Below are 57,391 nucleotides of genomic sequence, written 5' to 3' on the forward strand. Positions count from 1 at the left end.
TGGGGAGGGATGGGGGGGGGGGGAGGAGATGGGGGTGGTGGGACGTCTCCGTTCTACTCCGACGCTTCCCCCCCCCCCCCCCCCCCCCAACCCCCCCCCCCCCACCCCCCCCCCCCCCCCCCCCCCCCCCCCCCCCCCCCCCCGTTCCCGCGTCCGCGCGACGGCCCGTTCGCCCGGGCCCCGCTCAGGACTCCCTGGAGGCCTGCTCGGACTCCGGCTTGCGCTTGCGCCGGGAGACCACCCGCCGCACCGGGCCGGTGACCGCGGCGGACACCCGGCCGACGCTGGTGCCGACCGCCTCCCGGGCCGCCCGCAGGGCGTCCGAGATCCGCCACCACAGCTGGGCCGAGGACGGCGGCAGCAGCACCGCCCTGGTCCGCCCGGCCCGGCCGGCGGTGGCCCGCATGCCCTGCCGGGCGGTCCGGACGTCCGCCGACAGCGGGGCGGTGGTGACCTGGCCGGCCGGGGCGTAGAGCACCCGTTCGGTGGCCAGCGCCAGCCGCCCGGCGGCCGCCGCCGAGTCCGCGTCCAGCTCGGCCTTCTCGGTGATCCGCCGGGCGGCCGAGCGCGGGGTGCGTGACTCGTCCGGGGGAATTCCGAGGTCCCAGGCGGAGTCGATCAGTTCGTCCCAGGCGGCCAGCACCTGGGCGTCGGTGAGCTCGGCCGGGCCGCCGCCGGGGCCGCGCCGGCCGCCGGGGCCGAGCCGGCGCCGGCGCAGCGCCGACCGCCAGAGCATCGGCACCAGCAGCAGCGCGATCACCAGCACCACCACGGCGGCGCTGCCCAGGACCTGCCCGGACAGCAGCCAGGAGTCCTCGGCGGCGCTGCTGACGGCCTTGCTCCTGCCGCCGCACTCACCCAGCTGGCGCTGCTTCGCGTCGCAGTCCTTGCTGTCGGTCGGCGCCGCGACCGGCGCCGAGCTCTGCGCGGAGGCGGTCGGCTGCTGGGTCGGCGCGGTGGTCGGGGTGGTGGACTGCTCGGTGTAGCGGGGCTGGACGCCGCGGCTCGGGGTGGGCTCGAAGCGCAGCCAGCCGTAGCCCGAGAAGTACAGCTCGGGCCAGGCGTGGTACATCCGGCCGGTCACCGAGTAGACGTTGCCGCCCTTGGCGTCGCCGGGGGTGAAGCCGACGGCCACCCGGGACGGGATCTTCAGGGTGCGGGCCATCGCCGCCATGGTGGAGGCGAAGTGGACGCAGAAGCCCTTGCGGTCGCGCAGGAAGACCGCGATCGCGTTGCTGCCGGTGCCGCCGTTGACCGCGGTGTCGTACTGGAACTGCGGGCCGGTGAACCAGCTCACCAGCGCCATCGCCCGGTCGTAGTCGTTCGTCGCCTTGGCGGTGACCTCGTGGGCCTGCTGCGCGACGACCGGCGGGAGGTCCTGGGGGAGGCCGGTGTAGTGGTCCCGGATGTCCTGCGGCGCGGTCGACGCGGTGCGCAGCTCGTTCGCGGTGGGCCGCACGTCCAGCGCGCTGACGTGGTAGCGCAGGCTGCGGATCGCCCGGTCGTTGGTCGGCAGGACGGTGCGGGTGAGCGGGTCGAGCTTCCAGTCGGACCGGTTGGGGACCTGGACGGAGGCGGCCGGGTAGGGCATCGGCAGCCAGCTCTTCTCCAGCCGGTCGCTGATCTGGAAGTCGCCCTCGATCCGGGGGAGGTTGGCGTCCCGCAGGCCCTCGGGGGCGGGGAAGGAGGACGGGAGGTCGTTGACCGTGGTGCTGCCGAGCCGCCAGTTGGTGCCGTCGAACTGGTCCAGCGCCCCGGTGCGCAGGTAGATCTGGTCGGCGATCTCGCTGTCCAGGGTGTAGCTGAGCAGTTCGTTGTTGGTGGGCTTGGTGACCGCCGACTCCAGGCTGACCAGCGGGTCGAGGCTGGTGGCCGACCCGATGGAGCTCTTGCCCGAGGACCCGCCGGAGTCGGGGCTCAGCAGGCCGGAGTCCCAGTGCGGCAGGACGACCGGCAGCAGCAGCGCCGCGACCAGCGCGAGGACGCCGACCTGCTGGCCACCCGGGCTGACCCGGCCGGAGCTCGTCCCGTCGCGCGAGCCGCCGTGGAAGACCCGGCCCCAGCGGGAGACCCGGTCCTGCCCCTCGGCGAACAGCAGCACCAGGTAGCCGGCCGACGCCAGGGCGAACCAGAGCCAGCTGCCGTGGTCCCCGGAGAGCCCGTTGCCGACCGAGTACAGCGCCAGCAGCGGCAGCCCGGCCAGCGCCGAGCGCCGGTACGTCACCGCGACGGTGTCCACCACGACGGCGACCAGGCCGACCGAGGCGACCAGGATCAGCCGCAGGCCGGGGTTGGGCGGCGCCGGGATGGCGTACACCTGGATGTCGTCCAGGCCGGAGTTGATGACGTGGTCGAGGGCGCGCAGCGAGGACGGCCCGGGCACCACGCCGCCCAGCAGCGAGCCGGAGCCGGCGAAGCCGATCAGGATCAGCAGGAACAGCACCAGCAGCTGGCCGACGGGCACCGTCCAGCGGTACAGCGGGGCCCGCCGCAGGCCCGCGCCGACCGCCGCGATCACCGCGATCACCAGGAAGGCGTGGGTGATCCAGCTCCTGGTGGTGAGCAGCGGGGTCAGGCAGAGCGACGCGAGGGCGGTGGCCAGCGCCGAGTAGACGGTCAGTTTGGCCCGGGTGGTCACGCGCCGGCCTCTTCTCGGTAGGGGGAGGTCGTCTTGGCGCCGTCGGCGGCCTGCCAGAGGTCCGGGACGGAGTCCCCGGAGCTGACCGGCAGGACGGTCCAGCCGGCCTCGCGCAGCTGCCGGACCCGGTTGCGGAACTCGTCGCCGCCGGTGTCGGGGGCGAGCATCCGCAGGCCCGCCCAGGTGCCGGTGTCGAGGAGGAACGCGACGGCCCCGCCGGTGCGGCTGCGCAGCCGGGCCAGCCGGGCGGTCTGCGCCTCGTCGAGTTCGCCGAGCACGGCGACCAGCAGTCCCTCGCCGCCGGCGCGCAGCGGCTCCTCTGCGCGGGAGAGGCCGGCGCCGTCGGACAGGTCGGCCACCGCGAGCGCGTCCAGGATCAGCCCGGAGGCGTCGGCCGCGGTGTTGCCGCCGCCGGCGCCGGGGCCGGGCACCCACTGGCCGGTATCGGTGAGCAGCTGGGTCTGGTAGCCGCGCTCCAGCAGGTGCACGGCGACCGAGGCGGCGCAGCTCACGGCCCACTCGAAGGAGGAGGCGGGGCCGATGCCGCGGTGGCCGATCTCCCGGGTGTCCAGCAGGACGGTCGCGCGGGCCCGCTGCGGCTGCTCCTCGCGGCGCACCATCAGTTCGCCGTACCGGGCGGTGGACTTCCAGTGCACCCGGCGCAGGTCGTCGCCGGGCCGGTACTCGCGCAGGATCACGTCGTCGTCGCCGGCCAGCGCCAGGGTGCGGGCACGGCTCTCGCCCTGGCCGCCCCACTCGCCGCTCAGCCGCACGTGCGGCAGGGCCTGGACCTGGGGGACGACGGTGAGGACGTCGGAGGCGGAGAAGGAACGGTTCACCTCGCACATCCCGAACGGGTCGGACAGCCGCAGCTGGAGCGGCCCGAGCGGGTAGCGGCCGCGCAGGTCGGAGCGGACCCGGTAGGAGACCTCGCGGTGGCCGCGCGGCTCGACCCGGTCCAGCACGAAGCGCGGGCGCGGCCCGAGCACGTACGGGACCTTGTCCTCCAGGAGCAGCAGCCCGGTGGGCACCCGGGAGACGTTGTCGACCCGCAGGTGGACCCGGGCCTCCTGGCCGGCCACCGCGCGACGCGGGCTCAGCCGGCGGCCGCTGGCCACCCGGTAGCGGGTGTTGGCGACCACCAGCGCGGCGGCCAGCGGCAGCGCGGCGAGCAGCACGCCGACGCGCAGCAGCGCGTCCTGGTCGAGCAGGTAGGCGCAGCCGACCGCGGTGACGCCGGCGGCGAGGAAGGAGCGCCCCCGGGTGGTGAGGCCGCGCAGCCCGGTCCGCAGTCCTGACGTCGGGTCGGACGGGGCCACCTCAGCCCCTCCGGACGGCCGGGCCGCCCTGCGGGCGCGGCAGCGGCAGCCGGGCGACCAGGTCGGTCACGATCTGCTCGGCGGTGCGGCGGCTGAGCTGGGTCTCGGCGGTCGGCATCAGGCGGTGCGCGAGGACGGGCACGGCCAGGCGCTGGATGTCGTCCGGGGTGACGTAGTCGCGCCCGTCGAGCGCGGCGGCGGCGCGGGCGGCCCGGACCAGGTGCAGGGTGGCGCGCGGCGAGGCGCCCAGACGCAGCTCGTGGCTGGTTCGGGTGGCGCCGACCAGGTCGACGGCGTAGCGGCGGACCGGGTCGGCGATGTGCACGCTGCGCACCAGGTCGACCAGCTTGAGGATGTCGGCGGCGTGCGCCACCGGCTGGAGGTCCTCCAGGGGGCTGGCGCCGGAGTGCACGTCGAGCATCGCGAACTCGGCCTCGGGGCTGGGGTAGCCGATCGAGATCCGGGCCATGAAGCGGTCCCGCTGGGCCTCCGGCAGGGGGTAGGTGCCCTCCATCTCGACCGGGTTCTGGGTGGCCACGACCATGAACGGCGAGGGCAGCTCGTAGCTGGTGCCGTCGATGGTGACCTGGCGTTCCTCCATCGACTCCAGCAGCGCGGACTGGGTCTTGGGCGAGGCGCGGTTGATCTCGTCGCCGACCACGATCTGCGCGAAGATCGCGCCCGGGCGGAACTCGAAGTCGCGCTGGTGCTGGTCGTAGATGTTGGTGCCGGTGACGTCCGAGGGCAGCAGGTCGGGCGTGAACTGGATGCGGCGGACGGTGCAGTCGACCGAGCGGGCGAGCGCCTTGGCCAGCATGGTCTTGCCGACGCCGGGCACGTCCTCCAGCAGCAGGTGGCCCTCGGCGAGCAGGACGGTCAGTGCGACCCGGACGGCCTCCGGCTTGCCCTCGATCACGCTCTCGATGTTGGCGCGGATCCGGTCCACGACCGCGGCGAGCTCGGGAAGTCCGGCCCGGTGGTACCCGTCCGTCCCCTGGCCGCCCCCCGCAGGACTGCCGAGACCGGCCTGATCGCTGTAGCTCGTCACCCGTATACGCTCCCTGGCACCCTGTGCCCGCCTCACCCCGAGGCCGGACCCCACCCCATGCTTGACGCGGCCTTCCCAGGGGCGGTTCCGTCGGGAATCCGGTGCCGGGGTAGCGGCCTGCGGCCTGGCCGCCCCAGGTGGTTCGGGGTCTGACCGGCAGGCGCATTCTCCCCTGACCGGTGACCAGAAGTCACCCTCGGGACGGCCCAGGATGCCCGGACGCCGTTGGCCGGGCGGTGCGCGGTGCGGGGCGGTGGTGCGGGTACGGGGTTCAGTGGATTTCGCGCAGGAGCCCGGTGTGGACGTCGAAGACGAAGCCGCGGACGTCGTCGGTGTGCAGCAGGAAGGGCGAGGTGCGGACCCGCTGCATGGACTGGCGGACGTCGCCGTCGAGGTCGACGAAGGCCTCCACCGCCCACTGCGGGCGCTGGCCGACCTCCAGCTCCAGCTCGCGGCGGAAGTCCTCGGTCAGCCCGAGCAGGCCGCAGCCGGTGTGGTGGATCAGCGCGACCGAGCGGGTGCCGAGGGCGCGCTGACTGATGGTGAGGGAGCGGATGGTGTCGTCGGTGACGACGCCGCCCGCGTTGCGGATGACGTGGGCGTCGCCCAGTTCGAGGCCGAGCGCCGCGAACAGGTCGAGGCGGGCGTCCATGCACGCCACCACGGCGATCTTCTGGACCGGGCGGGCGTCCATGCCGCCGTCCCGGAAGGTCACGGCGTACTCGCGGTTGTCCGTGACGAAGCGGTCGATGATGGCGGGTCGCGGGGAGTCGGCAGCGTCGGTCGGCGTCGGCCGGTCGGGGGTCACTGTCATGGTGGCGACGTTAGTGCGATTCGGGCGTCCGCGGTGGGGAGGAGAGCTACAGATCGGGCCGCTGTGATCGAGCGCATAGCCACAACAGGCGGACCGTTCCACGCGTTCGGGAGGGTTTGTCCGGGCTGGTCCCGGAGCGCCCGCGGGGCGGGTGCGCGGGTGGGGCGCGCGGCCGCTCCCGCGGGCCCCCGGCCGGCACCTCCGCGGGGCCACTCCCATGGCTGCGACCTGCGGTGATCCGTACCGCCGCCCGGGTGGTGCGCCGGAGCGGACCATTGACTGGCGGGGCCCGCGCGATAGAGTTTGCGGCGCAGTGGAGCACACCCGCCGGATCCCGTCAACCGGGCTTTTCCGGCCTGGGTGGCCCGGTTGATGCGGCCCGTGGCCTCCACCCGCTCCGTGCCCACCTGGCGCACCTTCCCCGGCGCCGGGCGGTCACGATCTTCCCCCTGGAGCGGGCGGGGACCACGGGCCGCGTCGTCGCGTCGTGCAGTGGTGGGCGAGAATGGTCGGAGCTCCCGGTCGTCGGGCTGCTCCGCACCTGAGGAAGGGCGCCACCGCGCATGACCACCAACGATCCGGGCCCCAAGCACGTTCCGGTCATGCTGCAGCGGTGCATGGACGCCCTGGCTCCGGCGATCTCGCGCCCCGGGGCGGTGGTGGTGGACGCCACCCTCGGCCTCGGCGGGCACAGCGAGGCGCTGCTCACCCAGTTCCCCGAGGTGCGGCTGGTCGCGGTGGACCGCGACCCGCAGGCGCTGAAGCTCTCCGGCGAGCGGCTGGCGCCCTTCGGAGACCGGGCCACCCTGGTGCACGCCGTCTACGACGAGATCCCCGAGGTGCTGGAGCGCCTGGACATCGACCGGGTGGACGGCGTCCTGTTCGACCTCGGCGTCTCCTCGATGCAGCTGGACGAGGCCGATCGCGGTTTCGCGTACGCGCAGGACGCGCCGCTGGACATGCGGATGGACCAGACCCGGGGGATCAGCGCGGCGGAGGTGTTGAACACCTACAGCCACGGTGCCCTGGCCCGGATCCTCAAGGTCTACGGCGAGGAGCGGTTCGCCGGGAAGATCGCCTCGGTGATCCTCCGGGAGCGGGAGAAGGAACCGTTCACCAACAGCGCGCGTCTGGTCGAGTTGGTGCGGAACGCCATTCCGGCGGCGACCCGCCGGACCGGCGGGAACCCGGCCAAGCGGACGTTCCAGGCGCTGCGGATCGAGGTCAACGGCGAGTTGGAGGTCCTGGACCGGGCGATTCCCGGTGCGCTGGAGGCCCTGGCGATCGGCGGTCGGATGGTCGTGATGTCCTACCAGTCGCTGGAAGACCGGCTGGTGAAGCAGTACTTCGCCGCCGGGTCGACCAACACCGCGCCGCCGGGGCTGCCGTTCATCCCGGAGGAGCACCAGCCCTGGCTCAAGCTGATCACCCGTGGTGCCGAGCTGGCCACGGAGGAGGAGATCGAGGAGAACCGGCGCGCCGCGCCCGTACGGCTGCGGGTGGCGGAGAGGATCAGGGACCGTAGCAAGCGGGGCTGAAACGTTGGCCCCGGCGGGGTCCGAAGGGCGGAGGAGAGCAGTGGGGCCGGTGGCCGGTGGGGTCCGGGCGGGGCGGGGATCGTTCCCCGGACAGGGCAGGGCGCGGATCACGGTCCGGCCGGGGCGGCGTCCGGTGCGGGGCCGCACGCCGTTCGCGGTGCTCGTGGTGGTGCTGCTCGCGGCGGGGCTGCTCGGGCTGCTGGCGCTGAACACGGCGCTCAACGAGGGCTCCTTCGAACTGTCCCGGCTGCAGAAGCAGACCACCGTGGCGACCGACGAGAAGCAGGGCCTCCAGCACCAGATCGACCAGAGCTCGGCGCCGGACGCGTTGGCGCGGCGGGCCGCCGAGCTGGGCATGGTCCCGGCCGGCGGGATGGCCTTCCTGGACGTCCCGAACGGCGGCAAGGTGATCGGCACGCCCGGACCGGCGCAGGACAGCCCGCCGGTCAAGCGCTCGACGGTCGACCCGTGGCCGATGAAGCAGCCGGCGCCGAGCGCCCCGGCGGGTGCGCCCCCGGCGAGCGCCCCCCCGGGCGCGCCGAGCCCGGCGGCGACGGCCGGTGACTCCGTGGTCCAGATCAACCCGGCCCCCCCGGCCGCGCCGTCGACCGGAGGTGCGGGCCGATGAGCACGCCACGTCAGCCGTCCGGAGGCTCCGGCAACGGCCGCCGCCAGCCGCCCAAGGGCGCCGCGCCCCGCGCGGCCGCGCCGCGCGGCCAGTCCGCCGGCAAGGCCCAGCCCGCGAAGGGGCAGCCCGCGAAGGGACAACCCGTCAAGGGACAGTCCGCGAAGGGGCAGCCGGCCAAGGGCCAGCCCGCCAAGGCCGCCGCCGCCCGTACACCCCGGGCACCGCAGCAGCGCCGCCCCGAGGGCCGCCCGCCGGCCCGGAGCCAGGCCGCCGTCCGGCCGCGCCGCCCGCTGCGCCCCAAGGCGCTCCGGCTGGCCGAGCCCAAGCGCCGCCTGCGGGTGATCACCGTGGTGATGTCGCTGGTGTTCTCGGTGTTCGCCGGCCGCCTGGTGCAGCTCCAGCTGCTGGACTCCGACGCGCTGGCCGCCGACGCCAACACCAACCGCTACCTGAACATCCCGATCACCGCCGAGCGCGGCTCGATAACGTCCTCCGACGGGGTGGCGCTGGCCGCCACCGTCGACGCGTACGACATCACCGCCGACCCGGCGATGTTCACCCCGGCGGCGACCGGCATCCCGGACGCCCCGGAGCAGGCGGCCGCCCTGCTGGCGCCGATCCTCGGCGTGCCCAAGGACAAGATCGCCGCCGACCTGCACACCCCCAAGACCCGCTACAAGCGGCTCGCCGCCCAGCAGACCCCGGCCACCAAGAGCCAGATCAGCGACCTCAAGGCGGGCCTGGAGAAGCAGGCCGGCTCGCGGACCTGCCAGGCCCAGAAGCGGCTGCTGACCAAGGCCGCCGACCAGGGCGGACGCACCCGGGTCGACAACGAGTGCGCCAACCCGCTGGCCGGGGTGTTCAACCGGGAGACCCAGAAGCGGATCTACCCCGCCGACGGCCTGGCCGCCAACCTGGTCGGCTTCGTCAACGGTGAGGGCGAGGGCGCCGGCGGCCTGGAGCTCCAGTACCAGAAGCAGCTGGCCGGCAAGGACGGGCACAGCAGCTACGCCCAGGCGGGCGGCCGGCTGGTGCCCACCGCCGGGGGCTCGATGGACCCGGCCGTGCCCGGCACCGACGTGAAGCTGACCATCAACCGGGACATCCAGTGGGCCGCCCAGCGGGCGCTCACCGACCAGGTCGCCAACTCCGGGGCGGAGAAGGGCTACGTCGTCGTCCAGGACGTGAAGACCGGTCAGGTCCTGGCGATGGCCACCGCGCCCGGCTTCAACCCGAACGACCTGAGCACCGCCAAGCAGTCCCAGATGGGCAACGCCGCGCTGGTCGACGCGTACGAGCCGGGCAGCACCGCCAAGCTGATGAGCCTGGCCGCCGTCCTGGACACCGGCAAGGCCAACTGGGACACCAAGGTCACCGTGCCCAACCGGCTGGTCCGGGCCGGCCAGCAGTTCAAGGACGACGTCGAGCACGGCGACTGGTACCTGACCCTGGCCGGGGTGCTGGCCAAGTCCTCCAACATCGGCACCATCGAGGCGGTCGAGACCCTCGGCGCCGACCAGTCGGAGGTCAACAAGACGCTGGACGGCTACATGCGCAAGTTCGGCGTGGGCCAGCCGACCGGTCTGAACTTCCCCGGCGAGACCCCTGGGATGCTCAAGAAGCCGGGGGACCTGGTCGCCTCGGAGAAGTACAACATCGCCTTCGGCCAGGGCCCGCTGCAGATGAACGCGCTGCAGGCCACCTCGGTGTACTCGACCATCGCCAACGGCGGCGTCCGGGTCGCGCCCAGCATCGTCCAGGGCACCACCAGCCCGGACGGCAAGTACACCGCGACCCCGCCGGGCGAGCAGACCCAGGTGGTCAGCGAACAGACCGCCAAGACCCTCACCTCGATGCTGGAGTCGGTCGTCGACGACGAGCAGGGCACCGGCGGCAAGGCCGCCATCCCCGGCTACCGGGTCGCCGGCAAGACCGGCACCGCCAACCGGGGGGCCGCCAACGGCAAGGGCTACGACGGCTACACCGCCTCCTTCATCGGCTTCGCCCCCGCCGACGCCCCCCGGTACACCGTCTCCTGCACCCTCCAGGGGCCGGTCAACGGCCACTTCGGCGGCCAGCTGTGCGGACCGGTGTTCAAGCAGGTGATGGAGTTCACCCTGAAGACCATGCAGGTCCCGCCCAGCGGCAGCCAGGCGCCCAACCTGCCCGTCGAGTGGAAGCCGTGAGCGAGTATGAGCAACGAGCGGGTCGGGCCGGACGGCGGCGCGGCGAAGGGCCGGTTTGGCCCTGGACACCCTTCGGCGGATAGCCTTCCCGCCGTGCCGAAACCCGATCAAATCACCGTGAGTCCGCCCCGCCCGGCCGGGACCGCCGCCCTGCCGCTCGCCGAACTGGCCCGCCAGCTGGGCCTCGATCCCGTCGAGGGGGGCCTCGTCAGCGGCGTCACCCACGACTCCCGGGCGGTGCGCCCCGGCGACGTGTACGTGGCCTTCCCCGGCGCCAACCACCACGGCGCGGCCTTCGCGGCCCAGGCCGCGGCGGCGGGCGCGGCGGCGCTGCTCACCGACCCGGCCGGCGCCGAGCTGGCGGCCGGCACCGGCCTGCCGCTGCTGGTCGTCGACCGGCCGCGGGCCCGGATGGGCGAGCTCGCGGCAGCCGTCTACGGTCGCCCCTCCGAGCGGCTGCTGATGATCGGGCTGACCGGCACCAACGGCAAGACCACCACGTCCTACCTGGTCGAGGGCGGCCTGCTCGGCGCCGGGCGCGCCCCCGGGGTGATCGGCACCGTCGAGATGCGGGTCGGCGACGAGCGGATCAAGAGCGAGCGCACCACCCCCGAGGCCACCGACCTGCACGCGATCCTCGGCGTGATGGCCGAGCGCGGCGCGGACGCGGTGACCATGGAGGTCTCCAGCCACGCGCTGGTCTACGGCCGCACCGACGGGGTGACGTACGACGTCTCCCTGTTCAACAACCTCACCCCCGAGCACCTCGACTTCCACCCGGACATGGAGGACTACTTCCAGGCGAAGGCCCGGCTCTTCCAGCCCGGCAAGTCCCGCCACGGCGTGGTCAACGTGGACGACGAGTACGGCCGCCGGCTGGCCGCCGAGGCCAAGATCCCGGTGACCACCTTCTCCGCCACCGGCGCCGTCGAGGCCGACTGGCGGGCCGTGGACGTCCAGCTCGGCCCGGTCGGCTCCACCTTCCGGGTGCTCGGCCCGGACGGCGCCGAGGCCGACGCGGCCGTGCCGCTGCCCGGCCCGTTCAACGTGGCCAACGCGCTCGCCGCGATCACCCTGCTGGTCGCCGCCGGCCTGCCGCTGGAGCGGGCCGTGGCCGGCGTCGCCGCGGTGCCCGGCGTGCCGGGCCGGCTGGAGCGGGTGGACGCCGGACAGGCGTTCGTCGCCGTGGTCGACTACGCGCACAAGCCGGACGCCCTCCAGGCCGTCCTCGGCTCGCTGCGCGAGGTCACCAAGGGCCGGCTGCACGTCGTCGTCGGCTGCGGCGGAGACCGGGACCCGCACAAGCGCGGCCCGATGGGCGCCATCGCCGCCCGGCTCGCCGACACCGCCCTGTTGACCAGCGACAACCCGCGCAGCGAAGACCCGCTGGCGATCCTCGCCAGCATGCTGACCGGCGCCGCCGCGGTGCCCGAGGCCGAGCGCGGGACCGTCCTGGTCGTCCCCGACCGGGCCGAGGCGATCCGGATCGCCGTCGCCCGCGCCCACGCCGGGGACACCGTGCTGGTGGCCGGCAAGGGCCACGAACTTGGCCAGTACGTACGAGACGAGATCCGCCCCTTCGACGACCGGGAGGTGCTGCGCGAATCCATCACGCAGACCACGGCCGCCCGGGGCGACCGAGGAGTAGAGCAGCAGTGATCGCACTGACCCTCGCCGAGGTGGCCGCCGCAGTCGGGGGCACCCTGGACGGCGCCGACCCCGGCGCCCTGGTGACCGGCCCGGTCGAGGTCGACTCGCGGAAGGTGCGCCCCGGCGGCCTGTTCGCGGCCTTCGTCGGCGAGCGCGTGGACGGCCACGACTACGCGGACGTCGCGGTCGGGGCCGGCGCCGTCGCGGTGCTGGCCGACCGCCCGGTCGGCGTGCCCGCCGTCCTGGTCGACAGTGTGGTGGACGCGCTCGGCAAGCTGGCCCGGGCCGTGGTCGCCCGCGCCGAGGGCACCGCCGTCGTCGCGCTGACCGGCTCGGCCGGCAAGACCAGCACCAAGGACCTGATCGCCCAGCTGCTGCAGCGCCTCGGCGACACGGTCTACCCGCCCGGCTCGCTCAACAACGAGATCGGCCACCCGATGACCGCGCTGCGGGTCGAGCCCGGCACCCGGCACCTGGTCATGGAGATGGGCGCCCGGCACAAGGGCGACATCGAGTACCTCACCTCGATCACGCCGCCCCGGATCGGCGTGGTGCTGAACGTCGGCACCGCGCACGTCGGCGAGTTCGGCTCGCAGGAGGCGATCGCCGAGGCCAAGGGCGAACTCGTCGAGGCGCTGCCCGCCGACGGCGCCGCGATCCTCAACGCGGACGACCGGCTGGTGCGCGCGATGGCCGGCCGTACCAGGGCGAAGGTGGTCCTGTTCGGGGAATCCCCGGATGCCCACGTCCGGGCGACGAACGTTCGGCTGGACGCCGCCGGACGGCCATCCTTCACGCTCACCACCCCGGCCGGTTCCGCGCCCGTGCAGCTGCGCCTGTACGGTGAGCACCACATCTCGAACGCCCTCGCCGCCGCTGCGGTGGCGGTGGAGCTCGGGATGTCCGTCGACGACACCGCGACCGCCCTGGGCGAAGCGGGTGCGCTGTCCCGCTGGCGCATGGAGGTCGTCGACCGGGCCGATGGTGTCACCGTCGTCAACGACGCCTACAACGCGAACCCCGACTCGATGCGGGCCGCGCTGCGGGCGCTGGTCTCGATGGGGGGACGCGGCCCGGAGCGCCGCCGCACCTGGGCGGTGCTCGGCGAGATGCGGGAGCTCGGCGAGGAGAGCCTGGCCGAGCACGACGCCATCGGGCGGCTCGCCGTCCGACTGGACGTCACCAAGCTGGTGGCGGTCGGTGGACGCGAGGCGGCCTGCATGGAACTCGGCGCGAGGAACGAAGGTTCGTGGGGTGAGGAGTCGGTGCTGGTGTCCGACGCGGACGCGGCGGTCGAGCTGCTGCGCAGTCAACTTCGGCCGGGGGATGTGGTCCTGGTGAAGGCGTCCCGTTCGGTGGGGCTGGAGAAGGTGGCCGAGGCCCTCCTCTCGGACGGTGTGGCCGCGTAATGAAGCAGATCCTCTTCTCCGGCATGATCGGCCTGATCCTGTCGCTGGTCGGTACCCCCGCCCTGATCAAGCTGCTCGCCCGGCAGGGCTACGGCCAGTACATCCGCGACGACGGGCCGAAGGCGCACCACAGCAAGAAGGGCACGCCCACCATGGGCGGCATCGCCTTCATCCTGGCGACCCTGATCGCCTACTTCGGGACCAAGGCGATAACGGGCGAGAGCCCGACGGCCTCCGGCCTGCTGGTGCTCTTCCTGACGACCGGTCTGGGCCTGGTCGGCTTCCTGGACGACTACATCAAGGTGGTCAAGCGCCGCTCGCTCGGTCTGCGGGCCAAGGCGAAGCTGGCCGGCCAGTCCATCGTCGGCCTGGCCTTCGCCGTGCTGGCGCTGCAGTTCCAGGACGACCGCGGGCTCACCCCGGCGTCCCAGCACCTGTCCTTCGTCCGGGACTACGGCTGGTCGATCGGCCCCGTGCTGTTCGTCATCTTCGCCTACTTCATGATCGCCGCGACCTCCAACGGCGTGAACCTGACGGACGGTCTGGACGGCCTCGCCACCGGTGCCTCGGTGATGGCCTTCGGCGCCTACACCTTCATCGGCGTCTGGGAGTACGGGCAGAGCTGCGCCTACTCCGTCACCGCGACCGTCAGCTGCTACGACGTCCGCGACCCGCTGGACCTCGCGGTGGTCGCCGCCGCCCTGATGGGCTCCTGCTTCGGCTTCCTCTGGTGGAACACCTCGCCCGCCAAGATCTTCATGGGCGACACCGGCTCGCTCGCCCTCGGCGGCGCCCTGGCCGGTCTGGCGATCTGCTCGCGCACCGAGCTGCTGCTGATCCTGCTCGGCGGCCTCTTCATGATCATCACCCTGTCGGTGATCATCCAGGTCGGCTCGTTCCGGATGACCGGCAAGCGCGTCTTCAAGATGGCGCCACTGCAGCACCACTTCGAACTCAAGGGCTGGAGCGAAGTCCTGGTCGTGGTCCGGTTCTGGATCATCCAGGGACTCTGCGTGGCCGTCGGCCTCGGCCTCTTCTACGCGGGATACCGGACCGGATGACGAACCCTGACTTTGCGAACCTGCCCGTCGTCGTCGCCGGGCTCGGCGTCTCCGGCATCAGCGCCGCGCGCGTCCTGCACGGCCTCGGCGCCCACGTCACCGTGGTGGACGGCGGCAGCGGCGCGGGCCTGACCGCCCGGGCCGCCGAGCTGGAGGCGCTCGGCGTCACCGTCCGCCTCGGCGACGGCGACAGCCTGCCCGAGGGCACCCGGCTGGTCGTCACCTCGCCCGGCTGGGCGCCCGACCGCCCGCTGTTCGCCGCCGCCGCGGCGGCCGGCATCGAGGTCTGGGGCGACGTCGAACTCGCCTGGCGCCTGCGCCGGCCGCTGCCCGCCACCGGCGAGCCCGCCCCCTGGCTGGCCGTCACCGGCACCAACGGCAAGACCACCACCGTCCAGATGCTCGCCTCGATCCTCACCGCCGCCGGGAAGCGCACCGCCGCCGTCGGCAACGTCGGGGTGTCGGTCCTGGACGCGGTCCTCGCCGAGGAGCCGTACGACGTGCTCGCCGTCGAGCTCTCCAGCTACCAGCTGCACTGGGCGCCCTCGCTGCGCCCGCACTCGGCGGTCGTGCTCAACCTGGCCCCCGACCACCTCGACTGGCACGGCTCGATGGAGGCGTACGCCGCCGACAAGGGCCGGATCTACCAGGGCAACACCGTCGCCTGCGTGTACAACCTGGCCGACCCGGCCACCGAGGCGCTGGTCCGCGAGGCCGACGTTGAGGAGGGCTGCCGGGCGATCGGCTTCGGCCTCGGCGCGCCCGCCCTGTCGAACCTCGGGGTGGTGGACGGGCTGCTGGTGGACCGCGCGTTCGTGGCCGACCGGGCCAAGAACGCGGCCGAGCTGGGCACCGTCGAGGACGTCAGCCCACCCGTCGCCCACCACCACCCTTCCGAGGAGGGCGCTGCGCGCCGTCCTGCCGCCCCGCACAACATCGCCAACGCGCTCGCCGCGGCGGCGCTGGCCCGGGCGTACGGCGTCGAGCCGAAGGCCGTCCGCGAGGGCCTGCGGGCCTTCCGCCCGGACGCCCACCGGATCGCCGAGGTCGGCGTGGTCGGCGAGGTCACCTACGTCGACGACTCCAAGGCCACCAACACCCACGCCGCCGCCGCCTCGCTGGCCGCCTTCCGGCCGGTCGTCTGGATCGCCGGCGGCCTGGCCAAGGGCGCGACCTTCGACGACCTGGTCCAGGGCGCGGCCGGGCGGCTGCGCGCCGCCGTGCTGATCGGCGAGGACCGCGCGCTGATCCGGGAGGCGCTGGAGCGACACGCTCCGGATGTCCCGGTGATCGAGGCGGCCGAGGGCCAGACTGGCGCGGTGGCGATGGCGGAGGTCGTCCGGACGGCCGCCTCGCTCGCCCGGCCGGGTGACACGGTGCTGCTGGCACCGGCCTGCGCCTCGATGGACATGTTCACCAACTACGGCGAGCGCGGCGACCTCTTCGCCGCCGCGGTCCGGCAGCTGGCGGACCGCGGGGAGTGAGCCGAAGGGCCGTACCGGGCCGGAGCGGCCCGGCGGCGGGTGAGCCGTGAAGAGAGAGTGAGCGGGGAGTGGCTGGGCAGGGCAGGGCGGGTTCCGGAGCACCGGAGCGGGAGGCCGCCGAGCCGTGGCGCGTGATCTCGGCCACCACGACCAAGTACAAGTCGGCCGGACCGCTGGCCCGGGTACGGGCCTTCCGGTACCGGGTGCGGTACTGGCTGGACCGGCCGCTCACGCCCTACCTGCTCGTCATCGGCACGACGCTGCTGCTGGTGGTGCTCGGCCTGATGATGGTCTTCTCGGCCTCGCAGATCCTCGCGCTGGGCCAGCACCACTCGGCGCAGTACTACTTCCTCAAGCAACTGATCGCGGCCATCCTCGGCCTGGTCCTGCTGATCGGCTTCGCCTCCGTGCCGCTGGCGGTGCTGCGGGTGATCGTCTACCCGGTGATGTTCGGGGTGATCGGCGCGCTCGCGCTGGTCGCCGTACCCGGCATCGGGGTGCGGATCAACGGCAACCAGAACTGGCTGGACTTCGGCTTCTTCCAGTTCCAGCCCTCGGAGTTCGCCAAGCTCGCGCTGGTGCTCTGGGGCGCCGACCTGCTCGCCCGCAAGCAGAAGGCCGGCACCCTCACCACCTGGAAGCACCTGCTCGTCCCGCTGGTGCCGGGCGCCCTGCTGCTGCTCGCGCTGATCATGCTCGGCGGCGACATGGGCACCTCGATGATCCTGGTGGCGATGCTGTTCGCGCTGCTCTGGATGGTCGGCGCGCCGCTGCGGCTGTTCGTGGCCACCGTCGGGGTGGCCGTGGTCGTCTGCACCGCGCTGGTGATCACCGTCCCGCACCGGGCGGAGCGCCTGGGCTGCATCGGCGTCACCAAGCCCGACCCGGACGGGGCCTGCTTCCAGGCGCTGCACGGCGTGTACTCGTTCGCGCTCGGCGGAGGCTTCGGCACCGGTCTCGGTGCCGGCGTGGAGAAATGGGGCCAGCTGCCCGAGGCGCACACCGACTTCATCTTCGCCGCGACCGGCGAGGAACTGGGCCTGGTGGGGACGCTGTCGGTGATCGGTCTCTTCGCGGCACTAGGCTACGCGGGTATCCGTGTGGCCATCGGTACGAAGGACCCCTTCGTCAGGTACGCCGCGGGAGCCGCCACCACCTGGATCATGGCGCAGGCCATGATCAACCTGGGGTCGGCGCTGGGACTGCTGCCCATCGCGGGCGTCCCGCTCCCGCTGTTCTCCTACGGCGGTTCCGCCATGCTGTCGGCCATGTCCGCGATCGGTGTGCTGCTGTGCCTGGCGCGCAGCACCTCGGGCGCGAAGGCGGCGCTGGCCGCCCGGAGCAAGAACTCCCGGATCAGGAGACGACTGGCCCGGGTGCTGCCACGACGACGAACCACAGCGCGCCCGGCCCCGGGGCCGGCACGCAGGGAGCGGTGAATTTCGGTGCATGTCGTACTCGCCGGCGGGGGGACCGCCGGTCACATCGAGCCGGCGCTGGCCCTCGCGGACGCCCTCCGCAGGCACGACCCGTCCATCGGGATCACCGCCCTGGGAACCGAGCGCGGACTGGAGACCCGGCTGGTGCCGGAACGCGGCTACCAGCTGGAGCTGATTCCGGCCGTCCCGCTGCCCCGCAAGCCCACCCCCGAGCTGATCACCGTCCCCGGCCGGCTGCGCGGCACCGTCCGGGCCGCCCAGGAGATCATCGAGCGGGTCAACGCGGACGCCGTGGTCGGCTTCGGCGGCTACGTCGCGATGCCCGCCTACCTGGCCGCCAAGCGGGCCGGCGTGCCGATCGTGGTGCACGAGGCGAACGCCCGTCCGGGCCTGGCCAACAAGATCGGCGCCCGCTACACGGACTTCGTCGCGGTCTCCACGCCGGACAGCAAGCTGCGTGACTCCCGGTACATCGGCATCCCGCTGCGCCGGACCATCGCCACCCTGGACCGGGGCGCCGCCAGGCCGGAGGCCCGGCACTACTTCGGCCTCGACCAGCGGCTGCCCACCCTGCTGGTCTCCGGCGGCTCCCAGGGCGCGCGCCGGCTCAACGAGGTGGTCACCGCGATCGCCCCGCGGCTCCAGCAGTACGGCGTGCAGATCCTGCACGCCGTCGGCCCGAAGAACGAGCTGCCGCAGGTCGAGGACATCCCCGGGATGCCGCCGTACCGCGCGGTGCCGTACGTCGACCGGATGGACCTCGCCTACGCGGCGGCGGACCTGATGCTCTGCCGGGCCGGCGCCATGACCGTCGCCGAGCTGGCCGCCGTCGGGCTGCCCGCCGCGTTCGTCCCGCTGCCGATCGGCAACGGCGAGCAGCGGCTGAACGCCCAGCCGATGGTCAAGGCCGGCGGCGGCCTGCTGGTGGACGACGCCGAGCTGACCCCGGAGTGGGTGCTGCAGAACGTGCTGCCGGTGCTCACCGACCCGCAGCGGCTGTGGGACATGAGCCGGGCCGCCGCCGAGTTCGGCCGCCGGGACGCCGACGACCTGCTGGTCGGCATGGTCTACGAGGCGATCCAGGCCTCCCGCGGCGGTCGCCGCCGTGGCTGACGGCCGGCTCGCCGACCCGCTGGAGGAAGAGCTGGAGGCCGAGGAGTCCGCTCCTCGGCTCCGGCTCTCCCGGCGGGGCATCGTGGTGCTGAGCGTGCTCGGCGCCGCGGTGCTGGGCGTGCTGGCCTGGGTGGTGTTCTTCTCCTCGGTGCTGGACGTGCGCGAGGTCGCGGTCCAGGGGCCGAAGGACGAGAAGCTGACGGCGGACCAGGTCCGCGAGGCGATCGGCGGGATCGGTGACGGCCCGCTGGCCAGAGTGGACCTGGACGCCGTCCAGCGCCGGGTGGAGGCGATCCCCCGGGTGGCGAAGGCCGAGGTGTGGCGGGGCTGGCCGCACACCCTGCGGGTGAAGGTCGTCCAGCGCACGGCGGTGGCCGCCGTCAAGGGGGAGGACGGTCAGTTCACCCAGGTGGACGCCGCCGGCGTGAGCTTCGCCACCGAGGCGGCCCCGCCGGAGGGGGTGCCGGTGGTGGAACTGCGGCTCAGTCAGCAGGCCAAGGACGCGGACGGGGTGATCTCCCGTTCGCAGCTGGTTCAGGGCGCGGTGTCGGTGGCCGCCGGACTGCCGCCCGAGGTGGCGAAGCGGGCCGGAGCGGTGCTGGTGCACTCGTACGACGATATTCAGCTGCAGCTCAGCGGGGGTGCGACGGTGCGTTGGGGGAGCCCGGAGCAGACCGACCGCAAGGCCCGGACGCTGGTCGCGCTGATGGCTCAGAAGGGCTCGAACTTCGACGTGAGTGCGCCGGAGGCGCCGGCGGTGTCGGGATGATCCGGTAGGTTCTGTGCCTGAGGGAGGGGTTGACGCTGTGAAGTGTCGGCCCGACCCTTGGTGGTCACCCCGGTTTCATGTGCCGGCCGATGATCACATAGGCTCAAAAGAAAAGGGGAAGCTCGGCGTGTTCGTTGAAACACGTGCCTGGAGCCACCTAGTGTCCTGTGTCACCAGACTGTGCCCCCTGGTGATGTGACGGAGGCACAGGACTAACCCTAAAGGTCAAGTTTAGGGTTGGGGTCGGCGGTCGGCATTTCGGACATTCAGTCGGAAACCAGGCTCCCTACCCATCGACATCCGTCGGTACGATCCCCCGTCGGGTCGGGCCGACCCGGAAATTCGAGGCGAGAGGCCTTCGACGTGGCAGCACCGCAGAACTACCTCGCAGTCATCAAGGTCGTCGGAATCGGCGGCGGTGGTGTCAACGCCATCAACCGGATGATCGAGGTCGGTCTCAAGGGCGTCGAGTTCATCGCGATCAACACCGATGCGCAGGCCCTCCTGATGAGCGACGCCGACGTCAAGCTCGATGTGGGCCGTGAACTCACCCGGGGCCTCGGCGCCGGCGCCAACCCCGAGGTCGGCCGCAAGGCCGCCGAGGACCACCGCGAGGAGATCGAGGAGGTCCTCAAGGGGGCCGACATGGTCTTCGTCACCGCGGGTGAGGGTGGTGGCACGGGCACGGGCGGCGCGCCCGTGGTCGCCAACATCGCCCGTTCGCTCGGCGCCCTGACCATCGGCGTGGTCACCCGCCCCTTCACCTTCGAGGGCCGCCGCCGCGCCAACCAGGCCGAGGACGGCATCGCGAGCCTGCGCGAAGAGGTCGACACCCTCATCGTGATCCCCAACGACCGGCTGCTGTCCATCTCGGACCGCCAGGTCAGCGTGCTCGACGCGTTCCGCTCGGCCGACCAGGTCCTGCTCTCCGGTGTCCAGGGCATCACCGACCTGATCACCACCCCCGGTCTGATCAACCTCGACTTCGCCGACGTCAAGTCCGTCATGTCGGAGGCCGGTTCGGCGCTCATGGGCATCGGTTCGGCCCGCGGCGAGGACCGTGCCAAGGCGGCCGCCGTGATGGCGATCTCCTCGCCGCTGCTGGAGGCCTCGATCGACGGCGCCCGCGGCGTGCTGCTCTCCATCTCGGGCGGCTCCGACCTCGGCCTGTTCGAGATCAACGAGTCGGCCCAGCTGGTCAGCGAGGCCGCGCACCCCGAGGCCAACATCATCTTCGGCGCGGTCATCGACGACGCGCTCGGCGACGAGGTCCGGGTCACCGTCATCGCGGCCGGCTTCGACGGCGGGCAGCCGCCGGCGATCGTCCGCGACCCGGTGGTCAAGGCCACCCCCGCCGCGTCGGCCACGCCGCCGGCCGCCCCGGAGCGCCCGGCCACCCGGCCGTCCTACGGGAGCATCGGCTCGGTGACGTCGCGTTCGGAGGGGGAGACCCACGCCGCGCCGCGCGCCACCGAGACCGTGACCACCGCCCCGGTGCCGCCGCAGGTGCAGCCGGTCCGGCAGCCGTTCGTCGAGAGCCCGGCGGAGGAGCTCGACGTCCCGGATTTCCTTAAGTGATCGATCACGCCGTACGCGCGGGTGCTCACTTCGCCTTCACCGACAGGTGGGGCGGGGTGAGCACTTCGCCGTACGGGGAGCTCAACCTCGGCGGGGCGGTGGGGGACGACCCGGAGACCGTCCGGGAGAACCGGGCGATCGCCGCCGGGGAGCTCGGGCTCGACCCGGCCGACGTGGTCTGGATGAACCAGGTGCACGGCGCGCGGGTCGCCGTGGTGACGCAGCGCCAGTCGCCGGGGGACGCCCCCACGGTGGACGCGGTGGTCACCGACCGGCCGCTCGCGCTCGCCGTCCTGACCGCCGACTGCACTCCGGTGCTGCTGGCCGACCCGGTGGCGGGCGTGGTGGGCGCGGCCCACGCGGGCCGGCCCGGGCTGGCGGCCGGGGTGGTGCCCGCGGTCGTGCGGGCGATGGTCGAACTGGGGGCCGAACCCGGCCGGATCGCCGCGGCCACCGGCCCGTCGGTCTGCGGCCGGTGCTACGAGGTGCCGGCCGGCCTGCGGGCGGAGGTCGCCGAGGTGGTGCCCGCCGCGTTCGCCGAGACCTCCTGGGGAACACCGGCGCTGGACGTGGCCGAGGGGGTCGCGGCCCAGCTGGCCGCCGCCGGGGTCACCGGGTTGGTGCGGTCACCGGTCTGCACCCTCGAATCCGCGGATCACTACTCCTATCGCCGCGAGCAGCGCACCGGCCGGCTCGCGAGCTACGTCTGGTTGGGCTCTGATCATTGATGACGAACGACATCTACGGACCGTTCCCGGGGAGTCGCGGCGGCCTTCCCGACCAGAGCTGGCTGGAGACCCTGACGGAGGGGCAGCGGGCCCGGTACGAGGAGCTGGGGACCAACCTCGACGTGGTCGAGCGGAGGATCGCCGACGCCTGTGCGGCTGCCGGACGGCCGCGCGACGAGGTCACCCTGGTCGTCGTCACCAAGACCTACCCCGCCGAGGACACCGCGCTGTTGGCCGGACTGGGTGTGACGGATGTCGCGGAGAACCGCGACCAGGACGCCGCACCCAAGGCAGAGCAGTGCAGAAACCTTCCTCTTGACTGGCACTTCGTCGGACAGCTGCAGACCAACAAGGTCCGCTCGGTCGTCCGGTACGCGAACCACGTGCACTCGGTGGACCGGCTGCGGCTGGTCGGGTCGCTCTCCGCGGCGGTGCTCAAGTCCGAGCGCCCGGAGCTGGGTTGCCTGGTGCAGGTGGCCCTGGACAAGGAGCACGGCGAGGGGGCCCACCGGGCCGGCGTCGCCCCGGAGGACGTCGCGGAACTCACGGACGCGATCGCCGACACGCCCGGCCTGCGGCTGGACGGTGTGATGACCGTCGCTCCGTTGGCCGGTCCGCTCGCCGGAGACCCGCTCCGTGCCTTCGAGCGGCTGACGGAAATCGCAACCGCAGTACGCACGACCCATCCTGCTGCCACCATGGTCTCCGCAGGAATGAGCGGTGACCTTGAGCAGGCGATTGCCGCCGGGGCGACACATGTGCGCGTCGGAACGGCGGTACTCGGAGTGAGGTCACCCCTCAGGTAACGTCACCGGGTAGTAGATCAGACTGCAGGACAAAATAGGACAGAATCTAGCAGCTCCTCGGAGCGCTAGCGAACCGTGGATCGCAGCTCCGCGGCCCCCACCCCACGAACTCTGACCGGCCGTCGGCCTGACGGGCCGTCGTGGGTGGACCGCGGAATCCGCAGGCAGGGCCGCACGGCCTGGCCGCCGGGACGGAGCCGGTCCGCACGGAGCGAGCAGAGCGAGCGACCATCGGAAGGTGCGCGTTTCGCGAAGCCGCCACCGAGCGCCAGCGAGGTGGCTATGAGCGGAGGAGACAGGAGCATGGCCGGCGCAATGCGCAAGATGGCGGTCTACCTCGGCCTCGTGGAGGACGAGACGTACGACGGTCAGGGGTACGACCCTGACGACGACTACGACGCGGACCCCGAGCCGATTCGAACGGGACAGCGGACCGAGGACATCCCCCGGCCGGCCGCCGCGCCCGCCCCGGTCTCCTCGATCACTCCGCAGCCGGTCCCGGCCGCGGTGCCGATCCGGCAGGAGACCCCGAGGATGGCCCCAGTGTCGTCCATCACACCCGAACGCCGCCACAACCTGGAGAAGAGCGCCCCGGTGATCATGCCCAAGGTAGTGAACGAACGAGAGCCCTACCGCATCACCACGCTGCACCCGCGGACCTACAACGAGGCCCGTACCATCGGGGAACAGTTCCGTGGCGGGACCCCCGTGATCATGAATCTGACCGAGATGGACGACACCGACGCGAAGCGACTCGTAGACTTCGCCGCTGGACTCGTCTTCGGTCTGCACGGCAGTATCGAGCGCGTGACACAGAAGGTGTTCCTGCTGTCGCCTGCTAACGTCGATGTCACGGCGGAGGACAAGGCTCGGATCGCCGAGGGTGGGTTCTTCAACCAGAGCTGACCCGGCCACGACTTTACGTGTGGATCTGATCAACAGTGGATTAGCGACAGGTGACGAGCGGCAGGCCCAAGGGCCCGGAACCGGGGAGAGGGAAACGCGATGGACATCGTGTGGGCGGTGCTCTACTACGCCCTGACCGTCTTCCTGGTGTTCCTGCTCGTGCGACTGGTCATGGACTGGGTCTTCCAGTTCGCGCGTTCGTGGCGGCCCGGCAAGGCCATGGTCCTGGTCCTGGAGGCCACGTACACTGTCACGGATCCGCCGCTCAAGCTTCTTCGGCGGTTCATTCCGCCGTTGCGTTTCGGGGGCGTGGCGCTCGACCTGTCCTTCTTCGTACTGATGATCATTGTGTATGTCCTGATCTCGCTTGTGCGGCCCTAGTCGTAGGTGAGCGATGCGACAGGATGCCGGTGTGCCGACGATCACGTTGAGGTGAAGAGATGCCATTGACCCCCGAGGACGTTCGGAACAAGCAGTTCACGACCGTCCGCCTGCGCGAAGGCTATGACGAGGACGAGGTCGATGCCTTCCTCGACGAGGTCGAAGGAGAGCTGACCCGCCTGCTTCGCGAGAACGAGGACCTGCGCGCCAAGCTGGCCGCCGCGACTCGCGCCGCCGCGCAGAACCAGGCGAACATGCGGAAGGAGCCGCCGCAGGACGCCCGTTCGGGCGCCCCCGTTCCGGCCGCCATATCCGGCCCGCCGGTTCCCGGCCAGCAGGGCCCCGGCCCGCAGCAGCAGATGGGCCCCGGTGGTCCGCAGCAGCAGCAGATGGGCGGCCCGCAGCAGCAGCAGATGGGCAACCAGCCGCTCGGCCTGCCCTCCGGCGCCCCGCAGCTCCCCGCCGGCCCCCAGCAGATGGGCGGCCCGCAGCAGCAGATGAACCAGACCATGGGCGGCCAGCAGCAGCTGGTCCAGCCGATGGGCGGTCAGATGCTCCAGCCCATGGGCGGCCCTGGTGGCCCGCAGCAGATGGGCAACCCGATGGGCCAGGGCATGGGCCAGCAGCAGCAGATGCAGCCGATGGGCGGCCCCATGGGCGGCCCGCAGCAGCAGCAGATGGGCGGCCCCATGGGCGCCCCCATGCAGCAGCAGGGCCCCGGTGGCGACAGTGCCGCCCGCGTCCTGGCGCTCGCTCAGCAGACCGCCGACCAGGCGATCTCGGAGGCCCGTTCCGAGGCCAACAAGATCGTCGGCGAGGCCCGCAGCCGCGCCGAGGGCCTGGAGCGCGACGCCCGTGCCAAGGCCGACGCCCTGGAGCGGGACGCGCAGGAGAAGCACCGCGTCGCGATGGGCTCGCTGGAGTCCGCGCGCGCCACGCTGGAGCGCAAGGTCGAGGACCTGCGGGCGTTCGAGCGCGAGTACCGGACGCGCCTCAAGTCGTACCTGGAGACCCAGCTGCGCCAGCTGGAGTCGCAGGCCGACGACTCGCTCGCCCCGCCGCGGATCCCCGCCACCGCGTCGCTGCCGCCGGCGGCCTCGTCGATGGCTCCGGCCGGTGCCGGTGCGATGAGCGGTGCCCCGGCCTTCGGTGGCAACCAGCCGGCCTTCGGCGGCAACGCGCCGTCGTTCGGCGGGCAGAGCTCCTTCGGCGGCAACCCGCCGGCACCGAGCTTCGGCGGTCAGGCGTCCGGTGGCAACACCGGCGCGCCGCAGATGCAGCCGGCCGGGATGACGCAGCCGATGGCGGCCGTCCGCCCGCAGCCTCCGCAGCCGATGCAGCAGGCTCCGGCACCGATGCGGGGCTTCCTGATCGACGAGGACGGCGACAACTGAGGTTGTAGCGAGGCCTTTTGAGAGCGCCCCCTGTTCGACCCGCGGGTCGAACAGGGGGCGCTCTGCTGTGGTGCGGACGAGGGTGGGGGACGGGCGCACGCGGGGTGGTGACGTCGCTTCGGGGGCGCGCGGGTACGGCGAAGCCGCCGTCGCCCCGGGCGGGGTGACGGCGGCTTCGGAGTCGGTCAGGCCTTGCGGAGCTGGAAGGCGAGGCCGAGGGCTTCGTCGGCGAAGGTCTCGGAGTCCCAGTCGGCCGTGCCGGCGGCGAAGTCGGTGGCCAGGACCTCCTCGGCGACGAGGGGGCCGTGCTCGGCGATGGCCTCGGCGGTCTCCTCGGTGGTGGCCCGCCAGCGCAGGACGATCCGGTCGGCGACGTCGAGACCGGAGTTCTTGCGGGCCTCCTGGATCTGGCGGATGGCGTCGCGGGCGACGCCGAGCCGCTTGAGCTCCGGGGTGATGGCCAGGTCGAGGGCAACGGTGGCGCCGGACTCGTTGGCGACGGCCCAGCCCTCGCGCGGGGTCTCGGTGATGACCACCTCGTCCGGGGAGAGGGCGACCGGCTCGCCGTTCAGCTCGACCGAGGTCTCGCCGTCGGCGCGCAGTTCGGCGGCCAGGCGGGCGGCGTCGGTGGCGGCGACCGCCTTGGCGACGTCCTGCACGCCCTTGCCGAACCGCTTGCCCAGGGCGCGGAAGTTGGCCTTGGCGCTGGTGTCGACGAGCGAGCCGCCGACCTCGGCGAGCGACTCCAGGGTGGAGACGTTGAGCTCCTCGGCGATCTGCGCGCGCAGGTCGGCGGGCAGCTCGTCCCAGCCCTGGGCGGCGATCAGCGCGCGGGACAGCGGCTGACGGGTCTTCACGCCGGACTCGGCGCGGGTGGCCCGGCCGAGCTCCACCAGGCGGCGGACCAGCGCCATGTGCCGGGAGAGGTCGGTGTCGATCAGCGACTCGTCCGCCTGCGGCCAGGTGGCCAGGTGGACCGAGGCCGGGGCGTCCGCGGCGACCGGGACGACCAGGTCCTGCCAGACCTGCTCGGTGATGAACGGGGTCATCGGGGCCATCAGGCGGGTGACCGTCTCCAGCGCCTCGTGCAGGGTGGCGAGCGCGGCCGCGTCGCCCTGCCAGAAGCGGCGGCGGCCGCGGCGGACGTACCAGTTGGACAGGTCGTCGACGAAGCCGGACAGCAGCTTGCCGGCGCGCTGGGTGTCGTACGCCTCGAAGGCGGCGTCGACCTCGCGGACCAGGGTGTTCAGCTCGGAGAGCACCCAGCGGTCCAGCTGCGGGCGGTCGGCCGGGGCCGGATCGGCCGCCGAGGGGGACCAGCCGGCGGTGCGGGCGTACAGGGCCTGGAAGGCGACGGTGTTCCAGTAGGTGAGGAGGGTCTTGCGGACCACCTCCTGGATGGTGCCGTGGCCGACCCGGCGGGCCGACCAGGGCGAACCGCCGGCGGCCATGAACCAGCGGACGGCGTCGGCGCCGTGCTGGTCCATCAGCGGGATCGGCTGCAGGATGTTGCCCAGGTGCTTGGACATCTTGCGGCCGTCCTCGGCCAGGATGTGGCCCAGGCAGACGACGTTCTCGTAGCTGTTCTTGTCGAACACCAGGGTGCCGACCGCCATCAGCGTGTAGAACCAGCCACGGGTCTGGTCGATCGCCTCGGAGATGAACTGCGCCGGGTAGCGCTTCTCGAACAGCTCCTTGTTCTGGTACGGGTAGCCGTACTGGGCGAAGGGCATCGAGCCCGAGTCGTACCAGGCGTCGATGACCTCGGGGACCCGGGTCGAGGCGCCGCCGCACTCGCGGCAGGCGAAGGTCACGTCGTCGATGTACGGGCGGTGCGGGTCGAGCTCGCTCTGGTCGGTGCCGGTGAGCTCGGAGAGCTCGGCCAGCGAGCCGACGCAGGTGAGGTGGCCCTCCTCGCAGCGCCAGATCGGCAGCGGGGTGCCCCAGTAGCGGTTACGGCTGAGCGCCCAGTCGATGTTGTTGTTCAGCCAGTCGCCGAAGCGGCCGTGCTTCACGTTCTCCGGGTACCAGTTGGTGGCCTCGTTCTCCCGGATCAGGGCGTCCTTGACCGCGGTGGTGCGGATGTACCAGGACGGCTGCGCGTAGTAGAGCAGCGCGGTGTGGCAGCGCCAGCAGTGCGGGTAGCTGTGCTCGTACGGGAGGTGGCGGAAGAGCAGGCCGCGCTCCTTGAGGTCCGCGACCAGGGCCTCGTCGGCCTTCTTGAAGAACTGGCCGCCGACCAGCGGGACCTCGGGGGCGAAGGTGCCGTCGGCGAGCACCGGGTTGACCACCGGCAGGCCGTACCTGCGGCAGGTCGCGAGGTCGTCCGCGCCGAAGGCGGGCGACTGGTGGACGATGCCGGTGCCGTCCTCGGTGGTGACGTAGTCGGCGTTGAGGACGTAGTGCGCGTTCTCGATCTCGACCAGGTCGAACGGGCGGCGGTAGGCCCAGCGCTCCATCTCGGCGCCGGTGAAGGACTCGCCGGTGGCCTCCCAGCCCTCGCCGAGGGCCTTGGCGAGCAGCGGCTCGGCGACGACCAGCTTCTCCTCGCCGTCGGTGGCCACCACGTAGGTGACCTCCGGGTGGACGGCGGCGGCGGTGTTGGAGACCAGGGTCCACGGGGTGGTGGTCCAGACCAGCAGCGCGGCCCGGCCGGCCAGCGGGCCGCTGGTCAGCGGGAAGCGGACGAAGACCGAGGGGTCGACGACGGTCTCGTAGCCCTGGGCCAGCTCGTGGTCGGACAGGCCGGTGCCGCAGCGCGGGCACCAGGGGGCGACCCGGTGGTCCTGGACCAGCAGGCCCTTGTCGAAGATCTGCTTGAGCGACCACCAGACGGACTGGACGTACGACGGGTCCATCGTCCGGTAGGCCTCGTCGAGGTCGACCCAGTACCCCATGCGGGTGGTCAGCTCGGTGAAGGCGTCGGTGTGGCGGGTCACCGACTCGCGGCACTTGGCGTTGAACTCGGCGATGCCGTACGCCTCGATGTCCTGCTTGCCGGAGAAGCCCAGCTCCTTCTCGACGGCGAGCTCGACCGGGAGGCCGTGGCAGTCCCAGCCGGCCTTGCGGGCGACGTGGTAGCCCTTCATCGTCCGGAAGCGGGGGAAGACGTCCTTGAAGACGCGGGCCTCGATGTGGTGGGCGCCGGGCATGCCGTTGGCGGTCGGCGGGCCCTCGTAGAAGACCCACTCGGGGCGGCCCTCGGACTGCTCCAGGCTGCGCTGGAAGATCTTGTTGTCCTGCCAGAACGACAGGATCTGGTGTTCGAGGGCGGGCAGGTCCACCTGTGCGGGGACGGAGTTGTAGGTGCTCATCGCGGGCGTCATACCTCCGGCGGATGTGAACGGGATCCGACGGAGGGACGAGACGGCGAGCCGCCCCGCGGTACCACCCTCCTTGGCCGCGGTGCTGCTGCGGCCCTCTTGTTTGGGCTTGCTGCCGGGTCTAGTGGGCCGGCCCGCGCGGTGGCGGGCGGCCGTTCTTCCGGCGGCTCCGGGGTGATCTTCCCGCCGTGCACACCCCCGGGCTCGCACCGTCCCCGGGTCGCTGGTGGCTGCGTACGTCGGTACTCGTCCCATCTGCGCCTTGCAGGGCCAGTGTATCGGCCGGGCGAGTCGGTTTGTCCAAATCGTTTTTCCCCGCGGTGGACGGCCGGGGCGCTCCGGGGCCGGCGGCGGTGGTGGTTAGGCGGGGGTGATCTGGGCACAAGTCTGGTCAGCGCGCGGGGCGTGGCGGCTGGGGCGGCTGCCTGGGTGGGATCATCATGGGGCGTCGGAATGTCATGTTGTGACCGGTTTTGATCGGGATTATCGTTCCGGCACTGGAGGCCGCCGGGAACCGGCGGCTCGATTCGTTCGTAGATGGGGTCGAAGCCATGGCTGAGAAGGCAACCGGCGCGGGTACCGCCACCAAGCGGGCACGCAAGGCCGTGGCGGCCGATCCAGGGGAGGGGACCGTGACCACTACCGCACGGCAGAAGAGCAGCACCGACACCGTCACCGTGCCGCGCGGCGCCGAGTCGGTGGACCCGGCCACGCTGCCGGTCCGGCCCGGCGAGGACCCGTGGACCACCGACGAGGTCCACGAGCTGCACACCGAGCTCATCAGCGAGCTGGAGCGGCTGCAGAACGAGATCGACGCCGCGGAGGCGGCCATCTCCGGCCTGATGCGTGACTCCAACGACGGAGCCGGTGACGACCAGGTGGACGCCGGTACGAAGAACATCTCGCGGGAGAGCGAGCTCGCGCTCGCCAACAACGCCCGGGACAGCCTCGCCCAGACCGAGCGGGCCCTGACCAGGCTGGAGGGCGTCGGCTTCGGCACCTGCGAGTCCTGCGGGCAGGCCATCGGGAAGGCCCGGATGCAGGCCTTCCCCCGGGCCACGCTCTGCGTGCAGTGCAAGGCCAAGCAGGAACGCCGCTGACGCGGCCGACCGGGGCGGCGCAGGGGGTCGGGCTTGCCGTACGCTCGACCCCGTAACGTCGCCTGAATCCTCGGGACACGTCCGGTTCGGAGGTGTCCGGTACGGCGACCAATGGGCCCACCCTCCCCCACCTCCAACCGGGGGAGCTCCACCGGCAGCGGAGCGGATCATCAGTACGCAAGGTTCCCCCCAGACGCGGGACGACGCCGTCCCGACCCCCGCCGAAGCCGTGGAGGTGGCCGTGGCCGAGTCCACCGAGCCCGCCGAGCCTGCTGGGCCCACCGAGGCGAGCGCCCCGGCCGCGGCGGAGGCGCCGAAGGGCCGTCGGCGGGTCGGCGTGCTGATGGTCGTCGCGCTGCTCGCCTTCCTGATCGACCTCGGCAGCAAGCTGCTGGTCGTGGCCCGGCTGGAGAACCACGCGGCGATCAAGGTGATCGGGGACGTCGTCACCTTCCAGGTCATCCGCAACTCCGGCGCCGCCTTCGGCATGGGGCAGGCGCTGACCGTCGTCTTCACGATGATCGCCTCGGCCGTCATCGTGGTGATCTGGCGGATCGCCCGCCGGCTGTACAGCCTGCCCTGGGCGATCGCGCTCGGGCTGCTGCTCGGCGGGGCCCTGGGCAACCTCACCGACCGGCTGTTCCGCTCGCCGGGCGTCTTCCGCGGGCACGTCGTCGACTTCATCTCCGTCCAGCACTTCGCGGTCTTCAACCTCGCCGACTCGGCGATCGTCTGCGGCGGAATCCTCGTCGTGCTGCTCTCCTTCCGGGGCAGCAACCCGGACGGCACCGTCCACCAGCAGGGCGGCAAGACCGAGTAGCAGGGGCCCCGGGCGGTCGGGCGGGCGGCGGAGGGCCGCGGTTCCGGCATACTCGTACGGGTGAGTACCGCAGCGCAGATCCGCAGCCTCCCCGTACCCGACGGCCTGGAGGGCGAGCGCCTCGACGCCGCCCTCGCCCGGATGTTCGGCTTCTCCCGGACGAAGGCCGCCGAGTTGGCCGCCGACGGCAAGGTGACGCTCGACGGCGCCGTGGCCGGAAAGTCGGACCGGGTGACCGCCGGCTCCTGGCTGGAGGTCGAGATCCCGGCCCCCGCCGCCCCCGTGCGGATCATCGCCGAGCCGGTCGAGGGCATGCGGATCATCCACGACGACGAGGACATCGTGCTCGTCGACAAGCCGGTCGGCGTCGCCGCCCACCCCAGCCCCGGCTGGACCGGCACCACCGTCATCGGCGGGCTCGCCGCGGCCGGCTACCGGATCTCCACCTCCGGCGCCGCCGAGCGCCAGGGCGTCGTGCACCGGCTGGACGTCGGCACCTCCGGGCTGATGGTCGTCGCCAAGTCCGAGCGCGCGTACACCGACCTCAAGCGGCAGTTCCACGACCGGATCACCGAGAAGCGCTACCACGCCCTCGTGCAGGGGCACCCGGACCCGCTGAGCGGCACCGTGGACGCGCCGATCGGGCGGCACCCCAGCTCGGACTGGAAGTGGGCCGTGACCAAGGACGGCAAGCCGTCCGTCACCCACTACGACCTGATCGAGGCCTACCGCTCGGCCTCGCTGCTCGACATCAAGCTGGAGACCGGGCGCACCCACCAGATCCGGGTCCACATGTCCGCGCTGCGCCACCCCTGCGTGGGCGACCTGACCTACGGCGCCGACCCGACGCTGGCCAAGCGGCTCGGGCTGACCCGGCAGTGGCTGCACGCCGTGTCGCTCGGCTTCGAGCACCCGGCGGACGGGCAGTGGGTCGAGTTCTCCAGCGAGTACTCGCCCGACCTGCGCAAGGCGCTCGACATCATCTCGTCGGAGAGCTGAGATGACGGCGGCCATCCGGACCGCGGCGGGCGCCGCGGACCTGGCGCTGGTGCGGGACGTGCGGCGCGAGGTGTTCATCGTCGAGCAGAACGTGCCGGAGGAGCTGGAGTACGACGAGTACGACGCGACCTCGGTGCACCTGCTGGCCGTGGCGGCGGACGGGACCGCGCTCGGGACCGGACGGCTGATCTTCGGGGAGCAGGCGCTGAAGCTCACCGGGGGTGTCGAGGGCAGGGTGCTGCTCGGACGCCTCGCGGTGGTGTCGGCGGCCCGGAGGACCGGGCTCGGGGCCCAGCTGGTGCGGGCGATCGAGGCGGCCGGGCTCGACCGCGGGGCCGTCGAGGTGGAACTGCACGCGCAGGTGCGGGCGCTGGGGTTCTACGAGCGGCTGGGGTACGCGGCCGAGGGCCCGGTGTACGAGGACGCGGGGATACCGCATCGGACGATGACGCGGGTGCTGTAGGGCGCGCCCTGTGGATCCCCGTACCCCTGGTGGGGTGCGGGGATCTCCGTCGTCCCGTGCCGTACCAGGGCGCAACGGGGTGAACGGGGCGGAAGCGGCGGCTTCGGCGGTGGCCTTATCGGACGCCTACCCGGGGGGCGGATACGATCAGCCCCCATGGAGTTCGGTGGGGCGTGGCGCCGGTGGCGCAGCCGGGGTACGACGGTGCGGCGCAGGGTGGTGGCCGGTGCGGTGGCCCTGGTGGTGGTGGCCGGGGTCGGTACGGCGACGGTGGCGTCCGGCGGTGAGCCGGCGGTCCATCAGGAGGACCGTTTCCTCGCCATGCCGGAGACCCCCGGCAGTGACCAGCAGGTCCAGGTGGACACCTCCTTCTTCACCACCGGCAGCACCCCGCGCCCGGCGGTCCTGCTCGCGCACGGCTTCGGCGGTTCCAAGGACGGCGAGCGCGAACGCGCCCAGCAGCTGGCCCGGCAGGGCTACGCGGTGCTGACCTGGTCGGCACGCGGCTTCGGGCACTCGGGCGGGAAGATCGGCCTCAACGCGCCCGACCGCGAGGTCGAGGACGTCAAGCACCTGGTGGACTGGCTGGCCCAGCGGCCCGAGGTGCAGCTCGACGGGCCCGGCGACCCCAGGGTCGGCATCACCGGTGCCTCGTACGGCGGCGCCGTCTCGCTGCTGGCCTCCGCGTACGACCACCGGATCGACGCGGTGGCCACCCAGATCACCTGGTGGAACCTCGCCGACGCGCTGTTCCCGCAGGGCGTGCAGGGCTCGGGCGCCGTCGACGGCGTGTTCAAGAAGCTCTGGGCCGGGATCTTCTTCACCACCGGCGCGGCCGGCGACCTCGGGCCCTCCGGCGGCGCGCCGCGCGGCGGCGGGGCCGGGCAGGGCGGGCCGGGGCAGGGCGGCGACGCCGCGGGCGGGCCGGTCGGCTGCGGGCGGTTCCTGGAGTCGCTCTGCCAGATGTACGACCGGGTCGCCACCGCCGGGCACGCCGACCCGGAGGCCGTCGCGCTGCTGGACCGCTCCAGCCCGTCCTCGGTGGCCGCGCAGCTCAAGGCGCCCACCCTGGTCGTGCAGGGCCAGCAGGACTCGCTGTTCCCGCTCGACCAGGGCGACCGGATCGCCCGGGCCGTCGCGGCCAACGGGGCGCCCGTCTCGGTGGACTGGTTCGCCGGCGGGCACGACGGCGGCACCGACACCAGCGCCCGGGTCGACGACCGGGTGACCGCCTGGTTCGACCGCTACCTGAAGGGGCAGGGCGACGACACCGGCCCCGCGTTCCGGGTCACCCGCACCGGGGGCGTCGACTCCACCGGCTTCCAGGCCGTGCTGCGCGGCGCCTCCGCCGACCGCTACCCGGGCCTGGGAGGAACCGGCTCCCACGGTGTCGAACTGGCCGGCGGTGAGCAGACCATCGCCAACCCGCCCGGCGGGGCTCCGCCCGGGATCTCGACGCTGCCCGGGATCGGCGCGCTCAGCCAGGCCGCCTCGCTGGGCGCCGGGCTGTCGCTCGACTTCCCCGGCCAGCACGCCGCCTTCGACTCCGCGCCGCTGGACCAGCCGCTGCACCTGACCGGGCAGCCCACCGTGCCCGTCCAGGTGCGCGCCGACCGGCCGGACGCGGTGCTCTTCGCCAAGCTGTACGACGTGGGCCCGGACGGCAAGGCCGTGCTCCCGCAGCAGCTCGCCGCCCCGCTGCGGGTCACCGGCGCCGACGCGGGCCGCACCGTCACGGTCGCGCTGCCCGCCGTCGACCACACCTTCGCCGCCGGGCACCGGCTGCGGCTCGTCCTGGCCGCCACCGACCTCGCGTACGCCTCGCCCGTCGAGCCCGCCACCTACCGGGTCGCGCCGGCCGGGGCGCTCACCGTGCCGACCGACGACGAACTCGTCACCGAGGCCACGCCGCTGCCCGCGCGCACCTGGCTGCTGCCGCTGGCGGCCGTCGTGGTGGCGCTCGGCCTGGTGCTGTCGCCCCGGCTGCTGCGCCGCCGTCGGCGGGGGGCGGGCGACGGGCCGGCGTACGATCCGGCGCTGGCCGGGGTGCCGTTGCAGATCACCGGCCTGAGCAAGCGCTACAAGGGCGCTCAGGACCGTTACGCCGTGCGGGAGTTGGGCTTCCGGGTGGAGCAGGGGCAGGTGCTCGGCCTGCTCGGGCCCAACGGCGCCGGCAAGACCACCACGCTGCGGATGCTGATGGGCCTGATCCGGCCCGACGCGGGCGAGATCCGGATCTTCGGCCACCTGGTGCGCCCCGGCGCACCGGTGCTCTCCCGGGTCGGCGCCTTCGTCGAGGGCGCGGGCTTCCTGCCGCACCTCACCGGCCGGGCCAACCTGCGGCTGTACTGGCAGGCCACCGGTCGGCCGGAGGCGGACGCCCGCTTCGACGAGGCGCTGGCCATCGCCGGTCTCGGCGAGGCGCTCGACCGCGCGGTGCGGACCTACTCGCAGGGCATGCGCCAGCGGCTCGCCATCGCCCAGGCCATGCTCGGGATGCCGGACCTGCTGATCCTCGACGAGCCGACCAACGGGCTCGACCCGCCGCAGATCCGCGAGATGCGCGAGGTGATGATCCGGTACGCCGCCGCCGGCCGTACCGTCATCGTCTCCAGCCACCTGCTCGCCGAGGTCGAGCAGAGCTGCACGGACCTGGTGGTGATGGACCGCGGGCGGCTGATCACCACCGGAGCCGTCGGTGAGATCGTCGGTGCGGGCGAGCTGCTGTTCCTCGGCGTGCCCGCCGGGTACGAGCCCGGGTCGGTCGTCGAGAAGGTGGGCGCGCTGGCCGGGGTCGGGTCGGCGGAGGCCGTCGAGGGCGGGCTGCTGGTGCGCCTGGACGGGCTGGCGGCGCACGAACTGCTGGCCGAACTGGTGCGCCTCGGCGTGCCGGTGGAGAGCGCCGGGCCGCAGCGGCGGCTGGAGGACGCGTTCCTGTCGTTGATCGGAGGTGCGGCGTGAGCAGTGGCGTGAGTGGTGGGGCGAGCGGTGACGTGAGCAGCGATGTGAGCAGTGGCGCGAGCGGCGTCGTGTCGGCGGACCACGCCGAGGGGTACCGGGCGGGCCGGACGCTGCCGCTGCGGGTGGAGGCGATGCGCCAACTGCGGCGCCGCCGCACCCTGGTGATCGGCGCGGTGCTGGCCGCCCTGCCGTTCGTGATGCTGGCCGCGTTCCAGATCGGCGGCACCCCGAGCCGCCCCGACCGGACCACCTTCATCGACCTGGCCACCGCGTCCGGGCCCAACTTCGCCGCCACCATGCTGTTCGTGGGCACCGGCTTCCTGCTGGTCATCCCGGTGGCGCTGTTCTGCGGCGACACGGTCGCCTCCGAGGCGAGCTGGTCCTCGCTGCGCTACCTGCTGGCCGCGCCGGTGCCCCGGGCCCGGCTGCTGGCCCGCAAGTTCGCGGTCGGGCTGGCGTTCTCGGCGGTGGCGGTGGTGATGCTGCCGCTGATCGGGTTGGTCGTCGGCACCGCCGCGTACGGCTGGGGGGACCTCAAGCTGCCCACCGGGGCCAGCCTTTCGGCCGGGGAGGCGCTGCCCCGGCTGGCCGTCGCGGCGGCCTACGTGTTCCTCGCCGAGATCGTGATCGCCGCGCTGGCGTTCTGGCTCTCCACGGCGACGGACGCGCCGCTGGGCGCCGTCGGCGGGGCGGTGTTCGCGTCGATCATCACCGGGGTGCTGGACGCCGTCACGGCGCTGGGGGGCCTGCGGGAGTGGCTGCCCGCGCACTGGCAGTACGCCTGGGCGGACGCCCTGCAGCCGCAGTTGGAGTGGGGCGGCATGGTGCAGGGCGTCTCGCTGTCGCTGTCGTACGCGGCGGTGCTGCTCGCGCTGGCGTTCCGGGGGTTCGCGCGCAAGGACGTGGTGTCGTAGGGCCGTCGTGCTGCGGGCCCGCCGCGTGGGTGCGGCGGGCCCGGGGCGGGTGACAGGGGTGGATGTCCGGGGTGGGGCCCGGGGTGGGGTCAGGCGATCGGGGCGTTCGCGCGCTCGATCCGCTGGGTGCCGGTGCGGGTGCGGTAGGAGCGGGTCCAGCTGCTGGTCGCGTCCTTGCGGGTGCGGTCGGAGAGGACGTAGTAGTCCATCTGCGTCTGCTCGGGCGTGATGTCCAGGATCCCGTAGCCGTGCGAGTCCAGGTCGACCCACTTGACGTGCGGGTTGGCCGTCCTGATCGCGGTGCCGGCCGCCAGCGAGACGGTCTGCGGGGCGACCTTCAGCAGGTCGTCGACGTTGTCGGAGGTCACCGAGGTGACCACGAACTCGGTGGCGACACTGCCGGACAGCGGGTAGGTGGCGGCCTCGTTCGGGACGTCGGCGGCCCAGGCGGAGTGGATGTCGCCGGTCAGGAAGACGGTGTTGGTGATGCCGTTCGCCTTGAGGTGGCCGAGCAGCTCGCGGCGGTCGTGGGTGTAGCCGTCCCACTGGTCGGGGTTGACCGCCACGCCCTCGCCGGGCAGGCCGAGCAGCTTGGCCAGCGGGCGCAGCAGGTAGTCGGGCAGCGAGAGGAAGGCGACCGGGGAGATCATCACCTCGTTGCCGATCAGCCGCCAGGTGGTGTCGGAGGCGGACAACCCGGCCTTGAGCCAGTCCAGTTGGGCGCGGCCGGTGAGGGTGCGGTCGGCCGAGTCGACGGCACCGCTGCCCGTCTTCGCCTGCTGGGAGCGGAACGAGCGCTGGTCCATCAGGTGCAGGTCGGCGAGCTTGCCGTAGCGCAGGCGGCGGTAGGTGGTGCCGGCGATCGAGGGCCGGACCGGCATCCACTCGAAGTAGGCCTGCTTGGCGGCGGCCATCCGGTCGGCCCAGGCGCCCTCGGTGCCCGGGGTGTGGTTCTCGGCGCCGCCGGACCAGGCGTCGTTGGCGAACTCGTGGTCGTCCCAGATCGCGATGGTCGGGAGCTTGGCGTGCAGGGCCTGGAGGTCGTCGTCGGTCTTGTACTGGCCGTGCCTGGTGCGGTAGTCGGCGAGGGTGAGGATCTCGTGGGTGGGGGCGTGCGGGCGCACGACCGTGCCGCGGGCGCAGAACTCGCCGGTCTTGTACTCGTAGATGTAGTCGCCGAGGAAGAGGAAGGCGTCCAGGTCGCCGCGGGCGGCGAGGTGGCGGTAGGCGGAGAAGTAGCCGCCCTCCCAGTTGGCGCAGGAGGCGACGCCGAACCGCAGCCGGGAGAGGGCGGCGTCGGTGGCGGGGGTGGTGCGGGTGCGGCCGGTGGGGGAGGCGGCGGTGCCGGTACCGGCGGTGGCGGTGGCGGTGAAGCGGTACCAGTAGGGGGTGTCCGGGGTCAGGCCGCGGACGTCGGCCTTGACGGTGTGGTCGGCGACGGCGGTGGCGGTCACCGTGCCGCTCGCGACGACGCGGGTGAAGGCCTGGTCGGCGGCCAGCTCCCAGCGGACCTCGGTGTCGGGGCCGAGGCCCGAGCCGGGGACGGCCTCGGGGCGGGGCGTCACCCTGGTCCAGAGCAGGACGCCGTCGGGGAGGGGGTCGCCGGAGGCTATGCCGTGCAGGAAGCGGGGGGCGGCTTCGGGGGTTCCGGGGGCCTGGGCGGCTCCGGCGGCCTGGGCCGGCTCGGCGGCTTCGGCGGGGGTGGGGAGGGCGATCGGGAGGGCGGCGGTCGCGCCGGCGGCCAGCGCGCCGGCCTTCAGGACCTGGCGGCGGCGCGGGTGGGCGGGGGTCATGTCATGGACAAGATCGTTCACGTCCGGAAGGTTACCCGCTAGTAAAGCGTAGGTAAATCAGGTGACCTGACGACCCGTCGTGGAGGGGAAAGGGGCTGCGGTTCGGCGCGGGCGGGCCGGGGAAGTCGGGGCGGGCCGGCCGGGGAAGTCGGGTCGCCGGATCATGCGGGATCATGGGGGAGTACCCGCCCTCAGCTGCCGAAGGACCCCGACCGTGGCCCAGATCGTCCTCTTCCACTCCGCCCTCGGGCTGCGCCCCGCCGTCCACGCCGCCGCCGACCGGCTGCGCGCCGCCGGGCACACCGTGCACACCCCGGACCTGTACGACGGGCGGACCTTCGACGACATCGAGGCCGGACTGGCGTACCAGGAGGAGGTCGGCGGCAGCGAGGAACTGCTGCGCCGGGCCGTCACCGCCGCCGCTCCGCTGTCGGACGGCGGCCTGGTCTACGCGGGCTTCTCGCTCGGCGGCTCGCTCGCGCAGAACCTCGCCCTCGCCGACGACAAGGCCCGCGGCCTGCTGCTCCTGCACGGCACCTCCGACCTGCGCGAGGACGCGGCCACCGAGATCCCGGTGCAACTGCACGTCGCCGAGCCGGACCCGTTCGAGACCGAGGACTGGCTGAACGCCTGGTACCTGGGGATGCGGCGGGCCGGGGCCGACGTCGAGGTTCACCGCTACCGGGGCGCCGGGCACCTGTTCACCGACACCGAGCTGGCCGACTGCGACGCCGAGGCGGCGGAGCGGGCCTGGGCCATCGCGCTGGACTTCCTCGGCGAGCTGGATTCCTGACCGGGAGGTGAGGGGGTCGTCGGGGCGGCCGGTCAGCCGGCGAGCCCCGGCACCACCAGGCCGGACTCGTACGCGATCACCACGGCGTGGGTCCGGTTCTGCGCGCCGAGCTTGGTCAGCACGTTCCCGACGTGCGTCTTCACCGTCTCCAGGCTCACCCTGAGCGACTCCGCGATCTCCGGGTTGGACTGGCCCGTGGCCATCGACCGCAGCACCTCCTCCTCCCGCACCGTCAACGCCGCCCGGGGCAGCGCCTCGGCGGAGTCCAGCGGGCGGGCGGAGACCATCCGGCGCAGCGCCGCCGGGAAGAGGATCGCCTCCCCGGCCGCCGCCACCCGCACCGCCTCCGCGATCTGCCGTACCGGAAGCCGCTTCAGCACGAACCCGCTCGCCCCCGCGCTGAGCGCGGCGGTGACGTAGCCGTCGTTCTCGAAGGTGGTGATCACCACGACCTTCGGCGGCGCGGCCGACTCGGCCAGCAGCTGCCGGGTGGCCTCGATCCCGTTGCGGCGCGGCATCCGTACGTCCATCAGGACCACGTCCGGCCGCAGCCGCTGCGCCTGGTCGACCGCGTCGACGCCGTCGGACGCCTCCCCGACCACCGTGATCCCCGGCTGCACCGCGAGCAGGGTGCGCAGGCCGCTGCGGGTCACCTCGTCGTCGTCCGCGATCAGGAGGGTGACGGGGGCGTTGCCCGGGGCGTCGGTGGGGTCCGGGCCGGTCATGCCGACAACCGCACGGGCAACTGCACGGCCAGCCGCCAGGCCTGGGGCCCGTCCGGCCCGGCCTCGATCTCGCCGTGCAGCAGCCGGACCCGCTCGGCCAGGCCCGGCAGGCCGTGGCCGGACGTCGGGAAGGCGCCCTGGCGCGGACCCGTCCCGGTCCGGTTGACCACGCTGAGCTCCAGGGTGTCCGGCCCGGCCGCCACCCGGACCTCGATCGGGCCGCCGGCTCCGTGCCGCAGCGCGTTCGTCAGCCCCTCCTGGAGGATCCGGTACGCCGCTCGGGAGAGCGTCCCCTGCACCTGCGCCAGCTCGCCGGACAGCTCCGGCTCCACCACCGCGCCGGCGTGCCGCAACCGGTCCAGCAGCTCGGGCAGGTCGGCCAAGGTCCGGGCCGGGGCCGCCCCCGATTCCTCCTCGCGCAGCGCACCCAGCACGTAGTCCAGGTCCTCCAGGGCGGCCCGGGTCGACTCCTCGATGCTGCGCATGGCGGCCCGCGCCGCCACCGGGTCGGCGGAGAGCACCTCGCCCGCCACCGCCGCCTGGATCGTGGCCGCCGTCAGGGTGTGCCCGATCGAGTCGTGCAACTCGTGCGCCAGCCGGTTGCGTTCGGCCAGCCGGCGCTCCCGCTCCGCCGCCATCGCCAGCCGCTCGGCCGCCGACGGCCCCAGCAGCTTCGGGGCCAGACCGCGCAGGGCGCTCGCCACCGCCGCGCACACCACCGGCGCCAGCAGCAGGCAGGCCGCCGCCACCACCCAGCTCCAGACGCCCGTCACCTGCACCGACCGGTCGGGCCAGCTCAGCCGGGCATCACCGGAGACCCAGCCGCCCGGCAGGGCCACGGCCGCGCCGAGCAGGACGAGGCTCACCAGGCCCCCCACCCAGCCCAGCGCCACGTGCAGCAGCAGCCACAGCGGGGTGCGCCAGCGGTCGGTGCCGGGGGTGTCCGCCGCCCGGGTGTCGGACACCGGATCCGGCAGCGGCACCCGCAGCAGCCGGCGGGCGCCGCCGATCAGCACCCGCCGGGTGGTGCGGGCCAGCCCGACCACGGCGAGCAGCGCCGCCCAGGCCAGCAGGGTGAGCACCGCCCGTGCGAGGTAGGGGCCGGACGGCCAGGCCATCATCGGCAGCATCGCGAACGGCAGCAGCGGCAGGCTCGCCAGCGCGCCGAGGAAGGCGAACAGCACACCCGAGTACGTGGAGCCGCGCAGCAGCGGCCGGATTCCCCTGATCATGATCACCAGTATTGCGGCGCAGCTCGTGGGGGTCCTCCCCCGATCGGGGGAGCGTTCGTTCCGGCCTTCCGGCCTCGGTCCTTCCGGCCTCGGCGTTTCTGCTCCGGCGGGAAAGCTACGGCGAGGCGGCCCCGGAGGCATCGGCGCGGCCCCGGGTGAGCAGGCGGGTCGTGCTGCCGTCGTCCTCCGTGATGTCGCGGACGTGCCGGAAGCCGATCCTGCCCAGCAACGCCAGCGAAGCGAGGTTGGCGTCGGCGACCGTCGCGTGCACCTCGGCCAGCCCCAGGGCGGTGAAGCCGTAGTCGACGATCGCGGCCGCCAGTTCGGTGCCCAGGCCGCGGCCCCACGCCTCCGGGGCCAGCGCGTAGACGATCTCGAAGCCCTCGACCACGGTGGTGGGCTTGATCTCGGCGTGCCCGACGAGGCGGCCGTCGTGCCGCACGGCCCAGACGTCGAACCGGTTCGAGGCGTAGACCTGGGTGAAGACGCGGCCGAACAGGGCCCGGTCCTCGGCCTCGGACTGCGGGCCGTCGCCCATCCACCGGGACACCTGCCGGTTCTGGAACAGCGCCACGAAGTCCTCTTCGTCCGCGAGGACGTAGGGGTCGAGCAGCAGGCGCTCGGTACGCAGGGTCGGGGTCATGTCGGGCGACGGTACGGGGGCCGTCGCCCGCCCGGCAAGCGGCTTTCGGGAGGTTGGAGCACCGGTGGCGATCGCGGTCGAACGGGTGTCGGGGGCGGCGTCGTGGGGATCACATCGCGGGCTCCGAACGGACGGATATCATCCGGGAATGGTCAACCTTCGCACCCGCACGGTGGTTTTCGATCTCGACGGCACGCTCTGCTTCGACGGGCGGACGATCGACGGTCGGATCCTGACGGCGATCGGGGAGTGCGAGCGGGCCGGGTACCGGGTGGTCTTCGCGTCGGCCAGGCCGGTTCGGGACATGCTGCCGGTGCTCGACGGCGCCTTCCCGGCCGCGATGCTGATCGGCGGGAACGGGAGCCTGGTGTCGGTCGACGGGCAGGTGCGGGCCCGGGCCGTGTTCGAACCGGCGGTGCTGGGCGGGCTGATGGCGGCGGTCGCGCGCTACGAGGCGGGCTATCTCGCGGACGGGCCCTGGGACTACGCGTACACCGGGCCGGTGGACCACCCGATCCGGGGCCGCGTCGACCAGGGCGGCCTGGCGAGCCGGGTGGAGCTGGCCGAGCTGCCCGAGGTGGTGAAGTTCCTGGTCGTCGAGGCGTCGGACATGGCGGAACTCGCCGAGGCCGGCCGGGGGCTCGGGCTGATGGTGAACCACCACCTCGACGAGGCGATCATCGACTTCGCGCCCGGTTCCACGACGAAGTGGGAGGCCCTGACGTCGATGGGCATCGGCGCGTACGCGGCCTTCGGCAACGACATCAACGACTTCGACCTGTTGCGCAACGCCGAGCGGGCGGTGCGGGTCGGCACGCATTCCGGGCTGGACGGCGTCGCCCACGTCAGCGTCGCGGCCGAACCGGAGGCGGTGGCGGCCGAGATCGCGCTGCTGGCGCGGACGGCCGAGGACCGGTAGGGCGCCGGGGTGCCTGCCGCCACAGGTGCCTGATCCGGGCGGCCGCCTTCTGAACCAGCCTTGATCTCAAGGGCGGTTGAGGTTCTACGGTGGCCGTGTTCCGGTGATCGCTCGAAGGGGGCGAATGGACATGGCAGTCCGGGAGTACTCGCAGGAGGAGCTGGCCGCCCAGCCCATCGGCGCGTGGAGCGGTGAGGCGTGCCGGCGGGTGGTCGGGGCCCTCCGTGCGCAGTTGGCGGTGGAGGACCTCACGCAGCCGCACTGGTGGACGCTCAACCACGTGGCCGGAGATCCGGGCCGGTGGACCCGGGCGGCGTTGGTCGAGCGGCTGGCGAGGTACGAGGACCTCGGGATCGACTTCGGCGGCGTCTTCGACGACCTCGTCGCCCGGGGGTGGCTGACGGAGGAGGCGGGGGCCATGACGCTGACCGAGGCGGGGGAGGCCGGCCGCCTCCGGGCGCGGGAGCGCAATCTGCGGGTGCACCGGCAGACGCACGAGGGCATCGGCGCGGCCGAGTTCGCGACCACGATCGACGTCCTGCGTCGGATGGTCGCCAACCTGGGGGGCGACGGGAACCTGCCCGACTGAAGGGTGTCGAGGTGGCCGCAGCGCGGGAAGTCGGGTAGGTCGACTTCCTGCGCTGCTCTCATGTGACGCAGGTCACGTCGAACGCAGAACCTGCGCGCGGTCGCGGGCGTCTGGCTGGTGTGAGATCACGCAGGAGAGCACTGGACGAGCTGGACGAGGAACGCCTCGTCCGGCTGATCGCCAGAAGTGACCGCGCGGCGTTCGACGAGCTGTACCGGCGCACGTCGCCGTGGCTGGCGGTGCGGTTGCGCCGTCGCTGCGCGGACGAGCAGATCGTCGCCGAGGTCATGCAGGAGACCTATCTGGCGGTGTGGCGCGCGGCCGGCGCGTTCGCCGGGAGCGCCGTCGGCGGGACGGCCGTCGGGTGGCTGTGGACGATCGCGGCGCGCCGCCTCGTCGACGCCTTCCGCCGTCGTGCCCACCACGCCGAACCGCCGGCCGCCGCCGCCGAGCGGGCCGTGGTGCCCGCGGCGGAGGAGGAGGCGCTCGCCGGGACCGTCGGCGGCGACGTGGGCGACGCCCTGCGGCGGCTGGCGCCGGAACTCCGAGACGTACTACAGGCGACGGTGCTCGACGGGCTCTCCGTCCGGGAGACCGCCGTCCTGCTCAGACTGCCCGAAGGCACGGTCAAGACCCGTGCCCGCCGGGCCCGGATCGCGATGCGGGAGGCGCTGGCATGAACGCGGAACACGCGTCGAGGCGGCTGATCGACGACTACGCGCGTGGTGACACGGCGATGGCCGCGGACACGGTGTGGGCGCTGGAGGCCCACCTGGAGACGTGCGCGCCGTGCCGGAGCCTGCTGGCGGCCTCCGTGGCCACCGAGGCGCCCGGCGTCGCCGCGCTCGTCGACACCGTCCGGGCCGGTCTGGACGCGCAGTTGGGCGTGTCCGTCGGGGCGCCCCGGCGGCGGCACCGCCCGACGTGGGTGTCGGCCTGGCTGACACCGGCCATGACCCCGTGGCTGGCGATGACCGCCGTCGTCACCCTGGTGGCGCTGCTGCTGGACGTGGCCGCGCCGGCGAAGGTCTTCGGCGGCGCCTCGATGGTGGCGCTGATCGCGCCCGTGCTGCCGCTGTGCGGTGTCGCCGCATCGTGGTCGCGCGGTCTGGACCCGGCGTACGAACTGACCGCCTCGACCGCCCGGGCCGGCCTGGCCCTGCTGCTCAGGCGCACCACCGCGGTCCTCGTGGTGGTCGTGCCCGGGCTCCTGCTGGGGGGATGGCTGACCGGGAACACGACGGTCGCGCAGTGGCTGCTGCCCTCTCTGGCCTTCACCTCCACCGCCCTGGCGCTGGGCAGCGTGGTCGGCGTGACCCGCGCCGCCGTGGGGCTGGTGGCCGCGTGGGGCGCCGCCGTCGTGGTGCCCGCGTTCGTCACCGGCCGCATCCCCGCCGTCCTCGAACTCGCCCTGCACCGCGACCAGTTGCCCGTGTGGGGGCTGCTCCTCGCGCTCGGCATCTGCGCCGTGATCACCCGCAGGGACGCGTACTCAACGCTGTGAAACCCATGTCCACCCTGGAAAGGGACCATCGCATGACGTATACGGCGAGCGCGGCCGACACCGCGCCGAAGACCTACGCCTGGGAGATCCGGGCCAGCGGCCTGAGGGTGCGCGTCGGACGGAGCAAGATGGCCGTCGACGGGCTCGACCTGTCCCTGGGCATCGGCGCCCACGGGCTCCTCGGGCCCAACGGGGCGGGCAAGACCACCCTGATCCGGACGCTGGCCACCGTGCTGCGCCCCACCGAGGGCGAACTGGAGATGCTCGGCACCTCCCTGGGGGGCAGGGTGGGCGACCACCGGGCCCTGCGCCGCCAGATCGGCTACCTGCCGCAGGACTTCGGCTACTACAAGCGCTTCACGGTGCGCGAGTTCGTCGAGTACATGGCCTGGCTGAAGGAGGTGCCGAAGGCGGACATCCCCGGGGCCGTGCAACGGGCCGTGGAACGGGTGGGCCTGGCGGACCGCGCCGACCACCGGATGAAGACCCTGTCCGGCGGCATGGTGCGGCGGGCCGGCATCGCCCAGGCCATCGTCAACTCCCCCGCGGTGCTGCTGCTGGACGAGCCGACGGCCGGCCTGGACCCGGCGCAGCGGCTGCGCTTCCGCGAGCTGTTGCAGGACCTGGGCCGCGACACCTGCGTGGTCGTCTCCACCCACCTGGTCGAGGACGTCGCGGCCGCCTGCTCCGACGTGGTGCTGTTCGCCGACGGCCGCCTCGTCTTCCAGGGCACGCCGGACGAGTTGGGTGCGGCAGGCAGCCCCGACCACCCGGGCGACAGCCCCCTGGAGCGCGGCTACTCGGCGCTGCTCCGCAACTCCGGGCAGCAGGGGAGCGCCTGGTGAACGGACGTGTGCTGCGAACCGAACTGAAGCGCTCCGCCGCCCCGTGGGCCGGAGTCGTCGTCCTGGGCGGCAGCCTGGCGGTCTTCTTCCCGTTCGACGCGTTCTGGTGGCACGGCACCGCGGGGTGGACGGCCCAGTGGACCACCATGGCCATGTGGACCCGGTCCCTGTTGTCCTTCTGGTGGCCGTTCGTGGTCGGCATCGGGGCGGTGTACGGGCTGCGCGAACCCCGCTCGGGGATGACCGAGCTGCTGTCGACCACGCCGCTGCCGGCCTGGCGCCGTGCGGCGCTGCCGACCGGTGCGATCGCGCTCGCGCTGGCGGCGGGCTTCGGCCTGCTCGTCCTGGCGGGCGGAATCCAGGTGGCGCTCGGTCCGACCACCTACACCCCCCTCGGGTGGCTGCCGATCTCACTGGTGGCGGTACTGGCCCTGGTCGCGGGCGCCGTGTTCGGCATGGGTGTCGCGCGGGCGCTGCCCTCCGTCCTCACCCCGCCGGCGCTGGTGGTGGTCGTCCTCGTGGCGACGGGCCTGCTCCTGCGCGTGAACAGTGAAGGGGCGGTACCGACGGGCAGGGTGTCGAACCGCTTCGCCCAGCTGAACCCGGCGACCGCGGAGCCGCGGCAGATGCTGCTGACCCTGGCCGGCTCCGTCCACCTCGGCCAGACGCTCTGGCTGCTCGGCCTGCTCGCCACCGGCTTCGCGCTGCTGGTGGCCGTGACCCGCCGGGCCCGGCTGCTCGCGGTGACTCCCGTCCTGGCCGGCCTGGCCCTGGCCCTGCTGGTCATCCCGGCCGCTGCGCGCGACACCTACGTCGTCGACAAGGCCGCCGCGACGCTGGTGTGCGACGGGCCGGTGTGCGTGACGCAGGCGAGCCGTTCGCGCCTGGCCGAGCTCGCGTTGCGCAGCAAGGACGCGATGCGCGTGCTGCACGACGTCCTGGGCGACAAGGCGCCGACCTCGGTGCGCGAGGACACCGCGCTGCACGAGCTCGCCGAGGCGCGCGAACTCTCCGCAGACGTGCTGCTGGTCGACTTCAACGATCGGATGCTCGCCGACGCGACAGGTGAGAAGCTGACCCGCGCGCTGATCGGCAGGGGCCTGGCACCGAGCTGCTACCCGGACAACGACCGGGAGGGCGGGGGGAGCTACGACGTCCTCGGCCAGAGCCTCGCCGTGAGCTGGGCCCTCCACGACCCCCAGCTCCAACCGCTGAAGGAGAAGGGCACCGACGCGTACGCGATCAAGCTCTGGGCGGAGGCCGACGCCGCGTGGCAGAAGCTGATGGCGCTGCCACCGGCCGAGCAGCGCTCGCAGATCGTCGAGCTGCACGCCGCCGCCCTCTCCTGCGCGGGGTACAAGCAGATGCAGAAGCTGGCCGGGGAGGCGTCGCAGTGAGGTGGCTGATGCTGTACGCGCGTTCACGGCAGGTGCCCACGTCGGCCGCCGCGGTCACGTTCATCGCGCTGGTGGTGTGGGCCTTCAACCGGGGCGGCGGTACGGGTGCGGCGGATGCGGCGGACTCGATCAACCCGGTCGCGTACTTCGTGCTCGCCGCGGGCGTGGCGGCCGGCTCCGTCGGGCTCGGCGGGCAGGACCCCGCACTGGACAGGACGGCCGCGATCCGGTGGGCGCCCCGCCGGGCGGCGCACGCGCTGCTGATCGGCGCGGTCGCCGGTGCGGCGCTGCTGGCGGTCCAGGCGGCGGGGCCGAAGTTCGCCCCCACCGAGGTCGTCGTCCGGGACAGCGCGGGCCTGGTCGGCCTGGCCGGGCTCGGGGTGGTGCTGTGCGGGGCGCACCTCGCCTGGACCCTGCCGACCGGCTGGCTCGCGATCACCGTCCTCGTCCCGCCGATGCCGCCCAACGTCGTGGGGAAGTCGCTCGGCTGGATGGTCTACCCGGCCGGCACGGAGGCGTCCACCTGGGCCGCGGTGGCCTTGCTGGTGACCGGCGCCGGGGCCTACGCCCTGGCGGGACCGCGCAGGTAACGGGCCCGCCCCGCGCTCCGCTTCCCCTCGGCGAGTCGGGGGAGCGGAGCGCGGGGCGTTCTGCCGCGGACCGTCAGTCGCGGCTGCCCAGGGTGTCGTGCGAGACCTGCCAGAGCAGGGCGGCCGCCTCGGGGTCGAGGGCGTAGTCGGCGACGCCGCTGCGGGCGCTGAGTTCGCCGCGGACGGCTTCGTTGCAGTCCTCGAAGTAGCGGCCGCTGACGCCCGCCAGCAGCGGTGAGGCCGCGAGCAGGACGGAGGTCGCCGCGCCCTGCTCGGTGGTCTTCCACAGCAGCTCTGCGCCGTTGGCGGCCTGGGCGCGCAGCCGGTCGAGCTCCTCCTCGGAGACGTGGCGCTGGAGGGCGGTCCGGATGCCGCCGGGCATCAGGGCGTTGACGGTGATGCCGTCCGCCGCCCAGCGCTTGGCGGCCTCGACCGCGAACAGGACGTTGGCGGTCTTGGACTGGCCGTAGGCGGACCAGGGCTCGTAGGCGCGCTCGCGGAAGTGGATGTCCTCGAAGACGACCGGGGAGCGGTGGTGGGCGCTGGAGCTGACGGACACCACGCGGGCGCCGCCGTCCCGGGCCAGGGCCGCGTGCAGGCCGGTGGCCAGCGCGAAGTGCCCGAGGTGGTTGGTGGCGAACTGGAGCTCCCAGCCCTCCGGCGTGCGGAGCTCGGGCGAGGCCATCACGCCGGCGTTGTTGACCAGGATGTGCAGGGGCCCGTCCCAGGCGGCGACGAACGCGGCGACGGAGGCTTGGTCGGCGAGGTCCAGCGGCGCGACCCGGACGTCCTTGTTGCCGGTGGTCGCGGTGATGTCCTCGGCGGTGCGGGCGCCGGCGTCGAGGTTGCGGACCGCGAGGGTGACCTGCGCGCCCGCCGAGGCGAGGGCGCGTGCGGTCTCGACGCCGATGCCGGAGGCGCCGCCGGTGACGACGGCGCGGCGGCCGGTCAGGTCGGTGCCGGAGACGACCTCGGCGGCGGTGGACTCGGCGCCGAAGGGGGTGGTGAGGCGCGGGGTGTTGGCGTTCATGATCTTCCCGTCTGGCTGGGTGACCGGAGCTGGGGGTGCGCGGGAGGGGGCGGCCGGTAGAGTGGAAACCGGAGGGCCCTCCGCATGTCTCCAGGCTAAGCGGAGCATCCTCCGTTTGCAACCCGAGGAGGACCAGCCGTGACCACCGCCGACCCCCGGCCGCTGCGCGCCGACGCGCGCCGCAACCGCGACCGACTGATCGAAGTGGCCGCGCGGGCCTTCGCCCAGGACGGGCCGGACGCGACGCTCGGGGCGATCGCCAAGGAGGCCGGCGTGGGCATCGGCACCCTCTACCGGCACTTCGCCACCCGCGAGGAACTCGTCGAGGCGGTCTACCGCAGCGAACTCGCCAAGCTGTGCGACTCCGCCGCGGAACTGCTGGACGGCAGGGGGCCCGACGCCGCGCTGCGCGCCTGGATGGACGGCTTCGTCCGCTACATGACCACCAAGCGCGGGATGTCCGACGCGCTGCGCGCGCTCATAGCCTCCGGCAACGACCCCTTCTCGCACAGCCGCGCGATGCTGACCGCCGCGATCACCCAACTCCTGCGGGCCGGGGCCGAGTCGGGCGCGCTGCGCGCCGACGTCGAACCGGAGGACGTGCTGTTCAGCCTCAGCGGCCTGTCCATGGCCGCGACCACCCCCGAGCACCACGCCCGGATGGAACGCCTCCTCGACCTCCTGATGGACGGCCTGCGCTACCACGCCGCCTCCGGGCGGGGAGCCCGCTGAGAACGGCGAAGGGCGCCGTCCGTGCGGCCGGCGCCCTTCGCCGTGACTCCGGCCTGGCCTGATACGGGCCGGCCTGGCCTGGTCGGTCAGAGGAGCTGGAAGGACCACTCCTGCTTCCAGCCGCCCTCACAGCTCCACACCCCGAGCTGCTTGAAGTCGGAGTCGTGGGTGAGGCAGTCGTCGTCGCCGATCTGGATCCGGTACTTGCCGTTGCCGAGGCCGACGAACTCCCACTTCTGGTTGGAGGTGTTGCCCCACGCCTGCTGCTCGGCGACGTAGGTCTCGGGGTTCTCGGTGAGGTTGTACCCGAGGTCGTTGACGATCCGGTAGCGGTCCCCGCCCAGCGGCTTGATCGTCCAGGTGGACCCCTTGTACCCCAGGATCCCGCCCACGATCGGGGCGCCCCAGGTCGAGGTCTCGGTGGGGGCCGAGGCGCCCAGGCCGTTGGAGAGCTTCAGGAACAGCGGCCGCTCGGTCGGGACGGTCGGCTTGGTGTCCGGCTTCGGGTCCGGCTTCGGCTTGGGGTCCGGCTTGGGCTTGGGGTCCGGCTTCGTCGGGTTGGTCGGATCGGTCGGGGTGATCACGCCGCCGGACGCGGACTCCAGAACCCACGCCTGCTGCCAGCCCGACTTGCACGTCCACACGCCGAGCTGCTTGAAGTCGGCGTCGTGGGCGAGGCAGTCGTCGTCGGAGATCCGGATCTGGTACTTGCCGTTGCCGACTCCGACGAGCTCCCACTTCTGCTTCGAGGAGTTGCTCCACGGCTGGAGTTCGGCCATGTAGTTGCTGTTCTCGGTGAGTTCCAGCCCGTACGAGCTGGTGATCCGGTAGCGACCGCCGCCGACCGGGGTGAGCTTCCACTTGGACTCGTTGCCACCCCGGATCCCGGCGACGACCGACGCGCCGGCGGAGCCGTTGACCGGGACGGCACCCAGGCCGTTGTCGAGCTTCAGGGTCACGTCGGCGCCGTTGCTGCCGCCGCCTCCGCCGGGCGTGGGCGGGTTGGTGGTCGGCGGGGTGCCGCCCCAGGCCCAGTTCTGGTTGGGCGCGTCCCGCTTGTCCTCGGAGCCGCAGGCCCAGGCCGCCACGGTGCTGCCGTTGGCGGTCTGGCCGTTGAAGTCGTCGATGCAGACGTCCTTGGACCGGTCGTCCATGTCCGCCATGTGCCGGAAACCGCCGCTGGCCGACATGTTCCAGCGCTGACCGGGGATCTCCAGGCAGTCCCAGACCTGGAGCTTGGTCCCGTTCGCGGTCTTGTTGGCCTCCAGGTCGAGGCACTTGCCGTTGGCGGCCTGGAGCTTGTACCCGTTGTAGGTCCACTTCTGGGCGTCGCTGCCGTTGCACTCCCACATCTGCACGGGGGTGCCGTTCGCGTTGCCGTTGCCGTTGACGTCCAGGCAGGCGTGGTAGCCGGGGCTGGAGTCGGGGGTCAGGCTGCCGGTCCTGGTGCCGTAGCCGGACCGCGCGGGGAAGTGGATGGTGCGCACGTCGCCGTCGCACTTGTAGGGCCGTGCGGTGCCCGCCCGGCAGGTCCACGGCTCCTTCTTGACGGTGTCGCCGTCATTGCCGATGAACGCCCAGTTCATGTAACCGCCGTCGCCGCGGTTGCGGATGGTCGAGTCCCCCTGGAAGACCCAGATCCGGAATATGTCGTAGCCGGAGGGCTCCTTCTTCTCCTTGTCCATGAAATGGTTGAGCTTGTAGGTGGTGTCGATCAACACCCCCTTCATGTCGGACTTGTACTCGTTCTTGAACCACTCGGTGTCATACAGGTCGGTGCCCACGGTCTTGAACACCATGACGTTGAACCCGGGAAACTTCGCGCTCAACTTCGACGCGGTGCTCTGGGTGAACTCCGCGTTGTCCAGCTTGTTGAGGTTGGCGGCGTTGCGCATGAGCCTGATCGTGTCGAAGGCGGAGCCGATCAGCGCGGTCATGCAGTTGCCGCCGCCCACCGAGGCCGGGGTTCCGCAGGTCTTGTCCGCGTGGAGGGGTGACTCCGCGGCCTGGGCCTGCACGGTCAGGCCGGCGACCCCGGCGACTGCGGCGATTCCGCAGGCCAGAGCGCGTTTGAGGCGGGACAGGGGTTTCATGTCAGATCCATCTTTCTACTCGGCAAAGATGGATCGTAGACATCGGAATCCTCCGCCCCGCGACTCCATACGGAATCCATATGGCGAGATCGAGAGTCTTGACGCCTTTTTACGCCACCCCGGCCGGTGGGTTTTCGGATGAACCCGAATGCCGGATGACCCGTCAACCGGCTTCCGGTGGCGGAGGTGGAGTTCGGGGCATCAGGACATCGGGCGCCACCTGTCGGTGGGCAGAGTCTAGGGTGGGAGCCGCGGCCACGCCGGTGATCACCGGTGGCCGCAGCGGGGTTGCTGTAGCCCGTGTCATGACGACGAACGTGGATACCGAAGGTTGGAGGACCCGCGAAGTGTCAGCATCGCCAGAGTTCCGTGGCTTCGACTTGGTGCGGCGTGGTTACGAACGCCAGCAGGTCGACCTCTATCTCAGGGCCCTGTCCGAAGCCGGTTCGCCGCCACCCCCGCCGGCGTTCGAGATCGTGCGGCGGGGCTACGACCGTGAGCAGGTCGACGCGCGCATCGCGGACCTCCTGAGCGGCAGGGGCACCAAGGGCTAGACCCGAAGTCTCGGCTCCCGAAAGGGGCGAGGTGTCAGTCGGGCTGGATTCTCGGCAGGTCGGTCGAGACCAGTTCGGCAGCGCGCGCGGGGTCGCCGTCCGCGCGGGTGAGCAGCGCCTCGATGTCGTAGCCCGTCGGCTCCGAGGCGGCGTGGATGTCGAGGGAGCGGCCCCAGCCGCAGCGTTCCATCGAGACGGCGGCGTCCAGGTCGGGGCGGAGCCGGTGGAGCGTGCAGACCAGTTCCCAGGCGAAGGCGTCGAGGCGGGCCCGCCGGACCGGGTTGCAGGCGTTCACGGCGTCGGTGGTCCAGTCGTCTCCGGGCTCGTACTCCGGGAGGGGCGGCAGGAGTTCGGGGTCGTCCGTGATCGGCTCCGCGCTGAACGTGAGGGCGTGTGCGCCCTCGGGGCTGCCGATCAGTTCGGCGAGGAGCGGGACGACGCGGGGGTCGTGCCGACTGGCCAGTCCGTGGATCGCTTCCATGCGGGTCTCGTCGTGCTCGTCGGCCGTCCGCGCCCAGAGCGCGGCCCGGATCGCGGGGCTGTCCGCCGCGGACTGGACGCCGAGGGTGAACGTCGCCCAGTCGCGGACGTGCGGGTTCTGGTCCTGGGTCAGCCTGATGAGGGTGTGGATGTCCGGCCCGTCCGGCAGGCCGGTGAGGACCTCCGCGAACGAGCGGGCCACCCCCTCGCGGACCTCGGCGTCAGGATGCCCGGCGAGGGCGACGAGGACGGGGACGGCGCGCGGGTCGTGCGTCTGCTCGATCGCGCGCGCCAGGGCCCGCAGCACGTGGTCGTCGGTCTCCCGCTGCGCGAGGGCGACCAGTGCGGTGGCCGTCCCGGCGCGGGTTGCCTCGTGGTGATAGCTGGTGTCGCGCAGCAGGTCGCAGCCCGCTGTGCGCTCGATCGGATCGGTCGAACCGATCAGCTCCAGGCCGAGCGGCAGCGCCGCCTCGTCGGCGGCCGCCCGCCACAGCAGCGGTGAGTACTCGTTCCAGCCGTCGTGGTCGTCCGGATCGTCCGAGGCGGTGATGGCGCGCATTGCCGACAGTGCCCGCGTGACCAGTTCCGCCACGGTGTCCGTTTCCATGCGGGCATTCTGGTGCACGAAACCGCGAGTGCGCGCGGGAATTGTCGGCCCGACCGCGCTTCCGGTCCACGGACGCGTCGACGCCGGCGGGCGTGTGCGGGTGTCGCAGGTGCCCTCGGGAAGGATCTTGACGTGGTCATGAGCAGGGGTGATCATAGCGGAGCGCCGCGCAACGCCGATGTGCAAGAAGGTCGTTGAAGGCGCTCGGCCTGGGTCGTCAGGGGATTTCCCGGACAGGGCCCATCCCTTTCGAAGGGTCGGCGGTGCGGAAGCCGGCCGGCTGCGGAGTCGGCCTTGACGAAAGGGAGTTGGTGGACGTTACGAGGTTGTGGGTCCGTTGGTGCCGATCCGTTCGCTCGGTCGCGGCCTTCCCGGTGAGATGGTTCGGCCATGGCCGGGCTCCGGCCGCCGCCCCTCCGGTGGCGCCGATGCTGCTTGCCGCCGCCCGGAACAACTCGTCCTGGTGCGAGGCGATGTGTCGGGCGCACGGGTTCTCCGGAGAGATCTCCGACGTCGCGTGGGTGAATCTGAAGAAGAGTCTCACGTACTACCCGAACCTGGTGATCCTGAGCCCGTCGATGTCCGGCTCGGAGGTTCTCGACGTACTGCGGGAGGCGCCGCTGGGGCCGCTTTTCGTCAAGGACAGTTTCGCCAACGCCGACCTCCTCCCGGGGAACTATCGCATTCTCATCGAGGCGGAGTGGATCCACCGGCCGGCCGCAGCCGCGGCCCCGGCGCAGGTGGCGTCACGGGACGGCGCCGACCAGCGGTGGCGGCGTATCACCGGCACCGATGAGCTGCGGACGTGGGAGCGGGCATGGGCGGGCGGCGACACGTCGGTGAACACGTTCCCCGAAACCCTTCTGCTCGATGACGGCGTGATCTTCCTCGGGGGATTCTCGGGCGACGGCCTGGTGGCGGGAGCCGTGCTCCACCTGAGCCATGGTGTGGCGGGGGTGTCGAACGTCTTCGGACCCTCGGGGGAATCTTCCCGGACATGGGCCGGTCTCATCTCCTGTGCTCACGAAGAGGCACCGGGAATCGACCTGGTCGGGTACGAGCGGGACGCGGAGCTGGCGGCTGCCGAGGCAAACGGATTCTCGCCGTTGGGGCCGGTCCGGATATGGCAGCAGATCCCCGGAAGCCAGTAGATACCTGCCCGTCCCGCGCGGAGGGGTGCAGAAGAAGCCTGAAGAAGTCCGAAGAAGTCCACGGGGAGATCAGGAATGAATTCAACGACGGAAACAGAACTCGGCGGCGCGCGGAGAACCCTGCGTTTCACCATCCGCTATCTCAGCTATCCGATCCTCATGGTGCTGACACTCGGGGCATCCATCACCCTGGTCGACACCTCGTTCCCGCAGTGGGCCATCGTGCCGATGGTCACCCTCTTCGCCTCGGTGTACGTGGCCGTCCTGGAGCGGGTCCAGCCGTTCTACGAGGGCTGGAACCGCTCGCGCAAGGACGTCGTCTCGGACGCCACCTCCAGTCTGGTGGCCCTGCTGGTGGTCGCCCGGCTGATCGAGCCGCTGTTCCTCTCGGTCCTGTTCGCCGGATCCGTCCTGCTTTCCGAAGAGCTGGACAGCACATTGTGGCCGACGAGTTGGCCTCCCGTCGCCCAGGCCGCGCTGGCGCTCCTGGTGGGAGAGTTCTTCTACTACTGGATGCATCGCTGGATTCACGGTTCGCGGGTCTTCTGGCGCTTCCACGCGGTGCACCACAGCTCGGAGCGGCTCTACTGGCTCAACTCCGCCCGGTTCCACCCCATCGACTTCTTCCTCGACGACGTGGCGATCGTCTTCCCGCTGGCCCTGACCGGGTGGACGCTGCACAGCCTCTCCGGCCTGATCATCCTCCTCACCTTCTACAACTGCCACGGCGTCACCATGCACTCCAACATGGACGTCCGTCTGGGCCCGCTGAACTACCTGGTGCCCGGACCGGAAGGGCACCGTTGGCACCACTCCAGGGACCTGAGCGAAGCCAACAAGAACTTCGGCGGCAAGGTCGTCCTGTGGGATCTGCTGTTCGGGACCTTCTACCTGCCCGCTGACCGGATGCCGCCCGAGGACATCGGCCTGGCCGACCAGGTCCGGCTGCCGGACTCCTACCTCGGCCTGCTGCTGGCTCCCTTCCGCTGGTCCAAACTTCCGCTGCGCAAGGCCGAAGCGGCTTCCGGCGCCGTCCTGGTCGAGGAAAAGGCGGGCAGCGCCTGATCCCGCGGCGGGCGGCGCGTGAGCGGCACTGGGGAGCGGTGGTCGAACCCGCCGGCTTCGGCTGCTTGGCGGCGGGTGGTGGGTTGTTCCCCGTTGGTTGTTCGGCGCAGGAAGTCGGGCCGGCCGACTTCCTGCGCGTGGGGCGTCTCGCGATCCGTCACCTGTTCGGGGCCCCCGCAATGGCCGGTGCAAGAGGCCACTTGGGCCGGGGAAAACGCAACTTCGACAGGCGTCGCGGAGGCGGCTGCCTTCACCCCTGGTCCTCGGCGATCGCCCACGGTCGCACGGGAGTTCCACCGGCTGGGACTTCCGCTGGTCGTGACGGCGATGTCCAGTGACGGTCGAGCCGGGCCACGACAGGTGGAACCCGGCCGGGCAGGTCGGAACTACCGGAGACGTGTCGCCGTCCGGACGAAGTCGGCGACGGCCCTGGACCGGCTGTGCGGTGGCCAGGCGATCACGGTGGTGACCTTCGGCGCGTCCAGCACGGGCACGGCCGCGAGGTCACCGTGCAGTCGGGCTCGGCACGACTCCGGTGAGACCGCGCAAGCCCGGCCGAGCGCGACGAGCTGCAACAGCTGCGCGTGGTCGCGGACCTGGGGGCCGGGGCCGGGTGGGTAGGTGCCGTCGGGGTTGGGCCAGCGTGGCAGGGGCAGGCCCGGCAGCCCGGTGATGTCGGCCATGTGCACGTGGTCCCGGGCGGTGAGCGGATGCCCGGCCGGCAGGACCACCACCTGGCCCTCCGTGCCGAGTTCTTCGGTGTGGAGCCTGGCCGTCGAGTCGAACGGCCGGTGCAGCAGCGCCACGTCCGCCCGGCCTTCGAGCAGAAATCGTGCCTGCTCGGCCGGGCCGCACAGGATGACGTCGACGGGGACCGCGCCGGGTTCGGCGGCGTACGCGTCGAGGAGTTCCGCCAGCAGTTCGCTGGACGCGCTGGCCTTCGTGACCAGGACCAGGCCGGGGCGGCCGGTGGGGGAAGCGGCGGCGCGGCGGGTCCGACGCTCGGCGGCGTCGACCGCCTCCAGGGCCGCCCGGCCCTCGACCAGCAGGACCGAGCCGGCCTCCGTCAGCGTGACGGTGCGGCTGGTCCGATCCAGCAGCGCTGCCCCGAGCCGTCGTTCGAGCTGCTGGATCGCCCGTGACAGCGGCGGTTGCGCGATCCCGAGGCGCTGCGCGGCGCGCCCGAAGTGCAGCTCTTCAGCGACAGCGACGAAGTAGCGCAGTTCCCGGGTCTCCATCCGGCCACGGTACTCCGGATCAATACCCAGACGGTATCGGTTCCCACCCGATCGGTCTTGGACCCCGACCGGGGGCCGGCGGCAGCATGGCCCCATGAGCGAACGAACGACTGCGCTGGTCACCGGCGCGAACAAGGGAATCGGCTACGAGATTGCTGCGGGCCTGGGCGCCCTCGGCTGGAGCGTCGGCGTCGGCGCCCGCGACGACCAGCGCCGTGAGGCCGCGGTGGAGAGGCTGCGCGCCGCCGGCGTCGACGCGTTCGGCGTACCGCTGGACGTGACCGACGACGCGAGCGCGACCGCCGCCGCCCGGCTGATCGAGGAACGGGCCGGGCGCCTCGACGTGCTCGTCAACAACGCCGCCATCACCGGCGGCGTGCCCCAGGAGCCCACCCGGGTCGACCCCGCCACCATCCGGACGGTCGTGGAGACCAACGTGATCGGCGTCATCCGCGTCACCAACGCGATGATGCCGCTGCTGCGCCGCTCCGCCTCACCGCGGATCGTGAACATGTCCAGCAGCGTCGGCTCCCTCACCCGCCAGTCAGGAGCCGCTGCCGAGCAGACGGCGGGTCCGGTGGCCGTGGCGTACGCGCCGTCGAAGACGTTCCTGAACGCCGTCACCCTCCAGTACGCCCGGGAGTTGAGCGGCACGAACATCCTGATCAACGCGGGCTGCCCCGGCTACGTCGCGACCGACCTCAACGGCTTCCGCGGCGTGCGCACCCCCGAACAGGGCGCGGCGATCGCGATCAAGCTCGCGACCCTGCCCGACGACGGCCCGACCGGCCAGTTCTTCGAGGACGCCGGCGTAGTGCCCTGGTGATGCGCACGGCGGCCTCACCCGCCGGGGTGAGGCCGCCTCGCCCGCGCCATCCGGGGCTCCGTTGGTTGTTCGGCGCAGGAAGTCGGGCTGGCCGACTTCCTGCGTGATCGAAGGCGATCAGGGATCGCTTGACGGGTTGGCCGGTCTTGTCGTTGAACCAGATCGCGGCGGTGAGCGCCAGGACACACGCCAGGTGACGCTCGGTGAGGTCGTGCTCGAAGTCGTGGCCGTAGTAGTTCTTGTCGCCGATGATCGTCTGCCTCGGATGGGCGGCGACGACGTCGGGTGCGGCATCGAGCATGCCGTGCAGGGACTCGCGTTCGTCGGACTTCGCGCGGGTGAGTGCGAACAGGACCGGCAGTCCGCCCAGATCATGTGCTTGATCAGCTCGGATGCGTTGCGGAGCCGCTTGTTGTACCCGGACTGCTGGGGCAGGTGCGGGAACAGGCGGCGGAAGTCCGGCGAAGCCTTCAGCTGGTCGTCGATCCTTACGTGGAGCGCCGTTGCGAGGGTGTCCAATTCTGCCTTCGCACACCTACATTGGACGCCCTCGCGCCATCTCCGCAGACGATCCCTTGGACTCGGTTGGCGTGCGGTCAGTCGGGTGTCGGCGACTGTCCGGTCGAAGCCGAGGTTCTCCATCCCCCCTGCGGGGGATTTGAGTTGGACCTTGCGCATGATTCGGCGGGGCGGACCGCGGGACAGCATGGGGCCATGGTCACGTTTGGGACACCGACAGCCGCTGCGGCCTCCGAGAGTCAGTCTCCTGCCCGTTGGGTGGTCCGAGTCGCGCACATTGCGGCACTCACCGCGGTGCCGTCCGGGATCTGGCGGATCGCGATGGGGGTCGGCATGCCGGTGGGATTCAACACCACGGGATTGGACATCCCCGGCTGGTTCAGCGCCATGTGCATCGCGATGAGCTTGGGTACCGAAGGGCTCACATTGCTCACCCTTGGGCTGGTCAAGCCCTGGGGCGAGGTGGTGCCGGGCTGGATCCCGCTGATCGGAGGGAAGCGTGTCGCGCCGCTGGCGGCGGTGATTCCGGCGTTGCTCGGCGCGGCCGTTCTGATGCTGTTGACGATCCCCCGGGCGGGCGGCTTCGGAGGGGCACAG

The 57,391-nt window shown here is 72.5% G+C and carries 49 protein-coding genes and 1 pseudogene (1 of these 50 only partly in view); 36 read left to right on the forward strand and 14 right to left on the reverse strand.

The features are described 5' to 3' along the window. Nucleotides 1-184: 184 nt before the first annotated feature. The 4 genes from AC07AL_RS05310 to AC07AL_RS05325 form a co-directional block, all read right to left on the reverse strand. A complete protein-coding gene (locus AC07AL_RS05310; protein ID WP_478316905.1) occupies nt 185-2,638 on the reverse strand; it encodes a transglutaminase TgpA family protein in 2,454 nt (817 codons plus the stop codon). Further along, complete coding sequence (locus AC07AL_RS05315) at nt 2,635-3,957, reverse strand: DUF58 domain-containing protein (protein ID WP_363582934.1); 1,323 nt, start codon at nt 3,955-3,957, stop codon at nt 2,635-2,637. The genes AC07AL_RS05310 and AC07AL_RS05315 overlap by 4 nt, the downstream gene beginning before the upstream one ends. A gap of 1 nt (nt 3,958) precedes the next feature. Further along, nucleotides 3,959-4,903, reverse strand: coding sequence for an AAA family ATPase (locus tag AC07AL_RS05320; protein WP_363583028.1), 945 nt, complete (start codon nt 4,901-4,903; stop codon nt 3,959-3,961). 373 nt (nt 4,904-5,276) lie between these two features. Further along, entirely contained in the window at nt 5,277-5,819 is a 543-nt protein-coding gene (locus tag AC07AL_RS05325) for a beta-class carbonic anhydrase (protein WP_063347243.1), read from the reverse strand. A gap of 563 nt (nt 5,820-6,382) precedes the next feature. On the opposite strand from AC07AL_RS05325, the gene rsmH reads away from it, so the two are divergent. The 16 genes from rsmH to AC07AL_RS05405 all read left to right on the forward strand — a co-directional run bounded on the left by rsmH (nt 6,383) and on the right by AC07AL_RS05405 (nt 24,889). Next, nucleotides 6,383-7,357: a 16S rRNA (cytosine(1402)-N(4))-methyltransferase RsmH gene (gene rsmH / locus AC07AL_RS05330; RefSeq protein ID WP_363582932.1), complete on the forward strand. Its 975-nt coding sequence runs from the start codon at nt 6,383-6,385 to the stop codon at nt 7,355-7,357. A gap of 133 nt (nt 7,358-7,490) precedes the next feature. Continuing rightward, nucleotides 7,491-7,985 (forward strand): cell division protein FtsL, encoded by a 495-nt coding sequence (gene ftsL, locus AC07AL_RS05335; protein WP_400805655.1) that lies wholly within the window; start codon nt 7,491-7,493, stop codon nt 7,983-7,985. Further along, on the forward strand, nt 7,982-10,171 hold the full coding sequence (locus AC07AL_RS05340) for a peptidoglycan D,D-transpeptidase FtsI family protein (protein ID WP_400805657.1): 2,190 nt from the start codon (nt 7,982-7,984) through the stop codon (nt 10,169-10,171). Before ftsL ends, AC07AL_RS05340 begins: the two co-directional genes overlap by 4 nt. 6 nt (nt 10,172-10,177) lie before the next feature. After that, entirely contained in the window at nt 10,178-11,830 is a 1,653-nt protein-coding gene (locus tag AC07AL_RS05345) for a UDP-N-acetylmuramoyl-L-alanyl-D-glutamate--2,6-diaminopimelate ligase (RefSeq protein WP_079135533.1), read from the forward strand. Then, nucleotides 11,827-13,230, forward strand: a complete 1,404-nt coding sequence (locus AC07AL_RS05350) for a UDP-N-acetylmuramoyl-tripeptide--D-alanyl-D-alanine ligase (RefSeq protein ID WP_478316910.1) — start codon at nt 11,827-11,829, stop codon at nt 13,228-13,230. The genes AC07AL_RS05345 and AC07AL_RS05350 overlap by 4 nt, the downstream gene beginning before the upstream one ends. Further along, the gene (gene mraY, locus AC07AL_RS05355; RefSeq protein WP_350884360.1) at nt 13,230-14,291 is read left to right on the forward strand and encodes a phospho-N-acetylmuramoyl-pentapeptide-transferase; all 1,062 of its coding nucleotides are present in this window, start codon (nt 13,230-13,232) and stop codon (nt 14,289-14,291) included. The genes AC07AL_RS05350 and mraY overlap by 1 nt, the downstream gene beginning before the upstream one ends. Continuing rightward, entirely contained in the window at nt 14,288-15,775 is a 1,488-nt protein-coding gene (gene murD, locus AC07AL_RS05360; protein WP_363628777.1) for a UDP-N-acetylmuramoyl-L-alanine--D-glutamate ligase, read from the forward strand. Before mraY ends, murD begins: the two co-directional genes overlap by 4 nt. A 68-nt stretch (nt 15,776-15,843) precedes the next feature. Then, entirely contained in the window at nt 15,844-17,214 is a 1,371-nt protein-coding gene (gene ftsW / locus AC07AL_RS05365; RefSeq protein WP_478316912.1) for a putative lipid II flippase FtsW, read from the forward strand. A gap of 6 nt (nt 17,215-17,220) precedes the next feature. Continuing rightward, nucleotides 17,221-18,327, forward strand: coding sequence for an undecaprenyldiphospho-muramoylpentapeptide beta-N-acetylglucosaminyltransferase (gene murG / locus AC07AL_RS05370; protein ID WP_063347235.1), 1,107 nt, complete (start codon nt 17,221-17,223; stop codon nt 18,325-18,327). After that, nucleotides 18,320-19,096: a cell division protein FtsQ/DivIB gene (locus AC07AL_RS05375; RefSeq protein ID WP_363582922.1), complete on the forward strand. Its 777-nt coding sequence runs from the start codon at nt 18,320-18,322 to the stop codon at nt 19,094-19,096. The genes murG and AC07AL_RS05375 overlap by 8 nt, the downstream gene beginning before the upstream one ends. 363 nt (nt 19,097-19,459) lie before the next feature. Beyond that, complete coding sequence (gene ftsZ, locus AC07AL_RS05380; RefSeq protein ID WP_363582920.1) at nt 19,460-20,674, forward strand: cell division protein FtsZ; 1,215 nt, start codon at nt 19,460-19,462, stop codon at nt 20,672-20,674. Next, entirely contained in the window at nt 20,671-21,402 is a 732-nt protein-coding gene (gene pgeF, locus AC07AL_RS05385) for a peptidoglycan editing factor PgeF (RefSeq protein WP_478316915.1), read from the forward strand. Before ftsZ ends, pgeF begins: the two co-directional genes overlap by 4 nt. Beyond that, the gene (locus AC07AL_RS05390) at nt 21,402-22,208 is read left to right on the forward strand and encodes a YggS family pyridoxal phosphate-dependent enzyme (protein ID WP_079135532.1); all 807 of its coding nucleotides are present in this window, start codon (nt 21,402-21,404) and stop codon (nt 22,206-22,208) included. Before pgeF ends, AC07AL_RS05390 begins: the two co-directional genes overlap by 1 nt. A gap of 303 nt (nt 22,209-22,511) precedes the next feature. Next, entirely contained in the window at nt 22,512-23,114 is a 603-nt protein-coding gene (locus AC07AL_RS05395; RefSeq protein WP_031071810.1) for a cell division protein SepF, read from the forward strand. Between the two features lie 99 nt (nt 23,115-23,213). Further along, nucleotides 23,214-23,495 carry a YggT family protein gene (locus AC07AL_RS05400; RefSeq protein ID WP_063347232.1) on the forward strand — a complete coding sequence of 94 codons (282 nt, stop codon included), beginning with the start codon at nt 23,214-23,216 and terminating at the stop codon, nt 23,493-23,495. A 59-nt stretch (nt 23,496-23,554) separates the two neighbouring features. Then, nucleotides 23,555-24,889 carry a DivIVA domain-containing protein gene (locus AC07AL_RS05405; protein ID WP_478316918.1) on the forward strand — a complete coding sequence of 445 codons (1,335 nt, stop codon included), beginning with the start codon at nt 23,555-23,557 and terminating at the stop codon, nt 24,887-24,889. 185 nt (nt 24,890-25,074) lie between these two features. Here AC07AL_RS05405 and ileS read toward each other — a convergent pair whose 3' ends face one another. Beyond that, the gene (gene ileS / locus AC07AL_RS05410; protein WP_478316919.1) at nt 25,075-28,203 is read right to left on the reverse strand and encodes an isoleucine--tRNA ligase; all 3,129 of its coding nucleotides are present in this window, start codon (nt 28,201-28,203) and stop codon (nt 25,075-25,077) included. Between the two features lie 641 nt (nt 28,204-28,844). Between ileS and AC07AL_RS05415 the strand changes: the two genes are divergently transcribed. The 6 genes from AC07AL_RS05415 (at nt 28,845) to AC07AL_RS05440 (ending at nt 35,469) form a co-directional block, all read left to right on the forward strand. Next, nucleotides 28,845-29,312, forward strand: coding sequence for a TraR/DksA family transcriptional regulator (locus tag AC07AL_RS05415; RefSeq protein ID WP_244293330.1), 468 nt, complete (start codon nt 28,845-28,847; stop codon nt 29,310-29,312). A 166-nt stretch (nt 29,313-29,478) separates the two neighbouring features. Beyond that, nucleotides 29,479-30,132, forward strand: coding sequence for a signal peptidase II (lspA, locus tag AC07AL_RS05420; RefSeq protein WP_400805704.1), 654 nt, complete (start codon nt 29,479-29,481; stop codon nt 30,130-30,132). Nucleotides 30,133-30,192: 60 nt separating this feature from the next. Beyond that, complete coding sequence (locus AC07AL_RS05425) at nt 30,193-31,131, forward strand: RluA family pseudouridine synthase (RefSeq protein ID WP_363582910.1); 939 nt, start codon at nt 30,193-30,195, stop codon at nt 31,129-31,131. A gap of 1 nt (nt 31,132) precedes the next feature. Continuing rightward, nucleotides 31,133-31,594 carry a GNAT family N-acetyltransferase gene (locus tag AC07AL_RS05430; RefSeq protein WP_363582908.1) on the forward strand — a complete coding sequence of 154 codons (462 nt, stop codon included), beginning with the start codon at nt 31,133-31,135 and terminating at the stop codon, nt 31,592-31,594. A 156-nt stretch (nt 31,595-31,750) separates the two neighbouring features. After that, complete coding sequence (locus tag AC07AL_RS05435) at nt 31,751-34,555, forward strand: alpha/beta fold hydrolase (protein WP_478316920.1); 2,805 nt, start codon at nt 31,751-31,753, stop codon at nt 34,553-34,555. Between the two features lie 32 nt (nt 34,556-34,587). Then, on the forward strand, nt 34,588-35,469 hold the full coding sequence (locus tag AC07AL_RS05440) for an ABC transporter permease (protein ID WP_363582904.1): 882 nt from the start codon (nt 34,588-34,590) through the stop codon (nt 35,467-35,469). Nucleotides 35,470-35,558: 89 nt separating this feature from the next. On the opposite strand, the gene AC07AL_RS05445 is transcribed toward AC07AL_RS05440, so the two are convergent. Next, complete coding sequence (locus AC07AL_RS05445) at nt 35,559-37,262, reverse strand: alkaline phosphatase D family protein (RefSeq protein ID WP_478317022.1); 1,704 nt, start codon at nt 37,260-37,262, stop codon at nt 35,559-35,561. A gap of 163 nt (nt 37,263-37,425) precedes the next feature. Between AC07AL_RS05445 and AC07AL_RS05450 the strand changes: the two genes are divergently transcribed. Further along, nucleotides 37,426-38,055 carry a dienelactone hydrolase family protein gene (locus AC07AL_RS05450; RefSeq protein WP_363582902.1) on the forward strand — a complete coding sequence of 210 codons (630 nt, stop codon included), beginning with the start codon at nt 37,426-37,428 and terminating at the stop codon, nt 38,053-38,055. A 32-nt stretch (nt 38,056-38,087) separates the two neighbouring features. Here AC07AL_RS05450 and AC07AL_RS05455 read toward each other — a convergent pair whose 3' ends face one another. From AC07AL_RS05455 to AC07AL_RS05465, 3 genes are all read right to left on the reverse strand, one after another. Then, complete coding sequence (locus tag AC07AL_RS05455) at nt 38,088-38,780, reverse strand: response regulator transcription factor (protein ID WP_363582900.1); 693 nt, start codon at nt 38,778-38,780, stop codon at nt 38,088-38,090. Then, entirely contained in the window at nt 38,777-40,012 is a 1,236-nt protein-coding gene (locus AC07AL_RS05460) for a sensor histidine kinase (RefSeq protein WP_363582898.1), read from the reverse strand. The genes AC07AL_RS05455 and AC07AL_RS05460 overlap by 4 nt, the downstream gene beginning before the upstream one ends. 115 nt (nt 40,013-40,127) lie before the next feature. Next, entirely contained in the window at nt 40,128-40,655 is a 528-nt protein-coding gene (locus tag AC07AL_RS05465; RefSeq protein WP_363582896.1) for a GNAT family N-acetyltransferase, read from the reverse strand. A 148-nt stretch (nt 40,656-40,803) separates the two neighbouring features. Here AC07AL_RS05465 and AC07AL_RS05470 point away from each other — a divergent pair, with 148 nt between their 5' ends. The 7 genes from AC07AL_RS05470 to AC07AL_RS05500 all read left to right on the forward strand — a co-directional run bounded on the left by AC07AL_RS05470 (nt 40,804) and on the right by AC07AL_RS05500 (nt 46,499). Further along, nucleotides 40,804-41,574: an HAD family hydrolase gene (locus AC07AL_RS05470; RefSeq protein ID WP_363582894.1), complete on the forward strand. Its 771-nt coding sequence runs from the start codon at nt 40,804-40,806 to the stop codon at nt 41,572-41,574. Nucleotides 41,575-41,698: 124 nt separating this feature from the next. Next, nucleotides 41,699-42,163: a MarR family transcriptional regulator gene (locus tag AC07AL_RS05475; protein ID WP_363582892.1), complete on the forward strand. Its 465-nt coding sequence runs from the start codon at nt 41,699-41,701 to the stop codon at nt 42,161-42,163. A gap of 119 nt (nt 42,164-42,282) precedes the next feature. Beyond that, on the forward strand, nt 42,283-42,843 hold the full coding sequence (locus tag AC07AL_RS05480) for an RNA polymerase sigma factor (RefSeq protein ID WP_350884320.1): 561 nt from the start codon (nt 42,283-42,285) through the stop codon (nt 42,841-42,843). Beyond that, a complete protein-coding gene (locus AC07AL_RS05485; protein WP_478316923.1) occupies nt 42,840-43,667 on the forward strand; it encodes a zf-HC2 domain-containing protein in 828 nt (275 codons plus the stop codon). The genes AC07AL_RS05480 and AC07AL_RS05485 overlap by 4 nt, the downstream gene beginning before the upstream one ends. Before the next feature lie 32 nt (nt 43,668-43,699). Beyond that, entirely contained in the window at nt 43,700-44,512 is an 813-nt protein-coding gene (locus AC07AL_RS05490) for an ABC transporter ATP-binding protein (protein ID WP_350884316.1), read from the forward strand. Then, nucleotides 44,509-45,909, forward strand: coding sequence for a hypothetical protein (locus AC07AL_RS05495; RefSeq protein WP_363582888.1), 1,401 nt, complete (start codon nt 44,509-44,511; stop codon nt 45,907-45,909). The genes AC07AL_RS05490 and AC07AL_RS05495 overlap by 4 nt, the downstream gene beginning before the upstream one ends. Further along, the gene (locus AC07AL_RS05500) at nt 45,906-46,499 is read left to right on the forward strand and encodes a hypothetical protein (protein ID WP_363582886.1); all 594 of its coding nucleotides are present in this window, start codon (nt 45,906-45,908) and stop codon (nt 46,497-46,499) included. The genes AC07AL_RS05495 and AC07AL_RS05500 overlap by 4 nt, the downstream gene beginning before the upstream one ends. A gap of 73 nt (nt 46,500-46,572) precedes the next feature. Here the strand turns inward: AC07AL_RS05500 and AC07AL_RS05505 are convergent, their stop codons facing one another. Continuing rightward, the gene (locus AC07AL_RS05505) at nt 46,573-47,529 is read right to left on the reverse strand and encodes an SDR family NAD(P)-dependent oxidoreductase (protein ID WP_363582884.1); all 957 of its coding nucleotides are present in this window, start codon (nt 47,527-47,529) and stop codon (nt 46,573-46,575) included. A 138-nt stretch (nt 47,530-47,667) separates the two neighbouring features. Here AC07AL_RS05505 and AC07AL_RS05510 point away from each other — a divergent pair, with 138 nt between their 5' ends. Beyond that, on the forward strand, nt 47,668-48,261 hold the full coding sequence (locus tag AC07AL_RS05510; protein ID WP_363582882.1) for a TetR/AcrR family transcriptional regulator: 594 nt from the start codon (nt 47,668-47,670) through the stop codon (nt 48,259-48,261). Nucleotides 48,262-48,347: 86 nt separating this feature from the next. Here AC07AL_RS05510 and AC07AL_RS05515 read toward each other — a convergent pair whose 3' ends face one another. After that, nucleotides 48,348-50,354, reverse strand: coding sequence for a ricin-type beta-trefoil lectin domain protein (locus tag AC07AL_RS05515; RefSeq protein ID WP_363628761.1), 2,007 nt, complete (start codon nt 50,352-50,354; stop codon nt 48,348-48,350). Between the two features lie 305 nt (nt 50,355-50,659). Between AC07AL_RS05515 and AC07AL_RS05520 the strand changes: the two genes are divergently transcribed. Further along, entirely contained in the window at nt 50,660-50,908 is a 249-nt protein-coding gene (locus AC07AL_RS05520; RefSeq protein WP_363582878.1) for a hypothetical protein, read from the forward strand. 34 nt (nt 50,909-50,942) lie between these two features. Here the strand turns inward: AC07AL_RS05520 and AC07AL_RS05525 are convergent, their stop codons facing one another. Beyond that, entirely contained in the window at nt 50,943-51,995 is a 1,053-nt protein-coding gene (locus AC07AL_RS05525) for a HEAT repeat domain-containing protein (protein WP_363582876.1), read from the reverse strand. 428 nt (nt 51,996-52,423) lie between these two features. Here AC07AL_RS05525 and AC07AL_RS05530 point away from each other — a divergent pair, with 428 nt between their 5' ends. After that, nucleotides 52,424-53,146, forward strand: coding sequence for a hypothetical protein (locus AC07AL_RS05530; protein ID WP_400805684.1), 723 nt, complete (start codon nt 52,424-52,426; stop codon nt 53,144-53,146). A 75-nt stretch (nt 53,147-53,221) separates the two neighbouring features. Then, on the forward strand, nt 53,222-54,211 hold the full coding sequence (locus tag AC07AL_RS05535) for a sterol desaturase family protein (RefSeq protein WP_478316926.1): 990 nt from the start codon (nt 53,222-53,224) through the stop codon (nt 54,209-54,211). 386 nt (nt 54,212-54,597) lie between these two features. Here AC07AL_RS05535 and AC07AL_RS05540 read toward each other — a convergent pair whose 3' ends face one another. After that, the gene (locus tag AC07AL_RS05540; protein WP_363618904.1) at nt 54,598-55,449 is read right to left on the reverse strand and encodes a LysR family transcriptional regulator; all 852 of its coding nucleotides are present in this window, start codon (nt 55,447-55,449) and stop codon (nt 54,598-54,600) included. 94 nt (nt 55,450-55,543) lie between these two features. On the opposite strand from AC07AL_RS05540, the gene AC07AL_RS05545 reads away from it, so the two are divergent. After that, on the forward strand, nt 55,544-56,275 hold the full coding sequence (locus AC07AL_RS05545) for an SDR family NAD(P)-dependent oxidoreductase (RefSeq protein ID WP_478316928.1): 732 nt from the start codon (nt 55,544-55,546) through the stop codon (nt 56,273-56,275). 103 nt (nt 56,276-56,378) lie between these two features. Here AC07AL_RS05545 and AC07AL_RS05550 read toward each other — a convergent pair. After that, nucleotides 56,379-56,917 (reverse strand): annotated as a pseudogene (locus tag AC07AL_RS05550) (hypothetical protein); the annotation flags it as partial. Between the two features lie 135 nt (nt 56,918-57,052). On the opposite strand from AC07AL_RS05550, the gene AC07AL_RS05555 reads away from it, so the two are divergent. Continuing rightward, on the forward strand, nt 57,053-57,391 hold the 5' portion of the coding sequence (locus AC07AL_RS05555) for a hypothetical protein (RefSeq protein WP_400805688.1). The gene runs 117 nt beyond the window's last position; only the first 339 of its 456 coding nucleotides appear in the window; the start codon lies at nt 57,053-57,055; its stop codon lies off the right edge, out of view.

Source organism: Kitasatospora sp. NPDC043949, from assembly GCF_056435365.1.

Bases quoted from the DNA above. Each gene is read 5' to 3' on its own strand.
- AC07AL_RS05325 (WP_063347243.1), bottom strand. From the start codon at position 5,819: ATGACAGTGACCCCCGACCGGCCGACGCCGACCGACGCTGCCGACTCC.
- rsmH (WP_363582932.1), top strand. From the start codon at position 6,383: ATGACCACCAACGATCCGGGCCCCAAGCACGTTCCGGTCATGCTGCAG.
- AC07AL_RS05340 (WP_400805657.1), top strand. From the start codon at position 7,982: ATGAGCACGCCACGTCAGCCGTCCGGAGGCTCCGGCAACGGCCGCCGC.
- AC07AL_RS05345 (WP_079135533.1), top strand. From the start codon at position 10,178: ATGAGCAACGAGCGGGTCGGGCCGGACGGCGGCGCGGCGAAGGGCCGG.
- mraY (WP_350884360.1), top strand. From the start codon at position 13,230: ATGAAGCAGATCCTCTTCTCCGGCATGATCGGCCTGATCCTGTCGCTG.
- murD (WP_363628777.1), top strand. From the start codon at position 14,288: ATGACGAACCCTGACTTTGCGAACCTGCCCGTCGTCGTCGCCGGGCTC.
- AC07AL_RS05390 (WP_079135532.1), top strand. From the start codon at position 21,402: ATGACGAACGACATCTACGGACCGTTCCCGGGGAGTCGCGGCGGCCTT.
- AC07AL_RS05395 (WP_031071810.1), top strand. From the start codon at position 22,512: ATGGCCGGCGCAATGCGCAAGATGGCGGTCTACCTCGGCCTCGTGGAG.
- AC07AL_RS05400 (WP_063347232.1), top strand. From the start codon at position 23,214: ATGGACATCGTGTGGGCGGTGCTCTACTACGCCCTGACCGTCTTCCTG.
- AC07AL_RS05405 (WP_478316918.1), top strand. From the start codon at position 23,555: ATGCCATTGACCCCCGAGGACGTTCGGAACAAGCAGTTCACGACCGTC.
- ileS (WP_478316919.1), bottom strand. From the start codon at position 28,203: ATGAGCACCTACAACTCCGTCCCCGCACAGGTGGACCTGCCCGCCCTC.
- AC07AL_RS05430 (WP_363582908.1), top strand. From the start codon at position 31,133: ATGACGGCGGCCATCCGGACCGCGGCGGGCGCCGCGGACCTGGCGCTG.
- AC07AL_RS05435 (WP_478316920.1), top strand. From the start codon at position 31,751: ATGGAGTTCGGTGGGGCGTGGCGCCGGTGGCGCAGCCGGGGTACGACG.
- AC07AL_RS05445 (WP_478317022.1), bottom strand. From the start codon at position 37,262: ATGACCCCCGCCCACCCGCGCCGCCGCCAGGTCCTGAAGGCCGGCGCG.
- AC07AL_RS05450 (WP_363582902.1), top strand. From the start codon at position 37,426: ATGCGGGATCATGGGGGAGTACCCGCCCTCAGCTGCCGAAGGACCCCG.
- AC07AL_RS05455 (WP_363582900.1), bottom strand. From the start codon at position 38,780: ATGACCGGCCCGGACCCCACCGACGCCCCGGGCAACGCCCCCGTCACC.
- AC07AL_RS05460 (WP_363582898.1), bottom strand. From the start codon at position 40,012: ATGATCAGGGGAATCCGGCCGCTGCTGCGCGGCTCCACGTACTCGGGT.
- AC07AL_RS05465 (WP_363582896.1), bottom strand. From the start codon at position 40,655: ATGACCCCGACCCTGCGTACCGAGCGCCTGCTGCTCGACCCCTACGTC.
- AC07AL_RS05470 (WP_363582894.1), top strand. From the start codon at position 40,804: ATGGTCAACCTTCGCACCCGCACGGTGGTTTTCGATCTCGACGGCACG.
- AC07AL_RS05475 (WP_363582892.1), top strand. From the start codon at position 41,699: ATGGACATGGCAGTCCGGGAGTACTCGCAGGAGGAGCTGGCCGCCCAG.
- AC07AL_RS05485 (WP_478316923.1), top strand. From the start codon at position 42,840: ATGAACGCGGAACACGCGTCGAGGCGGCTGATCGACGACTACGCGCGT.
- AC07AL_RS05490 (WP_350884316.1), top strand. From the start codon at position 43,700: ATGACGTATACGGCGAGCGCGGCCGACACCGCGCCGAAGACCTACGCC.
- AC07AL_RS05505 (WP_363582884.1), bottom strand. From the start codon at position 47,529: ATGAACGCCAACACCCCGCGCCTCACCACCCCCTTCGGCGCCGAGTCC.
- AC07AL_RS05515 (WP_363628761.1), bottom strand. From the start codon at position 50,354: ATGAAACCCCTGTCCCGCCTCAAACGCGCTCTGGCCTGCGGAATCGCC.
- AC07AL_RS05520 (WP_363582878.1), top strand. From the start codon at position 50,660: ATGACGACGAACGTGGATACCGAAGGTTGGAGGACCCGCGAAGTGTCA.
- AC07AL_RS05525 (WP_363582876.1), bottom strand. From the start codon at position 51,995: ATGGAAACGGACACCGTGGCGGAACTGGTCACGCGGGCACTGTCGGCA.
- AC07AL_RS05530 (WP_400805684.1), top strand. From the start codon at position 52,424: ATGCTGCTTGCCGCCGCCCGGAACAACTCGTCCTGGTGCGAGGCGATG.
- AC07AL_RS05535 (WP_478316926.1), top strand. From the start codon at position 53,222: ATGAATTCAACGACGGAAACAGAACTCGGCGGCGCGCGGAGAACCCTG.
- AC07AL_RS05540 (WP_363618904.1), bottom strand. From the start codon at position 55,449: ATGGAGACCCGGGAACTGCGCTACTTCGTCGCTGTCGCTGAAGAGCTG.
- AC07AL_RS05545 (WP_478316928.1), top strand. From the start codon at position 55,544: ATGAGCGAACGAACGACTGCGCTGGTCACCGGCGCGAACAAGGGAATC.